Annotated in this window: 55 protein-coding genes, 1 pseudogene and 1 riboswitch (2 of these 57 running past the window's edge); of the genes and pseudogenes, 18 read left to right on the top strand and 38 right to left on the bottom strand. The window is 68.1% G+C overall.

The features are described 5' to 3' along the window. From btuB to V7060_RS09375, 3 genes are all read right to left on the bottom strand, one after another. On the bottom strand, positions 1 to 1,720 hold the 5' portion of the coding sequence (gene btuB / locus V7060_RS09385) for a TonB-dependent vitamin B12 receptor (protein ID WP_334178977.1). 167 nt of this gene lie to the left of the window's left edge; the window shows 1,720 of its 1,887 coding nt (coding positions 1–1,720); the start codon lies at positions 1,718 to 1,720; its stop codon lies off the left edge, out of view. Between the two features lie 126 nt (positions 1,721 to 1,846). After that, positions 1,847 to 2,068, bottom strand: a riboswitch (cobalamin riboswitch). Positions 2,069 to 2,083: 15 nt separating this feature from the next. Continuing rightward, the gene (locus V7060_RS09380) at positions 2,084 to 2,455 is read right to left on the bottom strand and encodes a TfoX/Sxy family protein (RefSeq protein ID WP_334178976.1); all 372 of its coding nucleotides are present in this window, start codon (positions 2,453 to 2,455) and stop codon (positions 2,084 to 2,086) included. Continuing rightward, positions 2,452 to 2,937 (bottom strand): GAF domain-containing protein, encoded by a 486-nt coding sequence (locus V7060_RS09375; protein WP_334179119.1) that lies wholly within the window; start codon positions 2,935 to 2,937, stop codon positions 2,452 to 2,454. Before V7060_RS09375 ends, V7060_RS09380 begins: the two co-directional genes overlap by 4 nt. A gap of 119 nt (positions 2,938 to 3,056) precedes the next feature. On the opposite strand from V7060_RS09375, the gene bioD reads away from it, so the two are divergent. Next, positions 3,057 to 3,740, top strand: coding sequence for a dethiobiotin synthase (gene bioD, locus V7060_RS09370; RefSeq protein ID WP_334178975.1), 684 nt, complete (start codon positions 3,057 to 3,059; stop codon positions 3,738 to 3,740). A 241-nt stretch (positions 3,741 to 3,981) separates the two neighbouring features. Here bioD and V7060_RS09365 read toward each other — a convergent pair whose 3' ends face one another. From V7060_RS09365 to V7060_RS09355, 3 genes are all read right to left on the bottom strand, one after another. Beyond that, complete coding sequence (locus tag V7060_RS09365) at positions 3,982 to 4,374, bottom strand: phasin family protein (RefSeq protein WP_334178974.1); 393 nt, start codon at positions 4,372 to 4,374, stop codon at positions 3,982 to 3,984. A 155-nt stretch (positions 4,375 to 4,529) separates the two neighbouring features. Then, positions 4,530 to 4,886 carry a 6-carboxytetrahydropterin synthase QueD gene (gene queD, locus V7060_RS09360; RefSeq protein ID WP_334178973.1) on the bottom strand — a complete coding sequence of 119 codons (357 nt, stop codon included), beginning with the start codon at positions 4,884 to 4,886 and terminating at the stop codon, positions 4,530 to 4,532. A gap of 63 nt (positions 4,887 to 4,949) precedes the next feature. Continuing rightward, complete coding sequence (locus V7060_RS09355) at positions 4,950 to 6,314, bottom strand: DEAD/DEAH box helicase (RefSeq protein ID WP_334178972.1); 1,365 nt, start codon at positions 6,312 to 6,314, stop codon at positions 4,950 to 4,952. 401 nt (positions 6,315 to 6,715) lie between these two features. Here V7060_RS09355 and V7060_RS09350 point away from each other — a divergent pair, with 401 nt between their 5' ends. Beyond that, positions 6,716 to 7,483 carry a Crp/Fnr family transcriptional regulator gene (locus V7060_RS09350; protein ID WP_334178971.1) on the top strand — a complete coding sequence of 256 codons (768 nt, stop codon included), beginning with the start codon at positions 6,716 to 6,718 and terminating at the stop codon, positions 7,481 to 7,483. A gap of 107 nt (positions 7,484 to 7,590) precedes the next feature. On the opposite strand, the gene cydC is transcribed toward V7060_RS09350, so the two are convergent. The 12 genes from cydC to ccoN all read right to left on the bottom strand — a co-directional run bounded on the left by cydC (position 7,591) and on the right by ccoN (position 19,881). Continuing rightward, a complete protein-coding gene (cydC, locus tag V7060_RS09345) occupies positions 7,591 to 9,264 on the bottom strand; it encodes a thiol reductant ABC exporter subunit CydC (RefSeq protein WP_334178970.1) in 1,674 nt (557 codons plus the stop codon). Then, positions 9,261 to 10,952: a thiol reductant ABC exporter subunit CydD gene (gene cydD / locus V7060_RS09340; protein ID WP_334178969.1), complete on the bottom strand. Its 1,692-nt coding sequence runs from the start codon at positions 10,950 to 10,952 to the stop codon at positions 9,261 to 9,263. The genes cydC and cydD overlap by 4 nt, the downstream gene beginning before the upstream one ends. After that, entirely contained in the window at positions 10,949 to 11,674 is a 726-nt protein-coding gene (locus tag V7060_RS09335; protein WP_334178968.1) for a sulfite exporter TauE/SafE family protein, read from the bottom strand. Before V7060_RS09335 ends, cydD begins: the two co-directional genes overlap by 4 nt. Beyond that, positions 11,664 to 11,858 (bottom strand): cbb3-type cytochrome oxidase assembly protein CcoS, encoded by a 195-nt coding sequence (ccoS, locus tag V7060_RS09330; RefSeq protein WP_334178967.1) that lies wholly within the window; start codon positions 11,856 to 11,858, stop codon positions 11,664 to 11,666. Before ccoS ends, V7060_RS09335 begins: the two co-directional genes overlap by 11 nt. Then, entirely contained in the window at positions 11,855 to 14,227 is a 2,373-nt protein-coding gene (locus V7060_RS09325) for a heavy metal translocating P-type ATPase (protein WP_334178966.1), read from the bottom strand. The genes ccoS and V7060_RS09325 overlap by 4 nt, the downstream gene beginning before the upstream one ends. Before the next feature lie 8 nt (positions 14,228 to 14,235). Beyond that, positions 14,236 to 14,757 carry a FixH family protein gene (locus V7060_RS09320; RefSeq protein WP_334178965.1) on the bottom strand — a complete coding sequence of 174 codons (522 nt, stop codon included), beginning with the start codon at positions 14,755 to 14,757 and terminating at the stop codon, positions 14,236 to 14,238. Beyond that, the gene (locus V7060_RS09315) at positions 14,754 to 16,346 is read right to left on the bottom strand and encodes a 4Fe-4S dicluster domain-containing protein (protein WP_334178964.1); all 1,593 of its coding nucleotides are present in this window, start codon (positions 16,344 to 16,346) and stop codon (positions 14,754 to 14,756) included. Before V7060_RS09315 ends, V7060_RS09320 begins: the two co-directional genes overlap by 4 nt. Positions 16,347 to 16,445: 99 nt before the next feature. Further along, on the bottom strand, positions 16,446 to 16,742 hold the full coding sequence (locus V7060_RS09310) for a hypothetical protein (protein WP_334178963.1): 297 nt from the start codon (positions 16,740 to 16,742) through the stop codon (positions 16,446 to 16,448). Next, entirely contained in the window at positions 16,739 to 17,671 is a 933-nt protein-coding gene (gene ccoP, locus V7060_RS09305) for a cytochrome-c oxidase, cbb3-type subunit III (RefSeq protein WP_334178962.1), read from the bottom strand. The genes V7060_RS09310 and ccoP overlap by 4 nt, the downstream gene beginning before the upstream one ends. Continuing rightward, positions 17,668 to 17,808 carry a cbb3-type cytochrome c oxidase subunit 3 gene (locus V7060_RS09300; RefSeq protein ID WP_334178961.1) on the bottom strand — a complete coding sequence of 47 codons (141 nt, stop codon included), beginning with the start codon at positions 17,806 to 17,808 and terminating at the stop codon, positions 17,668 to 17,670. The genes ccoP and V7060_RS09300 overlap by 4 nt, the downstream gene beginning before the upstream one ends. A gap of 3 nt (positions 17,809 to 17,811) precedes the next feature. Beyond that, on the bottom strand, positions 17,812 to 18,432 hold the full coding sequence (gene ccoO / locus V7060_RS09295; protein WP_334178960.1) for a cytochrome-c oxidase, cbb3-type subunit II: 621 nt from the start codon (positions 18,430 to 18,432) through the stop codon (positions 17,812 to 17,814). 9 nt (positions 18,433 to 18,441) lie between these two features. Then, entirely contained in the window at positions 18,442 to 19,881 is a 1,440-nt protein-coding gene (ccoN, locus tag V7060_RS09290) for a cytochrome-c oxidase, cbb3-type subunit I (protein WP_334178959.1), read from the bottom strand. Between the two features lie 209 nt (positions 19,882 to 20,090). Between ccoN and V7060_RS09285 the strand changes: the two genes are divergently transcribed. From V7060_RS09285 to V7060_RS09270, 4 genes and pseudogenes are all read left to right on the top strand, one after another. Continuing rightward, positions 20,091 to 21,662: a cytochrome ubiquinol oxidase subunit I gene (locus tag V7060_RS09285; RefSeq protein WP_334178958.1), complete on the top strand. Its 1,572-nt coding sequence runs from the start codon at positions 20,091 to 20,093 to the stop codon at positions 21,660 to 21,662. A gap of 13 nt (positions 21,663 to 21,675) precedes the next feature. After that, positions 21,676 to 22,821, top strand: coding sequence for a cytochrome d ubiquinol oxidase subunit II (gene cydB, locus V7060_RS09280; RefSeq protein WP_334178957.1), 1,146 nt, complete (start codon positions 21,676 to 21,678; stop codon positions 22,819 to 22,821). Between the two features lie 10 nt (positions 22,822 to 22,831). Further along, positions 22,832 to 22,963 (top strand): cytochrome bd-I oxidase subunit CydX, encoded by a 132-nt coding sequence (cydX, locus tag V7060_RS09275; RefSeq protein ID WP_334178956.1) that lies wholly within the window; start codon positions 22,832 to 22,834, stop codon positions 22,961 to 22,963. A gap of 84 nt (positions 22,964 to 23,047) precedes the next feature. Continuing rightward, a pseudogene (locus V7060_RS09270) lies at positions 23,048 to 23,515 on the top strand (MFS transporter); the annotation flags it as partial. 19 nt (positions 23,516 to 23,534) lie between these two features. Here the strand turns inward: V7060_RS09270 and V7060_RS09265 are convergent. Genes V7060_RS09265 through nirK form a run of 5 tightly spaced genes read right to left on the bottom strand, consistent with a single transcriptional unit; the run spans position 23,535 to position 26,738 of the window. Continuing rightward, positions 23,535 to 23,774 (bottom strand): hypothetical protein, encoded by a 240-nt coding sequence (locus V7060_RS09265; RefSeq protein WP_334178955.1) that lies wholly within the window; start codon positions 23,772 to 23,774, stop codon positions 23,535 to 23,537. A gap of 53 nt (positions 23,775 to 23,827) precedes the next feature. Next, the gene (gene azu / locus V7060_RS09260) at positions 23,828 to 24,283 is read right to left on the bottom strand and encodes an azurin (protein WP_334178954.1); all 456 of its coding nucleotides are present in this window, start codon (positions 24,281 to 24,283) and stop codon (positions 23,828 to 23,830) included. Between the two features lie 55 nt (positions 24,284 to 24,338). Continuing rightward, positions 24,339 to 24,905, bottom strand: a complete 567-nt coding sequence (locus tag V7060_RS09255) for an SCO family protein (protein ID WP_334178953.1) — start codon at positions 24,903 to 24,905, stop codon at positions 24,339 to 24,341. Next, entirely contained in the window at positions 24,902 to 25,678 is a 777-nt protein-coding gene (locus V7060_RS09250) for an SUMF1/EgtB/PvdO family nonheme iron enzyme (protein ID WP_334178952.1), read from the bottom strand. Before V7060_RS09250 ends, V7060_RS09255 begins: the two co-directional genes overlap by 4 nt. 7 nt (positions 25,679 to 25,685) lie before the next feature. Continuing rightward, on the bottom strand, positions 25,686 to 26,738 hold the full coding sequence (nirK, locus tag V7060_RS09245; protein ID WP_334178951.1) for a copper-containing nitrite reductase: 1,053 nt from the start codon (positions 26,736 to 26,738) through the stop codon (positions 25,686 to 25,688). Between the two features lie 310 nt (positions 26,739 to 27,048). On the opposite strand from nirK, the gene V7060_RS09240 reads away from it, so the two are divergent. Further along, positions 27,049 to 29,013, top strand: a complete 1,965-nt coding sequence (locus tag V7060_RS09240) for a TonB-dependent copper receptor (protein ID WP_334179118.1) — start codon at positions 27,049 to 27,051, stop codon at positions 29,011 to 29,013. Between the two features lie 24 nt (positions 29,014 to 29,037). On the opposite strand, the gene V7060_RS09235 is transcribed toward V7060_RS09240, so the two are convergent. From V7060_RS09235 to V7060_RS09215, 5 genes are read right to left on the bottom strand one after another with little or no spacing between them, the layout of a single operon-like run. Beyond that, complete coding sequence (locus V7060_RS09235; RefSeq protein WP_334178950.1) at positions 29,038 to 30,276, bottom strand: hypothetical protein; 1,239 nt, start codon at positions 30,274 to 30,276, stop codon at positions 29,038 to 29,040. Further along, positions 30,273 to 30,521 (bottom strand): DUF2249 domain-containing protein, encoded by a 249-nt coding sequence (locus V7060_RS09230; protein ID WP_334178949.1) that lies wholly within the window; start codon positions 30,519 to 30,521, stop codon positions 30,273 to 30,275. The genes V7060_RS09235 and V7060_RS09230 overlap by 4 nt, the downstream gene beginning before the upstream one ends. 2 nt (positions 30,522 to 30,523) lie before the next feature. Further along, positions 30,524 to 30,673 (bottom strand): hypothetical protein, encoded by a 150-nt coding sequence (locus tag V7060_RS09225; protein WP_334178948.1) that lies wholly within the window; start codon positions 30,671 to 30,673, stop codon positions 30,524 to 30,526. A gap of 5 nt (positions 30,674 to 30,678) precedes the next feature. Next, positions 30,679 to 31,080: a SirB2 family protein gene (locus V7060_RS09220; protein WP_334178947.1), complete on the bottom strand. Its 402-nt coding sequence runs from the start codon at positions 31,078 to 31,080 to the stop codon at positions 30,679 to 30,681. A 5-nt stretch (positions 31,081 to 31,085) separates the two neighbouring features. Then, entirely contained in the window at positions 31,086 to 32,342 is a 1,257-nt protein-coding gene (locus V7060_RS09215; RefSeq protein ID WP_334178946.1) for an NnrS family protein, read from the bottom strand. A gap of 170 nt (positions 32,343 to 32,512) precedes the next feature. Between V7060_RS09215 and V7060_RS09210 the strand changes: the two genes are divergently transcribed. Next, complete coding sequence (locus V7060_RS09210; protein ID WP_334178945.1) at positions 32,513 to 32,758, top strand: hypothetical protein; 246 nt, start codon at positions 32,513 to 32,515, stop codon at positions 32,756 to 32,758. Between the two features lie 44 nt (positions 32,759 to 32,802). Here the strand turns inward: V7060_RS09210 and V7060_RS09205 are convergent, their stop codons facing one another. The 8 genes from V7060_RS09205 to hemN all read right to left on the bottom strand — a co-directional run bounded on the left by V7060_RS09205 (position 32,803) and on the right by hemN (position 40,092). After that, a complete protein-coding gene (locus V7060_RS09205) occupies positions 32,803 to 33,273 on the bottom strand; it encodes a hypothetical protein (protein ID WP_334178944.1) in 471 nt (156 codons plus the stop codon). A 124-nt stretch (positions 33,274 to 33,397) separates the two neighbouring features. Further along, complete coding sequence (locus V7060_RS09200) at positions 33,398 to 34,018, bottom strand: hypothetical protein (RefSeq protein WP_334178943.1); 621 nt, start codon at positions 34,016 to 34,018, stop codon at positions 33,398 to 33,400. 123 nt (positions 34,019 to 34,141) lie between these two features. Then, complete coding sequence (locus V7060_RS09195; RefSeq protein ID WP_334178942.1) at positions 34,142 to 34,576, bottom strand: hypothetical protein; 435 nt, start codon at positions 34,574 to 34,576, stop codon at positions 34,142 to 34,144. A gap of 20 nt (positions 34,577 to 34,596) precedes the next feature. Continuing rightward, positions 34,597 to 34,821, bottom strand: a complete 225-nt coding sequence (locus tag V7060_RS09190; RefSeq protein ID WP_334178941.1) for a hypothetical protein — start codon at positions 34,819 to 34,821, stop codon at positions 34,597 to 34,599. A gap of 99 nt (positions 34,822 to 34,920) precedes the next feature. Further along, positions 34,921 to 35,226, bottom strand: a complete 306-nt coding sequence (locus V7060_RS09185; protein ID WP_334179117.1) for an excalibur calcium-binding domain-containing protein — start codon at positions 35,224 to 35,226, stop codon at positions 34,921 to 34,923. Positions 35,227 to 35,437: 211 nt separating this feature from the next. Beyond that, entirely contained in the window at positions 35,438 to 37,711 is a 2,274-nt protein-coding gene (locus V7060_RS09180) for a nitric-oxide reductase large subunit (protein ID WP_334178940.1), read from the bottom strand. A gap of 208 nt (positions 37,712 to 37,919) precedes the next feature. After that, positions 37,920 to 38,675 carry a helix-turn-helix domain-containing protein gene (locus V7060_RS09175; protein ID WP_334178939.1) on the bottom strand — a complete coding sequence of 252 codons (756 nt, stop codon included), beginning with the start codon at positions 38,673 to 38,675 and terminating at the stop codon, positions 37,920 to 37,922. Between the two features lie 19 nt (positions 38,676 to 38,694). Continuing rightward, the gene (gene hemN, locus V7060_RS09170; protein ID WP_334178938.1) at positions 38,695 to 40,092 is read right to left on the bottom strand and encodes an oxygen-independent coproporphyrinogen III oxidase; all 1,398 of its coding nucleotides are present in this window, start codon (positions 40,090 to 40,092) and stop codon (positions 38,695 to 38,697) included. Positions 40,093 to 40,263: 171 nt separating this feature from the next. Here hemN and V7060_RS09165 point away from each other — a divergent pair, with 171 nt between their 5' ends. The 8 genes from V7060_RS09165 to V7060_RS09130 all read left to right on the top strand — a co-directional run bounded on the left by V7060_RS09165 (position 40,264) and on the right by V7060_RS09130 (position 46,819). Further along, positions 40,264 to 41,511 (top strand): molybdopterin molybdotransferase MoeA, encoded by a 1,248-nt coding sequence (locus tag V7060_RS09165; RefSeq protein ID WP_334178937.1) that lies wholly within the window; start codon positions 40,264 to 40,266, stop codon positions 41,509 to 41,511. After that, positions 41,508 to 42,056: a molybdenum cofactor guanylyltransferase gene (locus V7060_RS09160; RefSeq protein ID WP_334178936.1), complete on the top strand. Its 549-nt coding sequence runs from the start codon at positions 41,508 to 41,510 to the stop codon at positions 42,054 to 42,056. The genes V7060_RS09165 and V7060_RS09160 overlap by 4 nt, the downstream gene beginning before the upstream one ends. Before the next feature lie 100 nt (positions 42,057 to 42,156). Continuing rightward, positions 42,157 to 42,327, top strand: coding sequence for a periplasmic nitrate reductase, NapE protein (locus tag V7060_RS09155; RefSeq protein ID WP_334178935.1), 171 nt, complete (start codon positions 42,157 to 42,159; stop codon positions 42,325 to 42,327). A 12-nt stretch (positions 42,328 to 42,339) separates the two neighbouring features. Beyond that, complete coding sequence (napF, locus tag V7060_RS09150) at positions 42,340 to 42,843, top strand: ferredoxin-type protein NapF (RefSeq protein ID WP_334178934.1); 504 nt, start codon at positions 42,340 to 42,342, stop codon at positions 42,841 to 42,843. Further along, positions 42,840 to 43,169, top strand: a complete 330-nt coding sequence (locus tag V7060_RS09145) for a chaperone NapD (protein WP_334178933.1) — start codon at positions 42,840 to 42,842, stop codon at positions 43,167 to 43,169. The genes napF and V7060_RS09145 overlap by 4 nt, the downstream gene beginning before the upstream one ends. Then, entirely contained in the window at positions 43,153 to 45,645 is a 2,493-nt protein-coding gene (gene napA / locus V7060_RS09140) for a periplasmic nitrate reductase subunit alpha (RefSeq protein ID WP_334178932.1), read from the top strand. The genes V7060_RS09145 and napA overlap by 17 nt, the downstream gene beginning before the upstream one ends. 10 nt (positions 45,646 to 45,655) lie before the next feature. Further along, positions 45,656 to 46,213 (top strand): nitrate reductase cytochrome c-type subunit, encoded by a 558-nt coding sequence (locus V7060_RS09135; protein WP_334178931.1) that lies wholly within the window; start codon positions 45,656 to 45,658, stop codon positions 46,211 to 46,213. A 6-nt stretch (positions 46,214 to 46,219) separates the two neighbouring features. Then, positions 46,220 to 46,819, top strand: a complete 600-nt coding sequence (locus V7060_RS09130) for a NapC/NirT family cytochrome c (RefSeq protein WP_334178930.1) — start codon at positions 46,220 to 46,222, stop codon at positions 46,817 to 46,819. A gap of 16 nt (positions 46,820 to 46,835) precedes the next feature. Here V7060_RS09130 and wrbA read toward each other — a convergent pair whose 3' ends face one another. Beyond that, positions 46,836 to 47,435 carry an NAD(P)H:quinone oxidoreductase gene (wrbA, locus tag V7060_RS09125; protein WP_334178929.1) on the bottom strand — a complete coding sequence of 200 codons (600 nt, stop codon included), beginning with the start codon at positions 47,433 to 47,435 and terminating at the stop codon, positions 46,836 to 46,838. 103 nt (positions 47,436 to 47,538) lie between these two features. Here wrbA and V7060_RS09120 point away from each other — a divergent pair, with 103 nt between their 5' ends. Next, positions 47,539 to 47,715: a hypothetical protein gene (locus tag V7060_RS09120; protein WP_334178928.1), complete on the top strand. Its 177-nt coding sequence runs from the start codon at positions 47,539 to 47,541 to the stop codon at positions 47,713 to 47,715. 88 nt (positions 47,716 to 47,803) lie between these two features. On the opposite strand, the gene V7060_RS09115 is transcribed toward V7060_RS09120, so the two are convergent. Then, positions 47,804 to 48,724, bottom strand: a complete 921-nt coding sequence (locus V7060_RS09115) for a LysR family transcriptional regulator (protein ID WP_334178927.1) — start codon at positions 48,722 to 48,724, stop codon at positions 47,804 to 47,806. Between the two features lie 458 nt (positions 48,725 to 49,182). Between V7060_RS09115 and V7060_RS09110 the strand changes: the two genes are divergently transcribed. After that, positions 49,183 to 55,335, top strand: the 5' portion of a protein-coding gene (locus tag V7060_RS09110; protein WP_334178926.1) for an SdrD B-like domain-containing protein. It continues 3,408 nt past the right edge of the window; only the first 6,153 of its 9,561 coding nucleotides appear in the window; it begins with the start codon at positions 49,183 to 49,185; its stop codon lies off the right edge, out of view.

The raw sequence follows: 55,335 nt of genomic DNA, 5'->3' as shown, positions 1-55,335 counted from the left end.
GCAGGCGCACGCTGTTGGCGGCGTTGTCGTAGCGGTGGCTGGCGCCGTAGCCGGTCAGCCCGATGCGGAAGTCGCCGAAGGCACGGTCCACGTCGATGCGCGCGGTGTTGCGCGCGCGGCGCGCCAGCAGGTTGTCGTAGTTCAGGCCGCTCGTGTGGTTACGCGGATCGGTGTGGCTGACCTGCGCGGCGATGTCGAAGCCGGCCAGCGTCACCGCGCCGGTCAGTTCGAGGCCGCGGATGCGCGCTTCGTCGGTGTTGGCCGGCAACCAGTTGCTGTCCAGTGCGATCAGGTCGTCGATGCGCGTCTCGTAGACGTTGACGCCCCAGTTCCACGCATCGCCATGCTGCGACAGCCCGATGTCGAGCGTCTTCGAGCGTTCCGGTTCCAGTAGCGCATTGCCGGAGAACGGGTAGTACAGATCGTTGAAGGTCGGCGCCTTGAACCCGGTGCCCGCATTGACCTTCAGCTTGAAGCCGCTGCCGAAGCCGATACCCCAGCCGAGGTTGCCGGTGACGTGGTTGCCGAACTGGTCGTTATCGTCGTTGCGCACGCTCGCCTGCACCTGCTGCGCGCCGAAGCGGCCCTGGTATTCGACGAACACGCCGGTGTTGTCGCGGCGGTCCACGGGTACGCCGGTGGTGTCGTTGACGAAGTCGACGCTGCTGGTGACCTCGTCGCGCTGCCAGTCGGCGCCGGCGCTCAGCAGGTGCTGTTCGCCGAAGGCGAAGTCGCCCTGCAGCGAGGCGGTGTCGCGGCGCGTGTCGAAGGTGCTGACATCGCTGCGGGCGCTGCCCGATGCGTCGTTGTAGTAGTTGTGCGACTTGTCCGACGCGCGGCCCACCTGTGCGGTCAGCGTCGTGGCGGTGGACGGCTTCCAGGTCAGCTTGCTGCCGAGCACCTGCTGCACGTTGTCGGCCTCGTTGCCGCCGAACATGCTGCCGTCGAATTCGTTGAAGGCGTCGGCGTTCAGTGCGTGGCCTTCCAGCGTCAGCGCATCGGTCAGCCGGTAGCCGGCGCGGACGTTGAGCGACACGTTGCGGTAGCCGTCGTTGTCCGGCTCGTCGGTGAAGCAGCCCTGGAACAGCGTGCCCGATCCACGGCAAGCGTTGATGCCGTCGGTCTCCTGGTACGCCGCGTTCGCGCCGATCCAGCCGCGCTCGCCACCGTAGGCGAAGCCGCCGCTGGCTTCGCGCAGGTTGTGGCTGCCGCCACCGATGCGCAGTTCGCGCGACAGGCCTTGCGTGCCGCGACGGGTGAAGATCTGGATGACGCCGCCGATCGCTTCCGAGCCGTACAGGCTGGAACGCGGGCCGCGCACGATCTCGATGCGCTCGATCTGGTCGACCGGCAGGTCTTGGAACGAGGCCAGGCCGGCGGTCGCCGAGCCGATGCGGATGCCGTCGACCAGCACCAGCACGTGGTCGGATTCGGTACCGCGGATGTTGAGGCTGCTCAGCTTGCCCAGGCCACCCTGGTTGGTGAAGCCGATGCCGGCACGGCCCTTCAGCAGGTCGACCAGCGAGCGCGACTGGCTGCGCTCGATGTCCTCGCGCGTGATGAGCTGGGTCGGCGCCAGGCTGTCCTGCAGCGCCACGTCGGTGCGCGTGCCGGTGACGACGATCTCGTCCAGGTCGGTGGCGTCCTGCGCCTGCGCGCCGAACGACAGCGACAAAGCGACCGCGGCGGCCAGAAGGGAAAGGGAATGACGGCTGTACATCGGATTCAACTCCATCGCGCGCCCCGCGCGCATTGCTAGGCGTGGAGTTGCGACGACGGAGAGGGAACGTTGCGGACAGCGCAGCAGGCGAACGGCGGCGCGGCACGCCGCGACGCCCTCCGCATCGCAACCAGTGGACTCCCAGGCCGGTCTCCGGGCTTGCGAAGGCGTGCACAGGGCACGCTGCCGCGGCGCCTTCCCATGCGTGATCGCACAGTGGCCGATGCCGTGGTTGTCTTCGCCTACCGTTGCGGGGGCAGCGCCGGAATGCCGCCTGCGCGGACCACCGGCTTCCCGTTTCAACCCCTGGCAGGACTGCCGGGGGTCACCTGAAAGCGCGCGCAGTATACGGGATGGCGCGGATCAGTCGTCGCCGCCGCGCGAGTCGAACAGGTTCAGCGACTGCCCCGTGTCTTCTTCGCGCTCGGTGTGCGTGGTGGTCACCGGACCGGCGGCGGGGCGGCCGCGCGGCGGTGGCAGCAAGGCCGCGGCGGCGTCGTAGGCCACCAGCAGTTCGCTGCGGCGGTCTTCGGGCAACTGTTGCCAGTGGCAGTCCAGCAGCGCGCCTTCCAGCGCGTACAGCAGGTTGAGGCTTGGGCGGAAACCCGCACGCTTGACCCGAATGAAGGCTTCGACCGCGCCTACCGCTTCCAGGTCCTCCTGCGTGCGCAGGCCGACCTGGCGCAGCCAGGCAGCGGACTTGGGACCGATGTTGCGCAGCTTGGTGCCTGTCATGTCAGCGAATCCACGAAAATGGCGGCGATGCGTTCCATGCCCGCCTGGTCGTCGGCATCGAAGCGCGCCAGGCGGGGACTGTCCAGATCGAGCACGCCGACCAGTTCGTCCCCTTTCACCAGCGGTACCACCAGTTCCGAGCGCGATGCGGAATCGCAGGCGATGTGGCCCGGGAAAGCCTCCACATCGTCCACGCGCTGGGTCTGGCGAGTGCGTGCGGCGGCTCCGCAGACCCCCTTGTCCAACGGGATCCGCACGCAGGCTGGTAATCCCTGAAACGGCCCGACGACCAATTCCCGGCCATCGAAGAAATAGAAGCCCGCCCAGTTGAAGTCCGGCAGCGCGTGATAAAGCAGCGCAGCGAGGTTGGCGGCATTGGCGGTCCGGTCTGGTTCGCCAGCCAGCAGGGCGCGCGCCTGCCCGGCCAGCTGTGCGTATTGTTCCGGCTTGCTGCCGGTGAGCGTTTGCGAGGCGAATGACATGCGGTCGATTCTACTCTGCGGGTCCAGGGAGGGCCGGATATGATCCGGGCCATGAAACTGCATTACCCGAAACCGCCGGCTGCAGGACACCGGCGCGGCATGTCCGGTGCAGGACCGTGATGGAGCGCGCATTGGACCGGCTGTTCGTCACCGGCACCGATACCGGTGTCGGCAAGACCGTCGCCAGTGCGGCCTTGCTGCATGCGTTCCGTGCGCGAGGGCTGCGTGCCGTCGGCATGAAGCCGGTCGCGAGCGGCTGCGTGGCGACCGCAGAGGGCTGGCGCAACGACGACGCGCTGGCGCTGCAGGCGGCCAGCGATCCGGTGCCACCCTACGGTGACCTCAATCCGTATGCCCTGCCCGCGCCGTTGGCACCGGAGATCGCCGCGCGCGATGCCGGCGTGGACGTGCAGCTGGGCGTGCTGGTGTCGGCGTTCGAGCGCCTGCATCCGCTGGCGGACCTGGTGCTGGTGGAAGGCGTCGGCGGCTGGGCCGCGCCGCTGACCGCGACGCTGGACCAGCGGCATCTCGTGCAGGAACTGCGCCTGCCGGTGGTGCTGGTGGTCGGCATGCGGCTGGGCTGCATCAACCATGCGCGACTGAGTGCGCGCGCCATCCAGGACGACGGTGCGCGGCTGGTGGGCTGGATCGCGAACGAGGTCGATCCTGACATGGAGCGCAGGGACGAGAACTTCGCGCTGCTGTCCGCGCGCCTGCCCGTACCGTGCTGGGGGAGGTTGCCGTATGCGCCGGGCGCCGATGCGATCGCCCAGGCCCGTCATCTCCAGGTCGACCGCCCGTAGCGTGCGCCATGCGCACGACCGCATGACGCCACCCCGCATTGTGTCTACCCCTACGAAACGTGCGCACGGCGCACGCTACGCAATGAAACCCGGCGCCGAGACGCCGACCGCATCACGACCGCCAGGACATCCCGCGCCGCAGGCAATAAAAAACCCGGCAGCGTGGGAGCTCCCGGGTCGGCTGCGCGGAGGGAGGGGAGCCGCGCAATAAACCGTGTATCGCTTGTGTTGCGGGCGGGTCTTACTTGCCCTTGGCGGCCTTGGTCGCCTTGGCCACGGAGGCCTGGACGTTGTCGGTCGCGGTTTCGAACTGGGTCTTCACCAGCTGGCCGAAGGCTTCACCGGTCTTCAGACCCAGGCCGAACACTTCCTGGCTGGCGGCGACGACGCGCTCGGCGTTGTCCTTGGCGACCTGCAGGCCCTTCGGCCACAGGTTCTTGTAGCCGTCCATGTCGCGGGTCTCGGCCAACTCGCCGAAGAAGGCGCTGGTGGCGCCGATGTTCTTTTCGAACGTCTTCAGCTGCACACCGAACACGGTCTCGGCGCTTTCCAGGGCCAGACGGTTGGCGCGCGAGGCGGCGGCGGCGAACTGCTGCGTGAACTGGCTGAAGCTTTCGTTGAATTGCGTGGTCATGGCGTGCTCCTGAAAGGGGATTTCCATCTGTTGCGATGCAGCATAGACCTCTCCATGTTGCAGTGCAATAACTGGCGTATGGAAATCCGACGAACGGTCAGGAGCCGTTAAAAATCAAACGCTTGTATGGGGTGGTATGAAACCGGTTTCGCGCCTCAAGGGCCGCTGTAGCGGCAGCCGGAGGTGCAGGTTTCGTGCACCACCACGGTGCTGAGCAGCGGCAGCACCGGTTTGGCCTGGTCCCAGATCCACGTCGCGAGCTGCTCGCTGGTCGGATTCTCCAGGCCGGGGATGTCATTGAGGTAGTGGTGGTCCAGCCGGTCGTAGATCGGCTTGAAAGCCGCCTTGACGTCGGCGAAGTCCATCACCCAGCCGGCCTGCGGGTCGACCGGGCCGGACAGATGCAGTTCGATGCGGAACGAATGCCCGTGCAGGCGCGCGCACTTGTGGCCTTCCGGCACGTGCGGCAGGCGGTGCGCCGCTTCCACGGTGAAGACCTTGAAGATGTCCATGCGACGGTTCCAGGAGCAGTGGAACGCGCGGCACCGGCGAGGGTGCCGCGCGGATGGGGCGGATCAGCGCGCGGGGCGTGCCTGGCCCTGGCGGGCACCGCCGGAGCGGCCGCCGTCACGGCGCGGGCCGCTGCCGTGCTTCTTCGGGCCGGCATGGGCGTGGCGCGGTGCCTCGCTGTGCGGGCGGCGCGCATGCTTCTGCGGGCCGTTGCGGCGCGGGGTGCGCTCGCCACCGGGCAGTTCGGCCTTGCCCGGGGCGCTGTTGCCCCAGCGGATCGGCGTCTGCGGCTCGAAGCCCGGCACGTCGCGCAGGTCCACGTCGCGGCCCAGCATGCGCACGATGGCGCGCAGGTACTTGGCTTCGTCCTGCGCCACCAGCGAGATCGCTTCGCCGGTCGAGCCGTTGCGGCCGGTACGGCCGATGCGGTGCACGTAGTCCTCGGCCACCATCGGCAGGTCGAAGTTGATCACCTGCGGCAACTGGTCGATGTCGATGCCGCGCGCGGCGATGTCGGTGGCGACCAGCACGTTGATGCGGCCGGCCTTGAAGTCGCTGAGCGCGCGCTGGCGCGCACCCTGCGACTTGTTGCCGTGGATCGCCGCGGTCTTGATGCCGCTCTTGTCCAGGAACATCGCCAGCTTGTCGCTGCCGTGTTTGGTGCGGGCGAACACCAGCGTCTGCATGCGGCTGTCCTTGGCCAGCAGGTGCAGCAGCAGGTCGCGCTTGCGGCTGCCATCGACCGGATGCACGCGGTGGGTGATGGTCTCGGCCACCGTGTTCTTCGGCGTCACCTGGATCTGCTTCGGGTCGTGCATGAACTCCAGCGCCAGCTCGCGGATCGGGTCCGCGAAGGTGGCGGAGAACAGCATGGTCTGGCGGTTCTGGCGCGGCAGCTTGGCCAGGATGCGCTTGATCGACGGCAGGAAGCCCATGTCGAGCATGCGGTCGGCCTCGTCCAGCACCAGCACCTCGATGCCGGACAGGTCCACGCTGCGGCGCTCGAGGTGATCGATCAGGCGGCCCGGGCAGGCGATGACCATGTCCACGCCGCGACGCAGCGCATCCAGCTGATTGCCCATGCCGACACCGCCGTAGATGGTGGTGCTGGGGATGCGCAGGTACTTGCCGTAGCCACGCAGGCTTTCGTGCACCTGCACGGCCAGCTCACGCGTCGGGGTCAGCACCAGGGCGCGCGGCTTGCGCGGGCCGCGGGCCGAGACTTCCTGCGGCGTGGTGGCCAGGTACTGGATCAGCGGCAGGCCGAACGCGGCGGTCTTGCCGGTACCGGTCTGGGCGCCGGCCAGCAGGTCGTGGCCGGCCAGGGCCAGCGGGATGGCCTGTTCCTGGATGGGCGTGGGCTGCGTGTAGCCCTGTTCGTCGAGCGCACGCAGCAGGGCGGGCGCGAGGCCCAGGGTTTCAAACGTCATGGTGGAAGCTCCAAAGCCGGTCGGCCGGAACACGCACGCAACGCCGGCACAGCGATGTGCGGCAACGTAGGACGCGCGGAATGCGGCAAGACCGTGACTCGAAGCGTTCCCTGAAACCGCGCTGCGAGAAGGGGTGCGGAGGCGCCAAAACGGCGCTACCGAGCTTGCGCAACGAAAGAAGTCGGAGCGGGGCGGGCGCGGGAACTCGCGTGGAGTTCCTTGCGCCGGCGGACCATCGGGGAAACGAACGGCCGCAGGCAAGCGGCGCGCACTGTACCCGAATTCGGACCTGAATGGGGGAACGGACACTGAAAGCCCGGTCTGCGACCGATTGTCGCAGTGCGGAAATGCAGGGTTTCCGGGCGTATCATGGCCCTCGAAGACCCACGTAGCCTGTCGCCATGAGCCTTCGCATACTCCGCCAGAACGACCTCCCGGTGCCCCCTGCGCCTGCCGATGGCGTGGCGTGCCAGGCCAACGCCCGTGGTTGCGGAGGCTGCCTGGTGCGGCATCTGGCGATCTGCGCCGCCCTGCCCGTGTCCAAGGCGCATGCGATGGAAGCGCTGGCCGACGACGCCCGGCTGAAGGCGGGCGAGGCGCTGGTGCGCGAGGGCGAGCCCCGGCGCGGCGTGTTCACTGTCACCAAGGGCGCGCTGCGGCGCATCCGGCTGCTGCCGGACGGTCGCCGGCTGGTGGCCGGGTTCCTGATGCCGGGCGACTTCATCGGCTTCTCCGGTACCTCGCACTACAAGCACACGATCGAAGCGATCACCGACAGCACGCTGTGCGAGTTCTCGATGGCCGACATGCGCAGCCTGTGCCACGACCATCCGGAACTGGAGCGCGAACTGCTGGAGCGCGCCTGCGTGGAGCTGGATGCCACGCGCGGCAACCTGATGGCGCTGGCGCGCCTCAACCCGATGGAGCGGCTGGCCGGCTTCCTGGTCGACATGGCGCAGCGCCGTCGCCGCCAGGGCCAGGACGACAGCGAGGTGATCCTGCCGATGACGCGCACCGACATCGCCGACTACCTGGGCCTGACCGTCGAAACCGTCAGCCGCAGCTTCACCCGCCTGCGCCAGGAAGGCAGCATCGCCACCGACGATCCGCACCACGTGCGGCTGCTCGATCGCTCGCGGCTGGACGCGCTGGCGGAAGCGCGGGGCTGAGGCTGTCGGATTTCCCGATGCCTGTCGTGGGAGCGACGTAAGTCGCGATGGGTTACCGGTAGAGCTTCATCGCGACTTACGTCGCTCCCACATCGACCCAGAAGATTTCACTCCCGCGACAGTTTCCCGTCCCGCAACCGGTACCGCGCATCCACCACGCCTTCCGGCAGTGCCGCATGGCTGATGATCAGCACGCTGCGCCCATGCGCCGCTTCGGCGAGATCGCGCATCAGTGCGTCCGCGGTGTCCTGGTCCAGGCCTTCGGTCGGTTCGTCGAGCAGCAGCAGCGGCGCGTCCCGCAGCAGGGCACGCGCCAGCGCCAGCCGGCGTGACTGGCCGGCCGACAGCGTCGCACCGTTCTCGCCTACCCAGGTGTCGAGTCCCGCCTCGCGGAAGCGCTCGTCCAGGTTCACCTGCGCCAGCGCCTGCCATAGCCGTGTGTCGGTGGCGGCGGGATCGCCCAGCAGCAGGTTCTCGCGCACGCTGCCGGAGAACACGGGCGCGTCCTGCGGCAGCCAGGCGATGCGGGAATGCCACAGCGCCGGATCCAGCGACGGCAGGTCGTCGCCGGCGAAGGACACGCACCCTTCCTGCGGCGTGCGCAATCCCAGCACGAGCGCCAACAACGACGACTTCCCTTCGCCACTGTCGCCTGCCACCAGCACGCGCTCGCCGGGTGCGACATGCAGGCTGGCGCCATCGAGTACGCGGCGCGTCGTGCCCGGCCAGGCGAACACGATGCCCTGCAGATCCAGCGCACCGCGCGGCGAGGGTGATCGCGTGCCGGTCGGCGTGTCGTTCACCGCAGGGGGTGCATCGATCACCGCGTCGAGCCGTTGCCCGGAGACGGTCGCCGCGCGCCATGCCTGCCACGCTGGTCCGATCGCGGTGCAGGCTTCCAGCACGGCGATCGTCATGAAGAAGAGTCCGCCAGCGGCTGCCGCACCGATGCGTCCGGCCTGCACGGCAGACAGCAGCGCCCACAGCATCGACGGCAGGGCGATCGCGGTGACGAGGGCGTGCGCCAGCGTTGCCAGCGCGAGCCGCTGTTTTCGCCGGTCTTCCCAACGGGCGACCTCATGGCTACGCGCGTCCAGTGCCGACAGCCATGCCGCGCTGGCATCCATCGCCACGAGATCCGGCAGGCCCTCGATGCCTTCCTGCACGGCGGCCCGCAGGTGCATGCGTGCCGTCGCCCGTTCATCTTCGAGCGCGGCGACGCTGCGCTCGGCCAGCCACGGTGCCAGGGCGGCGATCAGCGCCAGCGCCACCAGCAGCACGAGGCCCGCCAACGGCAGCACCGCCATCGCCACCACTGTTGCGATCAGGCACAGCGACAGCACCGCGAGCAGGGGGCCGATCGCACGCACCAGCAGGCCGTCGACGGCGTCGATGTCTGCCATCAATCGCGCCATCAGTTCGCCGACGCGGAAACGACCGAGCCCCAGCGGCGCCAGCGGCAGCGCGCGGGCGAAGAACCATGCGCGCAGGTCGCGCGCGATCCGCAGCGTCACGTCGTGGCCGAGCAGTTTCTCGCCGTAGCGCGACAGGATGCGGACGAAGGTCAGCGCACGGATGCCGGCGGACGGGGCGAAGAAGTTGAACCCGATCGCCGCGCTGCCGGCCAGCGCAGCGGCGGTGAGGAAGTGCCCCGACAGCCCCAGCAGCGCAGTGCCCGCCATCAGCGTCAGCAACAGCAGGCCGATGGACAGCGCCATGCGGGGGCGATGCGGCGCCAGTACCTCGCGCAGGGTGGTCGGACGGTCTTCCGGTGCGCTCACGAGGCGCCTCCATCCGTGTGCACACGACCACCCCGCACCTGCCAGACCTGCGTCATCGCCGCCTGTGCGGTGGAGCTGTGCGTGGCCATCACGATGGCGCGGCCACGTCCGAACTGCGTGATCGCGCGCAGCACGGCGGCTTCGGTATCGGGATCGAGGAACGCGGTGGGTTCGTCGAGCAGCAGCAGGTCGGGGTCGCGCAGGAACACGCGCGCCAGCGCCACGCGCCGCGCTTCGCCGCCGGACAGGCCGAAGCCGCGCTCGCCGATCACCGTGTCCAGCCCTTCCGGCAGTCGCATCGCGAAGCGCGAGACCTGCGCCGCCTCGGCGGCCTGCTCGAGTTCCGCGTCGTTGGCCTCCGGCTTCGCCATGCGCAGGTTGGCGCGCAGGGTGCCGGCGAACAGGAAGGGACGCTGGGGCGCGTAGCCGATGCGCAGGCCGGACGCACGATACAGCGTGCCTTCGCGCACGGGCAGCCAGCCTGCCAGTGCTTCCAGCAAGGTGCTCTTGCCATCGCCGCTGGCACCGACCAGCGCGATGTGCCGATCGCGGCGCAGGTCCAGCGTGATGTCGTGCAGCACGTCGCGCGTGGCCGCAGGATGGCGCAGCGCGATGGCGCGCGCGCTGACCAGCGCGGACGGGTCGACGGAGGCGTGCGCGGTCTCAACCGATGGCGGAGCGGACGCATCGCTGTCCAGCACCACCGCGATCTCGTCCATCGCCGCCAGGGCCGCTGCGCGGTCGTGGTAGTGGGTGGCGAGCCGGCGCAGTGGCGCGTAGAACTCCGGCGCCAGCAGCAGGCAGAACACGCCCATGCCGAGCGTCAGCGGCGTGGCGCGCAGGTCGAGCATGCCGAGATAGCTCAGGCCGAGGTACAGCGCGATCATCGCCACGCTGAGCGAGGCGAAGAACTCCAGCACCGCCGACGACAGGAAGGCGATGCGCAGCACGCGCAGGCTGCGCACGCGCAGTTCCTCGGCCGCGGCGCGGATGCCCTGCAGCTCGGTCTCGCCGCGACCGTACAGCCGGATCAATCCCAGCCCGCGCAGGCGGTCGGCGAAGTGTCCGCCCATCCGTGCCAGCGCCTGCAATTGCCGCTGGCTGGCCGCTTGCGCGCCCCAGCCCACCAGCATCATGAAGACCGGCACCAGCGGCATCGTCAGCAGCAGCACCAGGCCGACGGTGCGGTCGACGAAGAACACGGCGAGCAGGATCGCCAGCGGCACGCCCACCACTTCCGCCCGCAACGGCACGAAGCCGCCGAAGTAGCCTTCCAGTGCGTCCACGTGCACGCCCATCCGTTCGGCCAGCGCGCCGCTCTGCTGCGACCGCACCCAGACCGGCCCGCGCGCGACCAGGCCACGCGCGATGCGCGCACGCAGGTCCACGCGGATCGACTCGACGGCACGGTCGGCAAGCCGGCGGCTCGCCCATCCCAGTCCGGTGCGCAGCAGCAGCGTCGCCAGCAACGCGCAGAGCAGCGGCAGCAGCGTGGCGGGCGCGGCGCCTTCGACGAACGCGCGCTGCAGGCACAGCGCGATCAGCGCGGCTTGTGGCACCAGCAGAATCCCGCCGATCACGCCCAGCGCGCCGGCCCCGCGCAGCGGCGTGCGTGCGACGGCGCCCAGCGCCTGCAGCCGCGCTTTTGCCGTCATGCCCGTCGGCGCCGCCATCGTTTCGCCGCTCATGTGGCCAGCGGCTGGCAGCCGAGCGCCGCCAGCACGCCGTGCAGCGCGGGATGCCGCATCAGCCACGGCGAGGCGATCGTCAGCAGGCCGGCGAACAGCACGAAGCCGGCCGCCGTGCGGCGCACCGACGCACGCTGCCAGTGGCGGCCCAGGCGTGCGCCGGACCAGGTCAGCGTCACCATCATCGGCAACGTCCCCAGGCCGAACATCGCCATCGTCAACGCGGCATCGCGCGCATTGGCCTGCAGCCACGCCACCGTCAGCAGGCTCAGGCTCAGCCCGCACGGCAGCCAACCCCACAGCGCGCCTGCCGCCAGCCGGCGAGGCAGCGTGTTCGCCGGCAACACGCGCGCATGCAGCGGGCGCAGCGCCTGCCACACCCTCGCGCCGGGACGGGTGAGGAAATCGAGCCGGCCACGCTGGTCGAGCAGGCGCAGCGCCAGCACGACCAGCGCCAGTCCCACCCCGACGCGCATGGTGAGCACGGCGGTGTCGTGCCGCGCCAGCGACAGCAGGCCGCCGCCGAACGCGCCGACCAGCGCACCCGCCAGCGTGTAGCCGGCGACGCGTCCGAGATTGAGTTGCAGCGCGCTGCCCCAGCCGGGGCGGGACGACACCGCGGAAAAGCCGGTGGCGATGCCGCCGCACATCACCGCGCAGTGCGTACTGCCCACCAGGCCGGCCAGCAGCGCGGCGAGCAGGACCGGAACGTCAGGCGCCATCGTCGCCTTCGCGGACGGGCGGCGCGGCCGGCGCATGCGGCTTCGCCGGTGCGTCGTCGAGGATGTCCAGCGCGGGCGTGTCGAGATCGTCGAACTGGCCCTTGCGCACCGCCCACGCGAACGCCGCGATGGCCAGGCCCAGCAGGACCAGGCTGATCGGCAACAGCATCAGCAGGATGTTCATGCCGCCATCTCCGTGGAGGTGCGCGCCAGTCGGAGCGCATTGAGGGTGACCACCAGCGAGGATACCGCCATGCCCAGCGCGGCGATCCACGGCGTCACCATGCCGGCGGCCGCCAGCGGCACCGCGAGCAGGTTGTAGCCGGCGGACCAGGCCAGGTTCTGCTTCACCAGCCGGCGCGACAGGCGCGCGATGCGCACGGCATCGGCGATGCGCAGCAGCGACGGGCCGGTGGCGACGAGATCCGCCGCCTGTTGCGCGAGCGGTGCGCCTTCGCCCATCGCGATGGACACATCGGCGCCAGCCAGCACCGGGGCATCGTTCAGGCCGTCGCCGACCATCGCGACGATGCGGCCTTCCGACTGGAGTTGCCGCACGCGTGCCAGCTTGTCTTCCGGGGACTGGCGGGCGAGCGTCGAATCGATCCCGAGGGCCTGAGACAGCCGCCGCACCGCCGCGTCGCCATCGCCGCTGGCCAGGTGGATGCGCAGGCCTTGCGCGCGCAGCGCCGCGATGCCGGCCGCGGCATCGTCGCGCGGCTTCTCGTCCAGGGTGAAGCGGGCCACGCCATGCTGGCCTTCGCCCAGCCACAGTGCTCCGTCATCGTCGCGACTTGCCGCCCAGTCGGCGCGGCCGAAGCGCCAGTGGCGGCCATCGACGTCGCCTTCCACGCCCAGGCCTGCGCGGGCGACGACGGACGTGGCGGCATCGCGCGCGTCGACATCCGCGAAGGCGGTGGCGATCGGATGTCCGCTGTCCTTCTCCAGCGCGGCGACCATGCGCGTGGCCGCGTCCGCGTCCAGGTCACCGAAGACGTCCACGGCCACCCGCGCGGGACGGCCGTCGCTGAGCGTGCCGGTCTTGTCGAATACCATGTCGGTGGCGCGCGCCAGCGTGTCCAGCGCTTCGGGTCGTGTAGCGAGCACCCCGCAGCGTGCCAACGCACCATGCGCGGCGGCGAGCACCGCCGGCACCGACAACGACAGCGCGCAGGGGCAACTGATCACCAGCAGGGCCAGTGTCACTTCGAAGGCGCGTTCCGGCTGGTAAAATCGCCAGCCGGTGTAGACGGCGACCGCGAGCACCAGCAGGCTCACGACGAAATGGCGGCCCACGCGATCCGCCATGCGGGCCAGGGGAGGGCGGTGGCTCTGTGCGCGATCGACCAGTTCCGCCAACTGCGACAGGCGCGTCGCGGTGCCGGTGGCGGTGACGCGCAGGCGGGCGGGACGCTCGCGGCAGGTGGTGCCGGCATAGACCGTCTCGCCGGCATGGCGGCGCACCGGGCGGGATTCGCCGGTGAGCAGCGCTTCTTCAAAATCCGCTGCGCCATCGAGCAACACGCCATCGGCGGGCACGCCGTCGCCGGCGGACACGCAGACCACGTCGGCCACGCGCAGCGCCGACGGTGGCACCGATTCGCGCGTGCCATCCTCGCGTTCGCGGATCGCGAACACCGGTTGCGCCCGCGCCAGCGCATCCACCTGCGCGGTGGCCACGTTGCGCGCGCGCTGCTCCAGCATGCGCGCGGCCAGCAGCAGGAACACGAACATCACCGCCGCGTCGTACCAGACGTGCGTGCCGCCGCGGATGGTCTCGATCAGGCTGGCGAAGTAGGCGAGCAGGGTGGAGCTGGCGATCAGGGTGTCCATGCCCACGTGGCGCGCGCGCAGTTCGCGCGCCATGCCGGCCAGGAACGGCCAGCCGCTGTAGAACACCACCGGCGTGCTGACCAGGAAGGTCAGCCAGCGGAACAGGTCGCGCGTCGGCAGCGGCATGGTGGCGTTGACGTCGAGGTAAAGCGCCTCGGCCAGCATCATCGCCTGCAGCGAACCGAGGCCGGCCACGCCGAGCCGCAGCAGCCAGCGGCGGCGCTCGGACAGGCGGGCCTGTTCGCGGGCATCGCCGGTGGCCAGGTACGGCCGGTAACCGAGCATCGCCAGGCGCTGCAGCAGGGCGGAGAGTTTCGTTCGTGCCGGATCCCAGGCGATGCGGATGCGGCCGGTAACGGCATTGGCGGTGGTGTCGAGCACGCCGGCTTCGCGGGCGAGGGCGCGGTCGATCAGCCAGGCGCAGGCGGCGCAGCGCATGCCGTCGGTGAGCAGCACGATCTCGCGGCCGCCATCGATGGCGCGGCTGTGTTCGTCCAGCAGTTCGGTGCGGTCCCAGCTTTCCAGGTCCAGCCGGTCGGCCTGCACGCGATTGGCGTTCGCGCTGCGCAGGCGGTAGTAGCTGCCGAGGTCGGCATCCTGGATCCACGTCGCCGCCGCGGCGCAGCCCTCGCAGCAGAATGCATGTTCGCCTGCGGTCACCGGATGTCCGCCGGCGACCGGCTCGCCGCAGTGATGGCAGGACACCACGGGCGCGTCCATGGCGACGTTCAGCCGCCTCCGAGCGCGGGCGCCAGGCGCAGGGCCTGCGTGTCCTTCTGCAGGCGGCCACGGATGCGCCATGCGCGGTTCTCGGGCCGCAGCTGCACGTTCCAGTCGTGCCCGGTGTCGATCTCGGCGGGCGCGGTCCAGCCCGTGGTCGTGCGTGCCAGCGGCAGGTGCAGGTCCTGCGCGGCCTGGGTGGGGTGCGTCAGCACCAGCACGAGCGAGGTTTCGCGCTCGAACTCGCCGGTCACCGCGGTCAGTTCCACGTGATCGGGGCGGATCTGCACGATGGCGCTGAGGTTGCGCTGCGCCGCGCGTTCGTCCGGGCCCAGGTCGGTGGTCTGGATCTGCGACACGCGCTGCACGTCGTCGATGACGGGATCGGCACCGCCGGCGCGCACGGCGGTCACCACCAGCCAGAGGCCGGCGACGACCGACGCCAGCGGCAGGCCCCACACCAGCCACACCATCGGCTCTTTCCAGAACGGGCGGGCATTGCCGGCGGAGGCATCGGGGTTCGTGGTCATTGGATCGGTCCGAAGTAACTGCTGTCCACGGTCTTCTCGGTGCCGGTGTCGACGTCGCGGACGGTGAACGTCACGGCATGACGGCCGCTCAGCGTGGCGGGTGCGGTGGCGGTGACCGCCAGCGACAGCACTTGCTCGGGCGCCGCGCTTGCGGTCATCTCGCCATCCCGCAGGCGGATGTCGGGCGATCCCGACACCAGCGTCACGACGTAGCGATGCGATTGCTGGTCCTTGTTGACCAGCTTGAGCGTGTAGCTGTTCTCGACCTGTCCGCCGGCCACTTCGCGGTACAGCGCATTGCGGTCGCGCAGGACTTCCGCGATCAGCACGTCGCGGTGGAACACGCCCCAGCCCCACGCGGCCACCAGCGCCAGCAGGATGGTGCCGTAGACGAAGATGCGCGGCCGCAGCACCTTCGACGGCTTGCCGTCGATGGCGTTCTGCGTGGTGTAGCGGATCAGCCCCTTCGGGTACCCCATCTTGCCCATCACGTCGTCGCAGGCGTCGATGCAGGCGCCGCAGGCGATGCACTCGTACTGTAGGCCGTTGCGGATGTCGATGCCGGTGGGACAGACCTGCACGCAGATCGTGCAGTCGATGCAGTCGCCCAGCTGGTCGGGCACGAACTTCGGCAGCGGCTCGATCACCGCGCCGGCACCGGCGAAGGTGATGGTGCCGTGCGCACCGAGCCGCTGGTCGGCCAGGCTGGGGTGCGCGGCGGCACGCATCACGTAGTCGTAGGCGGTGGTGTTCTGCAGCAGGCCGCGCGCGCGCTCCAGCACGCTGCCGAGGCCACGCTTGCGCGGGCCGCGCGGTTCGCCGCGCATCGGATCGTAGGCGATGATCAGCGTGTTGCGGTCGAACATCGCCGCCTGGAAGCGTGCGTACGGGCACATGTACTTGCACACCTGCTCGCGCAGGAAGCCGGCGAAGCCCCACGTGGCCAGCGCGTAGAAGAACACCCAGAACGTTTCCCAGCCGCCCCACGCGAACGGCCACAGGCGCGCGCCGAGATCGGTGATGGGGGTGAAGAAGCCGACGAAGGTGAAGCCGGTCCACAGCGCGAACACCGCCCACAGCACGTGCTTGCCGCCCTTGCGCAGCAGCTTGTTGGCGCTCCACGGCGCGGCATCCAGCTTGATGCGTGCGCTGCGGTCGCCTTCGGTCCAGCGTTCCATCCACAGGAACACTTCCGTCCATACCGTCTGCGGGCACGCATAGCCGCACCACAGGCGCCCGGCCAGGGCCGTGAAGAAGAACAGCGACAGCGCCGCGATGATCAGCAGCACCGCCAGCAGCAGGAAATCCTGCGGCCAGAACACCAGGCCGAACACGTAGAACTTGCGTGCGGGCAGGTCGAACAGCACGGCCTGGCGGTCGTCCCACTTCAGCCACGGGAACAGGTAGTACATGCCCAGCAGCCACCACACCGCCGCCACGCGCAGGCGGTTGAGCGTGCCCGCCACGTCGCGCGGATAGACCTTGCGTTCGCTGACGTAGAACGAGTTGCCCTGGGCATCGACGACATCCAGCGGGATGCGGCGCTTGCCGTCGGGCGTTGTGGAAGGAGGCGATGCTGGCGTGGACATGGCAGTGTCAGTCTTGGCTGGCGTCATGCTCGCGCTGCATGCGCGTGCGAGGGAGCGACGGTTTGTCGCAGGGCGCGCCATCGGCGCGCGCGGGCGTGCTCAGTCCGGCGGCAGCGCGCGGTTGAAGCGGCTGGCGGGGCGCAGCAGGATCCAGGTGAACAGGCTGCTGGCGGCGGTCGCCAGCCAGAACATGAAGAAACCCAGCGTGTAGCCGAGTTCGCGGCTGATCGCCAGGTCGGGGAAGGTCATGTCGCGCAGCGTCAGCGGGTCGACGAAGGCGAAGAACACCATCGTCGCCACGCCGGCGGCGAAGAAACTGGGCCAGAGCACCGCCCCGGCGCGCTGTGCCAGCGGCCGGGGCGGATGATCGAGGCGGGGTTCGGTGAAATCGGTCATTTCGCGCCGGCGGCAGCCCGACCCTCCTTCGAGAGCGACCACACATACGATGCCACCAGGCGCGCGCGCGTCTCGCCCAGCAGTTCGCGATGGGCGGGCATCACGCCGTGACGGCCCTTGGTGATCGTCGTGCGCATGCTGTCCTTGCTGTTGCCGTACAGCCAGTAATCGTCGGTCAGGTCGGGTGCGCCCAGTTCCTGGTTGCCCTTGCCGTCCACGCCATGGCAGGCAACGCAGAGGCCATCGTACAGCGGCTTGCCCTGGGCGGCCATGAAGTTGTTCTTCATGCCGTCCTGCGGATCGCCCAGCACGTTGACGTACGCGATGACGTAGTCGACGGCGTTGGGGCCGCCCATGCTGGTGAGCGCGGTGCCCCATTCCGGCATGACGCCTTCGCGACCGTCCAGCACCGTCTGCAGCACCAGGTCCGGCGTGCCGCCCCAATGCCAGATGTTGTCGGTCAGGTTGGGATAGCCGATCGCGCCCCGGCCGCTGGAGCCGTGACAGGTGGCGCAGGTGTTGTTGAAGATGGACTGGCCCAGCGCCAGCGCCTTCGGATCCTCGGCCAGCTGGTCGATCGGCTGGTTGGCGAACGGCGCGAACGTGGCTTCCAGCTTCTTGTCCTGCACGGCCTTGGCCTGGTCGTGCTCGCCGGTGGACGACCACTTGGCGTAGCCGGGAACGATGCCCAGGCCCCCGTACCACGCGATGTAGCCGATGCTGAAGACGATGGTGAGGTAGAACAGGTTGATCCACCAGCGCGGCAACGGCTTGTTGTACTCGGTGAGGTCGCCGTCCCACACGTGCGAGGTTTCTTCCGGTGCCGGGTCGCCGGGCCGGCGGCGGCTGCTCCACCACAGCAGCCACACGCAGCCCAGGATGTTCAGTACGACCAGCGCGACGATGAATCCGATCCAGCCTGCGCTCATGGGTTGTGCTCCCCTTCCTCACCCAGCGGCATGCGTGCCGCATCCTCGAAATCCGCCTTGCGGCGCGGGCTCCACGCCCACGCCCAGCCGGCGATGAACAACACGATCAGTACTCCGGTCACGATCCCCGACACCATGGCTCAACCTCCCCTCGGCGCGGCCTTGCCCAGCCCTTGCAGGTAGGCGACCACGGCGTCCAGTTCTGTGCGGCCTTCCACGTCGGCCGCGGCGTTTCCGATCTCTTCGTCGGTATACGGGTCGCCGATCCGCTGCAGCGTCTTCATGCGCTGGGCGACCTCGGCGCCGTCGACCTTGGCGTTCTCCAGCCAGGGGAAGGACGGCATGTTCGACTCCGGCACCACGTCGCGCGGATTGGTCAGGTGCACGCGGTGCCAGTCGTCGGAGTAGCGGCCGCCCACGCGGGCCAGGTCCGGTCCGGTGCGCTTGCTGCCCCACTGGAACGGGCGGTCGTAGACCGATTCGCCGGCCAGCGAGTAATGGCCGTAGCGCTCGGATTCGAAGCGCAGCGTGCGCACCATCTGCGAGTGGCAGTTGTAGCAGCCTTCGCGGATGTAGATGTCGCGGCCGGCGAGTTGCAGGGCGGGGTAGGGCTTGACGCCTTCCAGCGGTTTGATCGCCTCGGCCTGGAACATCAGCGGGACGATCTCGGCCAGGCCGCCGAACGATACGGCGACCGCGATCAGCACCGCCATCAGGCCGACGTTCTTCTCGACTTTCTCGTGTGAATTTCCGTTGCTCATGTCGGTTCCTCAGGCGCGCGCTTGGCTGGCATCGGGCGGCAGGATCGGCTGCGGCGCGGTGGACCTGGCGGTCTGGAAGGTCTTCCAGGTATTCCAGGCCATCAGCAGCATGCCGCTGAACACCAGCAGGCCGCCGCCCAGGCGGACCAGGTAGTAGGGGTAGGTGGCGTTCAATGCTTCGACGAAGCTGTAGGTCAGCGTGCCGTCGGCGTTGGTGGCGCGCCACATCAGGCCCTGCATGACGCCGGCGATCCACATCGAGGCGATATAGAACACCACGCCCAGCGTGTGCAGCCAGAAGTGCGTGTCGATGGCCTTGATCGAATACATCTGCTCGCGGCCCAGCAGCTTCGGCAGCATCGCGTAGACCGAGCCGATGGTGATCATCGCCACCCAGCCCAGCGCGCCGGCGTGCACGTGGCCGATGGTCCAGTCGGTGTAGTGGCTCAGCGAGTTGACCGTCTTGATCGACATCATCGGTCCCTCGAACGTGCTCATCATGTAGAACGAGAGCGAGACGATCAGGAACTTCAGGATCGGGTCGGTGCGCAGCTTGTGCCACACGCCCGACAGCGTCATCACGCCGTTGATCGCGCCGCCCCAGCTGGGCGCCAGCAGGATCAGCGAGAACACCATGCCAAGGCTCTGCGCCCAGTCCGGCAGCGCGGTGTAGTGCAGGTGGTGCGGGCCGGCCCACATGTAGATGGCGATCAGCGCCCAGAAGTGCACGATCGACAGGCGGTAGGAGTAGATCGGGCGGCCGGCCTGCTTCGGCACGAAGTAGTACATCATCCCCAGGAAGCCGGCGGTCAGGAAGAAGCCCACCGCGTTGTGGCCGTACCACCACTGCACCATCGCGTCGACCGCGCCGCTGTAGATCGGGTAGGAATGCAGCAGGCTGCTCGGCAGCGCCAGGCTGTTGACGATGTGCAGCAGCGCGACGGCGATGATGTAGGCGCCGAAGAACCAGTTGGCCACGTAGATGTGCTTGACCGCGCGCTTGGCGATGGTGCCGAAGAACAGCACAGCGTAGGACACCCAGACCACCGCGATCAGCACGTCGATCGGCCAGATCAGTTCGGCGTACTCCTTGCCCTGGGTCAGGCCCAGCGGCAGCGAGATGGCGGCGGCCACGATGACCAGCTGCCAGCCCCAGAACACGAACGCCGCCAGCTTGTCGGACAGCAGCCGCACGTGGCTGGTCCGCTGCACCACGTGCAGGCTGGTGGCGAACAGCGCGCAGCCACCGAACGCGAAGATCACCGCGTTGGTGTGCAGCGGGCGCAGGCGGCCGTAGCTGAGCCACGGCAGGTCGAAATTCAGGGCCGGCCAGTACAGCTGGGCCGCGATCAGCACCCCCACCAGCATCCCCACGATGCCCCAGACCACGGTCATCACCGTGAACTGGCGCACCACCTTGTCGTTGTAAGTCCCCTGGACGCCTTGCATGCGGCCTCTCCTATTCTGGTACGGTGGATTCTCGACCCCGTTCAGCCGGGCCGCATTGATCAGGATCAACCCCTTCCCCATGGCCGGCAGGCCGCGGGGCGTGCAGGATGCCGCAGCGCCGCGCCGTGGGGGGTGCGACAGATGGTCGCCCCTGCCTGCGGCACGCCGGGGGCTAGAATCCCCGCCAGACAACCGGGAGCCGTAGTGCCATGCCGGACATGACCGTCGTCGAGCTGTCCCGTCTGCAATTCGCGCTGACGGCGATGTACCACTTCCTTTTCGTCCCGCTGACGCTGGGGCTGTCCTTCATGATCGCCATCATGGAGAGCGTCTACGTCATGACGGGACGCGACATCTGGCGCCGCATGACCCTGTTCTGGGGCACGCTGTTCGGCATCAACTTCGCGATGGGCGTGGCCACCGGCATCGTGATGGAGTTCCAGTTCGGCATGAACTGGTCCTACTACAGCCATTACGTCGGCGACATCTTCGGTGCGCCGCTGGCCATCGAGGGCCTGATGGCGTTCTTCCTGGAAGCCACCTTCATCGGGCTGTTCTTCTTCGGCTGGGACAAGCTGAGCAAGGTGCAGCACCTGGTGGTCACCTGGCTGGTGGCGCTGGGATCGAACTTCTCGGCACTGTGGATCCTGGTGGCCAACGGCTGGATGCAGAACCCGGTGGGCGCGGTCTTCAACCCCGAGACCATGCGCATGGAGATCACCGACTTCATGGCGGTGATCTTCAACCCGGTGGCGCAGGCGAAGTTCGTGCACACGGTGTCCGCGGGCTACGTGACCGGCGCCATGTTCGTGATGGCGATCAGCGCGTTCTACCTGCTGCGCGGACGCAATGCCGACTTCGCCAAGCGCTCGATGGCGGTCGCTGCCAGCTTCGGCCTGGCGGCGGCGCTGTCGGTGGTGGTGCTGGGCGACGAGAGCGGCTACGCCACCAGCGAACACCAGAAGATGAAGCTGGCCGCCATCGAGGCGATGTGGGAAACCGAACCCGCGCCAGCAGGCTTCAATGCCTTCGCCATCCCCGACCAGAAGCACCAGACCAACCACTACGCGCTGCACATCCCCTACGTGATGGGGCTGATCGGCACGCGTTCGTTCAACACCGAGATGCCGGGCATCCTCGACCTGGTCGAGCGCGCCGAGGGCCGCATCCGCAACGGGCTGCTCGGTTACGAGGCGTTGCAGAAGCTGCGCGCCGACCGCCACGATGCGCAGGCACGGCTGGTGTTCGAGGCGCACTGGCGCGACATCGGCCATGCGCTGCTGCTGAAGCGCTACCGCGAGGACATCGGCAACGCCACCGAGGAGGAGGTCGCCAAGGCCGCGCACGACACCGTGCCGCACGTGGCGCCGCTGTTCTGGAGTTTCCGCCTGATGGTGGGGCTGGGCTTCTACTTCATCGCCTTCTTCGCCGTTGCGTTCTACCTCGCCAGCCGGCAGCGGCTGGACCGGTACCGCTGGTTCCTCAAGGTCGCCTTCTGGAGCCTGCCGCTGCCATGGCTGGCGATCGAGGCGGGCTGGCTGATCGCCGAATACGGACGGCAGCCGTGGATCATCGATAGCGTGCTGCCGACCTTCCTCGCGGCATCGGGACTGAAGCTGCACCAGATCGTCATCACGCTCACCGGTTTCGTTCTGGTTTACACGGTGCTGGCCATCATCGAGGTCTGGCTGATGCGCAAGTTGATCCTGAAAGGCCCCGAGCACCTGTCGGAACCGGCGCCCGACGGCGACGGCGTGCCACAACCGGCCCACGCGGGCTGACGGGAGACGACGCATGGACACGATTCCCCTCGACTACGCCACGCTGCGCCTGATCTGGTGGCTGCTGCTGGGCATCCTGCTGATCGGCTTTGCGGTGATGGACGGCTTCGACCTGGGCGTGGCGACGCTGCTGCCCGCGGTGGCGCGCACCGACGAGGAGCGCCGCATCGTGCTGAACGTCATCGGCCCGGTGTGGGAGGGCAACCAGGTGTGGCTGATCCTCGGCGGCGGCGCGATCTTCGCGGCGTTCCCGCCGCTGTACGCGGTCAGCTTCTCCGGGTTCTACCTGGCGATGTTCCTGATCCTGTTCGCGCTGATCCTGCGCCCGGTCGGCTTCAAGTTCCGCAGCAAGGTGCCGGACCCGCGCTGGCGCGCGGCGTGGGACTGGGCGCTGTTCGTCAGCGGGCTGGTGCCGGCGCTGGTATTCGGCGTGGCGATGGGCAACGTGCTGCTCGGCGTCCCGTTCCATTTCGACGACACCATACGTGTGTTTTACGAAGGCGGGTTGTTCGGGTTGCTCACTCCGTTCGCATTGCTGTGCGGCCTGGTCAGCGTGGCGATGCTGGTGATGCATGGCGCCGGCATGCTGGCGATGAAGACCTCCGGCGAGATCGCCGCGCGCGCGCGGCGTTACGGCAGCATCGCGGCGCTGGCGACGGCACTGCTGTTCGTGCTGGGCGGCGTGTGGGTGTCCGGCATCGACGGCTATGCCGTGCAGGTCGCGATGGATCCTGGCGGCGCGTCGAACCCGCTGGCGAAGGTCGTGGTCGCGCAACCCGGTGCGTGGATGGACAACTACGCGCGCTGGCCGCTCGCCTGGGCATTGCCGCTGCTCGGCGTGGCGGGTGCGCTGCTGAGCGCGGTGCTGCTGCGCGCCGGGCGCGCCGGCCTGGCCTTCCTGTCGTCGGCGGCCAGCATCATCGGCATCATCCTGACCGAAGGCGTGGCGACCTTTCCGTTCCTGCTGCCGTCGTCCACGCAGCCCGGTTCCAGCCTGACGGTGTGGGACGCCTCGTCCAGCCACATGACGCTCTTCATCATGCTGCTGGCGACGGCGTTCTTCCTGCCCATCGTCCTGCTCTATACCGCCTGGGTCTTCCGCGTACTGCGCGGCAAGGTCGACCAGGACGGCATGGGGCGCAATCCCAACGCGTACTGAGGAGCATCGCATGTGGTACTTCAGCTGGATCCTGGGCGCCGGGCTGGCCGCGAGCTTCGCCATCCTCAACGGCATGTGGTACGAGATGCGCGAGAACGACCGCGCGAACGAGCGCGGCGGCGGGGCCGACGCACAAGGCTGATCGCAGCGCCTTCCGTCGGCCCTTCGGGATCGCGCGGTCAGCGTCGCAAGGCGCAAGGTCCGAAGGTGTTGCCGATTAGGCCGCCTGTTCCGGATGCAGGCCGTGCCCTCGCTGGTCTTCCTGGTGCTGCTGCTGACCATTGCGGAAAGTCCGCGCTATCTGGTGGTGAAGCGCCGCAAGGACGAAGCCCTTCGCGTACTGACGCGGCTGTTCGGCGGGGCCGGGGCGCAGGCCGGGCTGGCCGGGATCGATGCCTCGCTGTCGGCCGATCACCATCGCCCGCAACTCTCCGATCTGAAGAACCCGGCGACCGGCAAGATCCGTCCCATCGTCCGGGTCGGCATCGGCCTGGCGACGTTCCAGCAACTGGTTGGCATCAGCGTGGTCTTCTACTGCCGCGCGGCGCTGTGGCAGGCCATGGGCTTCTCCGGGAACGATGCGCTGATGATCAACGTGTTGTCCGGTGCGCTGAGCATCGGCGCCTGCATCGTCACCGTGCTGCTGATCGGCCGCATCGGCCGCAAGCCGCGGTTGTGGATCGGCTCGGCCGGGTAGCGCGGTTCCGCAGCGATCACCCGCTGCATCCCCCGCAACATACCGAGGGCAGGCGTTCGATGGCCTCCGGCGCCACGCGGTAACCCGCGGCGGCGAAGGCCTGCGACAATTCCTGTGCCATGGCGCTGGTCGAGCAGCGCAGCGCGCCGGTCGCGGCATCGCGATCGAGGACCATGGCGGGATCGAGATCGACCAGATGCCGCTCGATGTCGGCCAGGTCGGCCGTGGCATCGGCCAGGCGGATGACGTATTCCATGACCGGGCTCCGGAAAGCGCTGCACCGCGTGGAAGCGGCGCAGCGTGTCGTGCTTACTTGGTGACGACCAGCTTGCTCTTCATCAGGGTGGAGTGGCCGGGGAAGCTGCAGAAGAAGCTGTAGTCGCCGCCGGCGGTGAGCTTCTTGCCGGGGAAGGTGATCCTGGTCTTCTGGCCGCCGCCGACCAGCGAGGTGTGCGCGATGACGCGCGCGTCGTTGGCCTGCACGTACGCACCGGCCGCGCCGGCCTTCATGCCGTCGCGGGCGATGCCGGCCAGGTCCGGGGTCTTCGAGACGACAACGTTGTGGCCCATCGCGGTGACCGGCAGCTTGCCGCTGTGGGTCAGTTCGATGGTGATGGTCGGGCAGCCGGCGGAGACGGTGGCCTCTTTCAGGTCGAACTTCATGGCGTCGTCGCCCTTGAGGCTGACGGTGCAGTTGCCGGCGGCCTGCGCCATGCCGGCGGCGCTGAGCAGGGCGATGGTGGCGAAGGTGCGGGAGAGCTTCATGGTGGAACTCCTTGGGGAAATGATCGGATGAGGGAGCGGTGTGGGTGCCATGTCATCACGGCCCGGCGAGCAACGCCTTGACCTGGATCAGGAAGGCAGGATCGGCGGTGGCGCCGTTCACCTCGCTGCGGGCGCGCACCCGTCCCTCGGCATCCAGCAGCACCAGCATGCTGGTGTGGTTGATGCTGCCGTCCTCGCGGAATCGGTAGCGCACGTCCAGCACGCTGGCGATCGCACGGACGTCGTCGGGAGCGGGCGTCAGGAACTGCCAGCCGTCCGGCACGCGATGGCGCTGCGCGACCTCGCGCATCGCGGCGGGGGTGTCGCGGACCGGGTCCAGGCTGACCATGACCAGACCCAGCCGCCGGCGTTCGTCCGGCGTCAGCTGCTTCTGCACGCTCTTGGCGTTTTCCAGGATCAGCGGGCACATCAGGTGGCAGTGCGTGTAGAACATCGACACCAGACGCGCCTGGCCGCGCAGCGAAGCCCAGGCCACGGGCGCGCCATCGGCGTCCTGCGTGGTGGCCTGCAGGTGGTAGACCGAATCGCCCGGCAGCGACTGCGCGTGCAGCGGCGCAGCGGATGCCAGCAGGACGGAGAGGAACAGGGAAGCGATCTTCATGGCGTACTCCTTGCACAGCGGAAACCGAGGTTGCCCAGCGTGGCTGCGGGCTGCAGTGCCGACAGCAGGACGAAGCGCTTGACCACGCCGTAGTCGCCGGGATCGTTGAAGCTCATGGCGGTGGCGCCGCAATAGCGCAGCGCGTCGCCATCCTGCTGGCCGCGGCGGTCGCCGTCGCCGAGCAGCGAGGCAAAGTCCTCGCTCCATTCCCAGTGCGCGCCATGCAGGCCATGGATGCCGTAGGCATTCGCTGGCGCGTCGGGCGCGGCATCGAGCGCATGCGGCGTGCCGTCGTTGACCTGGCGCATCCGCCATGCCGCGTCGCGTCGCGCATCGCGACGCGTGGCATCGGCCGCCGCCGCGTACTCCCATTCGACGAAGCGCGGCAGGCGTGCCTGCCGGGCGCGGCAATAGGCATCGGCGGCGTACCAGTTCACGTGGGTGACGGGTGCGTCGGGATCCACGCCATCGCCAGGCGCATCGGCGCCGGTCCAGTGGCTCAGGTACCCCGGGCTGGCGAACACCGCGGGAATGCGGTCGCGGCGCCATTGCGGCTGGCGGGCGAGGAAACCGGAAAAATCGCGGTTGCTGACGGGCCGCTCCATCAGCGAGAACGAGGCTACCCGCACCACGCGGGTGGCCTCTTCGAAACGCACGGAAGAACGGAAGTCGCCGCCCTCGACCTGCCGGTACGCGTTGCCGGCATCGCCGGCGACAGCGAAGGCCGGTGCCAGTGCGAGCAGCAGTGCGGTCGGGAGCGGCGTCCGTGTCATCCGCGCTTCACTCCCCGGCGGCCGGCTTGGCTTCCGGATACTCGATGTCGTGCTGCTGGCCCGTGTAGATGTCCGGGTTCTTCGCGCCCTCGACCTTCAGGATGCCCAGCGAGCCCTTGTGGAACGTGCGGAAGATGCTGTGGTCGACCAGCACGAAATTGCCGGGCACGTCCGCCTTGAACTCGACCATGGCCGAACCGCCGGCCGGGATCAGCGTGGTCTGCACGTTCTCCTGGTACTTGCTGCCGCCTTCGGTGTAGACCTTGTCGAAGATCTCGCCGATCACGTGGAAGCTGGACACCAGGTTCGGGCCGCCGTTGCCGACGAACATGCGGATCGTCTCGCCCGCCTTGGCCGTCAGTGCGTTGTCGCCCTGCAGCGCATCGACCGAACCGTTGAACACCACGTACGTCGGATGCTCGTCGATCGCCTTTTCCAGGCTGAAGGGCTGCAGGCCCGGCTCGCCGTAGGCGCCTTCGGTGTAGAAATCGCCCTGCACCACGTAGAACTCCTTGTCGACCGGCGGCAGGCCTTCTTCCGGCTCCACCAGGATCAGGCCGTACATGCCGTTGGCGATGTGCATGCCGACCGGCGCCATCGCGCAGTGGTAGATGTACAGGCCGGGGTTGAGCGCCTTGAACGAGAACTGCGTTTCCTTGCCCGGCAGGGTGAACGTGGCCTCCGCGCCGCCGCCCTGGCCGGTGACGGCATGCAGGTCGATGTTGTGCGACATGTGCGAGTCGTGCCGGTTCTTCAGCTTGAACTCCACCGTGTCGCCCTTGCGCACGCGGATGAAGCTGCCCGGCACGGTGCCGCCGAACGTCCAGAAGTTGTAGGTCACGCCGTCGGCCATGCGCATGTCCTTCTCGATCATTTCCAGATCGACCACGACATGGGCGGGCGTCTTGCGCGTGATCGGCGGCGGCACCATCGGCGGCGCCGTCAGCACGGCGTGGATGGTGTCGCCGGCGGGGGTGATCTGGCCGCCTTCGGCGAAGGCAGGGCCGGCGAACAGAGCGGCGAGGGCGCAGGCGAGCAGGGAGTGATGCAGGCGTTTCATGACGTGTCCTTCGATGGGCGCTTGGGTGTGCGGCCATGGTGGAAACGCCATGCAAACGCGACGTTGATCTGGATCAATCCGAAGGGGGCGAACGCGCGCATTCGCGTGCCGGCTTGACCAAGGTCAAGTGCGATGGACGATGCGACAACCGGTCGCATCTTCATGCCGGGAGGCGTCTCGAGAATGACGGCATCACACGAGGAGATGCGTCATGAACCGTCATCTGCTGACCGTCGCCCTGCTGGGCGCGCTCGCGAACATGCCGCTGGCGCATGCAGGCGAATCGCATGCCGCGATGCCTGTCGATGCGATGGCGACGACCACGCTGGACGGCATCGTCGTGGTCGGCGTCGCGCCCGCGATGGCCACCACGTTCGTCACCGATCCCAGGCTGCCGCGCCAGCCGGTGCCGGCCAGCGATGGCGCGGATTATCTGAAGACCATCCCCGGCTTCGCCACGCTGCGCAGTGGCGGCACCAACGGCGATCCGGTGCTGCGCGGCATGTTCGGTTCGCGCATCAACCTGATGACCAACGACGGCGCGATGAGCGGCGCCTGCCCGTCGCGCATGGACAATGCGCTGTCCTACATCGCACCTGAAACCTACGACCGCCTGATCGTCATCAAGGGGCCGCAGACGGTGCTGTGGGGCGGCGGCGCGTCCGCCGGTACGGTGCGCTTCGAACGCGAGATCCCGTATTTCGCCGAACCCGGCGTGCAGGCCTCCGGCAGTGCGCTGGTGGGTAGCGCCAACCGCAACGACCAGGTGCTCGACATCAGCGCCGGCACGCCGCGCGGTTATGCGCGCGTGTCGGCCAATCGTTCCGAAGCCGACGATTACAAGGACGGCAACGGCGACGTGGTGCCGTCGGCCTGGAAGAAGTGGAACGCCGACGCCGCGCTCGGCTGGACGCCGGACGAGGACACGGTGCTGGAACTCAGTGCCGGCACCGGCGACGCGCAGGCGCGCTATGCCGGCCGTGGCATGGACGGTGCGCAGTTCAAACGCGACAGCCTGGGCCTGCGCTTCGAGAAGAAACACATCGGCGGCGTGCTCGATGCCGTGGCGGCCAACGTCTACCAGAACGACGTGGACCACGTGATGGACAACTACACGCTGCGCGATCCGGACCCGAACGGCAGCATGCCGATGCCGATGGCCAGCAACGTGGCGCACCGCACGCGCGGTGGTCGCGTGGCGACCACCTGGCAGGCGGATCGCTGGGAGGTCACCGCCGGCGTCGACCTGCGCGCGAGCCGGCACAGCCAGCGCAGCGCGTCGGGTCGCGGCGCCTATCGGGCGCTGCCGTGGACGGTGGATGCGAAGTTCCAGACCTGGGGCGTGTTCGCCGAGTCGCACTGGCACATCACCGAGCAGCATCACCTGATGAGCGGCCTTCGCTTCGATCGCGCGAAGGTGGACGACCTGCGCCTGCGCACGGGCGGCATGATGCCGATGCCGAACCCCACCGCCGGCATGGTGCGCGAGGAAACGCTGCCCAGCGCGTTCGTCCGCTACGAGTACGACATGGGCGGTCGCTGGGGCGCGTACGCCGGCCTCGGCCACACGCAACGCATGCCCGACTACTGGGAGCTGTTCTCGCCGACGCGCGGCCCGGCCGGCGCGCCGAATGCCTTCGCTGGCGTGAAGCCCGAACGCACCACGCAGATCGACATCGGTGCGCAGTACAAGGGTGCCAAGGTCGACGCCTGGGTATCGCTGTACGCCGGACGCGTGCAGGACTTCATCCTGTTCGACTATGCGCGCGGGATGATGGGTAACTCCACGCAGGCGCACAACGTGGATGCCCGCATCCGCGGCGGCGAGGCCGGCATCGACTGGCGCCCCGCCGACGGCTGGAAGCTGTCCGGTGCACTGTCCCATGCCTGGGGTGACGTGCGCGACACGGGCACCGCACTGCCGCAGATGCCGCCGCTGGAGGCGCGCCTGTCCGCGAGCCGCGAACAGGGCGCGTGGTCGTGGGGCGCACTGTGGCGCGTGGTGGCATCGCAGGATCGCGTCAGCACGCGCCAGGGCAACATCGTCGGCCGCGACCTGGGACCGAGCGCCGGCTTTGCCGTGTTCTCGCTCAACGGCGGCTACCGCTTCAACGACCGCCTGCAACTCGCCGCCGGCATCGACAACCTGTTCGATCGCGCCTACAGCGAGCACCTCAACCTGGGCGGCAACAGCGCCTTCGGTTATCCCGCCGATCCGGTGCGGATCGGCGAGCCGGGCCGCACCGCGTGGGTGAAGCTCAACCTGCGTTACTGACCGTTCGGCGCACGGGTCCGGCGATCAGCCGGAACCGTCGGCCTGCCACGTCCACGCCTGCCGCCAGCACCGCCATTGCGCATGCAGGCTCACCGCATACGCCAAGCCGAGGGCGACGCCCGCAAGTCGAGCGAATGCGGGCGCGAGCATCGCGATGATGAGGAGTCCGCCGGTGACCGCATGCAGGAGGAAGGCTCGCCGCTTGCGTGCTTCCACGAACAAGCTGCCTACACCCGGTACGCGGATGCCACGGGGTATGCGCTGGCGCAGCGCGATCCAGGTCAGGAAGCCGGTGATCTCCAGTGCCATGCCGACCACCAATAGCGGCAGGCCGATGCCGAGGGCCAGCGCGCCGGTCAGCATCGGCGATGGATCGGGCCACGCAACGACCACGCTCGCCGCGAGCAGGCACGCGCAGCCTGCCTGCCAGAAGCGGCGCAGCGTCGGATTGCGGCGGTGCGGGGCACGTGCCTGCAGCACGAACACGGCCAGCGCGAACACAGCGAACGGCCAGGCTGCCACGCGCACGGCGGCATACGGCAGCGCACCCGCCTGCCACGCGACCATCAGCCCCAGCGTCGCCAGCAACGCCACCTGCCATGCACGCACGCCTGCGGGCGGTGGCGTGCGCGTACCGTGCAGCATCGGCAACGTCACGCTGCCGACGGCCGCGAGCAGCCCGAGCATCCAGCCGATGCCACCGATCGCGGCATGCAGGTCGACCAGGCCTGGCGTCGCGGGCGCACGCCATCCGGTGCGTGCGGCGAGCAGCACCAGCCCGAGGATCGTCGTGGCCACCAGCGCGATCAGCGCCAGGCCGATGCCGTCACGCACCACGCGCTCGCCGTTGCCGCGCGCCACTGCGGTCAGCGCGAGCACGGCGAACATCACCAGCGACCCGCCGAGCAGTCCGCCTGCCGGCCACGCCAACGCGCGCACCTGCCACGCCAGCGTGATCAGCAACGCCACCAGCCCCACGTTGAACGCGGCATGCAGCCAGGGAACGCATCGCAGGCAAGGCAGCGGACTGCCGGCGGCGACCGGCAGGAACTGCACCAGGCTGCCAAGCATCGTGTTGCCGAGCAGGCCCAGTGCCAGCATATGCACCAGTACCAGCGCGGCCGGCGTCCAGCGCGAAAGCACGACGGCGTCGCCTTGCCACGCCAGCCACAGGCCGGCCGCGATGCCCCAGCCCAATGCAATGGACAGGAAACGCATCGGCAGCGCCGGTGGCGGCGCCTGTGCGAACGCGAGCCCACTCATGCGGCGCGGGGTGGACGCAGTGTGTCCTTGTCCTCGGCGTGGCAGATCGCGATGCAGGCTGTCCCGGTAGCCGCCGCGTATACGTGGTACGCGAAGCCGCCTTCATCGAGGATCGGCAGCAACGGTAGGGGTGGTCGCGGCGTCAACGCCACCAGCCGTTCGCCGCGCCGCAGGGTGTCGAGGCATTCGAGGATACGTTCCAGCGGCTCCGGCGCCGGCAGGTCGCGCAGGTCGAGGCGAAGCATGTTCACTCCATGCGCCATGCATGCATCTCCGTGTCGTCCGGCGCTGGCCTGCAGTCGAGCGACAGGCCAGCCGCGTCCAGCGATTCGCGCACGCAGCACGCACACGTGCCGAACGCTTCCGGCAACGTCGCGGTATCGAGTCCGGTCTGCATGCCTGTCAGCCGACCAGCCACAGCAGCCAGCCCCAGGGATCGTGCGCCCGCGCGATGCCGTACACCTGCAGGAAGCACAGCAGGGCGGCGGCCACCAGGCCTGCGCGCGTACCGAGGCTCCACGCGGGATGGAACGCGGCGATGCCGAGGCCGACGTAGGCGATGACGAACACGATCTTCGCCAGCAGCCAGCCGTTCGCGAACAGCCCCGCCGGCAGGAGCGTCAACAGCATCATCGCGCCGGTCAGCAGCACGGTGTCGATGGTGTAACTGGTGTAGCGCACCACCGCCGCGCGCGGCCAGCGCATGCCGGCGAGCAGGCCGAGCGCGCGCAACGCGAACAGGGTGCCGCTGGTCATCGCCGCCGCCACGTGGACCAGCTTGATGTCGGGATAGAAGGCCATCATGGCGCTCATCCCGGCCGCCCGTCCGCGCGCGGACCCAGGTAGATGCCACCGATGCGGCCCACCCACGGCGTCAGTGCCAGCAGCCAGCCGATGGCGGCAGCCGCCTGCCACGCCATCGCATCCGGTGCGAGGTCGGCCACGATGCGCATCACCGCGACCACTTGGATCGCGACGAACGCGAACCACGCCACCTTCGTCATCGCCAGCGGTCGCCCCGAGTGGCCCTGCGTCACCCGCGTGACCATCGCCACCAGCAGGCTGCCGAAGAAGCCGATGAACATCGCATGCATCGGGGCACGCCCCAGCACGAATTCATCCGTCGCCAGGAACGTCACGCTCTGCACCACGTACAGCAGGAAGGTGATCGGCAGCCACGCCGTGCCGATGAACAGCACCGCCAGCAGCCCCGGCATGCGCCCGCGCGGCCACCAGCGATGCACCGCCCACGCGGTCAGCACCAGCAACGGCACGTCGGCCAGCCACAGCCACGCATACGCATGCATCAGTTCCAGGCCCAGGTGCGCCATCAGCAACGCCCACACCGCGCCCAGCCATGGCAGCGAGCGCCACGGCACGTAGCCCGGCACCACGTTGCCGGCGAAGAACGGGAACATGCGGTGCGCCACCGTCACGTATACCGGCAGCAGCAGGCCGAAGCCGCCCAGCTTGATGCTGGCGAACGCCCACGTCGGCGACGCGCCCAGCGTGAAGGCGATGAACATGAGCAGTCCCAGCCAGCCCAGCACCAGGCCGGCGAAGCACGAGCGCGCATGCCAGGTCTTCGCGGTGTCGTCGGCGAGCAGGCGGCCCAGCGTCAGCAGCGCCGCGGTCCAGCCGGCGAGCGCCATCCACAGGCCGACGGTCAGTCCCGCCTGCCAGCCGGCGACGCCCAGCAGGATCGCCAGCTGCCCGGCCATCAGGCCCAGCCCGACCGGCACGTAATGCCAGCGCTTCAGGTCGGCCATGCCCATCCAGCGCGGGAACACGGTCAGCAGGAAGCCGAAGATGAAACTCGGCAGCACCAGGTACTGCATCAGGAACGCATGCAGCCAGCCCGCATAGATCGGCGTCTCGGGCATCGTCCACAGGCCCCAGCGCGTGGCGACCAGCCACAGCGTCCACCACAGCATCGCCAGCAGCACGTTGCCGGCACCGATGAAGAACATCAATCGGTGCGGCGCATGCGCCAGCCACGCGGGCGAGAGGCCGGGCAATGCGGGTGTGGTGCGCGGGCGGGGTGGGGCGACGATGTCGATCTTCATGCGGCCAGCTTGCGCGGCGGTGCGCCGCATCGCCTTGACGTGGATCAGGCCGGCGGCGATTCGCCGCCTGCGGCGGCCTTGATCCGGGTCAAGGCCCGGTGCGCAGCGACGGCCTACAGTCCGGTCACCCGCGCCGCCGCGCGCCGATCATTGCGACCACAGGAAGCCCGATGTCCGACGATTCCCACGCCCCGACCGAACAACGCCGGCAGGCCATGACCGAAGCCCTGCGCGCCTGGGACCCGGAAGCCGACGTCACCCTGGAATCCGGCACCGGCCGACTGAGGGTGATGACCACGCTGCCGACCGAGCGCGTGATCGCCATTCTCAAGGACGTAGGCGAGCATGCCGAAGCTGGCGAAAGCGAACCGCGCGGGCACAAGGCGGGGCAGTGCTGCGGCGGGTGTTCGCATTGATCAAGGGTTGATCTGAAGGATTTCCCACACCTCGTCCCGGACTGTCAGATCGCGTCCAGGATGCTGCACTGGCCGAATCCGCCGTTGTCGATAGGCGGCTTGAAGTGGGGGCATTCACCGATGGACGGTTGCAGCACCTTCCTCTTCCTGTGGTCCCGGTCGGGGCAGGACTGGAGCAGGTAGACGCGTCCGTGGGCGTCTCCTGCGTACGCGACGAGATTCGGGCAGTACTCAGACCGTTGTTCCGTCACGAGGGTGAACGCATGCCGTGCCGCCCAAGCATCTGCAACGCAGGCGAGGGCAAGGGCATTGCGTCCGGGAGCCTCCAGTGTGCCGCACGGCTTGGCGTCTGCGCCCGCGATACGCTCCATCTCCGCCATGAAGTGGACTTTGTCGCGTCCGTAAGTGTCGTCGTCGATCGGTGCGACGACAGTGCCGCACGCGACGACCCCGAGGGCGATGGCGCATCCGAAAACCGCGTCATGGAAGTGCCGCATGGGTTTCTCCTTGATCATGGTGCATGGATGGCTAAAGGATCTCGGGTAGCGCTTCTACATGAGGCTTGCAGAAGCCCTCGATTAACTCATGGATTCGGGTGAGCTTGCGAACTCCGTGGGTCTGCATGCGTCCTCGCTCGCGTCACCCCGCCGATCGATCAGTGCCAGTGCTCTCTGCGGGGCAATGCAGGTAGGAGGAAAGTGCCTGCTCCCATCCCGCGGCTGCATCGAAGGCCTCATCGAGCCAACTGCCGCCGTTCGCCGAGAAAGCGCCCATACCATGCTGAACCATGTAGCGGGGCACATAATCCGGCGGTCCAATCCGACGGATTTCGATACACAACGCCTGCAGACGCGCCGGGTCCTCCGTCATTGTCATGATGGTCTTCCGGAACCTGTCAGCCCTTTCCTTCGGTAACGTTCCCAATGCCTGCATCTGCAGCACAGGGATCGCCTGGTGCGCGCTTCTGTCGGTGACGCGAAGCGTATCGAAGCGGCCATAAGCTCCTGCAAGCGCATACAGCACGGCGCCGCTCTCGAGATCGTCGGCAGAAACACAGGCTGCCACGCCCTGATAAAGATCAGCTGGCGTATATGTATTACTGGCCATGGTGGAATCGATACACCCTATTGGATTATTCGATTCGAGATTGCCTTGGGCCTGATGATCGACGACAGGCGCGGTGGCGGTCTGCGTGCAGCCCGCTTGCATCAGCGCAGACGAAAGCACCATGAAAGGAAGTGCTGTCTTTACGAAAGCCATGGGGTCTTCCCGGGAAGACGGATTCTGGGCCTGGACAATGCCAGTCGGATTCGTGCCTCGAAGATTGCCGTCATGCCCCTCCCCTCCACTGCCGAGAGCATGGCCTGGATGCATTCCGAGCGTTCAAGGCTCGCAGCCTCGCAGCCCGAGGTTGAGCATCCCCCCTTCGGGGAAAACAAACATGCTGAGAAGCGCCACCAGGAAGGCGGCAAGAAGGAGCGAAATCATCGCGTAGGCGATGGCGTTCGTGCGCGCCCACCAGCCCGTGTGCACGCGAGTTCGGAAGAGCACCGATGTGCCGGGCGCGGGATACTGTCCGGACCGCCATATCCTGAAGGCGCTTCGGCCACACAGATAGGCAAAACTCGCCACCACCATCGTGGCCATCACGACGACGACCCACATCCATGGAAGCTGTTTGCAGAGGGGCAGGTCGGCCGCATTTCGATCGTAAAGGCGCGCCGTCAGGAAGATTGTGGCGCCGCCGAACGGCGGAAGAAGGGCCTTGCCGAGCGCGATCAGGCGTTGGCGCGGCGTCGGGATGATATAGGCATTCATCATGGAGTTCGGCGGTGTTGTCAGTGGCTGATGCGGGAGCCGATGTAGTTGTAGCAACCGGCGGCGATGATCGCCACGACCAGGGTGATCAGGCCCACGCCTTCGATGTCGAGGTCGGCTTTGAGGATCCTGCGTCGCCAGGAGGGCACCAGCAGGCATGGCGCGATGACCGCCAGGCCGGCGCCGAGGCTGATCAGCCCAAGCCAGAACTGCCACTGCCAGAATTCAACAAGCTGTTCTGCCATTTCCTGATGTCCTGCAGTGCATGGGTGCTGGGTGAGCAACCGTACGGATGGCATTCCGGTGCGGCGTGGGCAGCGATGAACGATAACGCGCGTCAGCGGCTAACTGCACCACTGGTTCTCGCACGGAACGCCATCCCGGTCGCCATCCATCTTGGTGTTCGGACAGTGCTGGATGAAGTACGTCGCTTCTGCGCAGGATCGCATTTGCGAGCAATGCGTTCGGCCATCGCAGCGGTACGAGGATGGGCGTGAGGGAGGTGGCGAACCAGCCGATGGCTGTCCCCAGCGTCGGTCAAACTGTGATGGCGCGGGTGCGACCTGCGCAGTGTTCGCCGCTGGTGTCTGGGTCGCGCGCTTTGTCTTGTACACGTCGTAGGTGTACACGCTGGCCACACCGACGGCCATGAGCAGGAGCAGGCTGGTCAACTTCATGGCGGCTCCTGAGCGAGTGGCTCGGGCAAGGTCGCATGGTTGGCGATCCTTGCGGTGACGGTGCAGGATGGCGGCGTGGCGACAGCCTCGTCAACAAACAAAAAGAGAGCCGCTATCGCGGCTCTCTTGCTGCAACCCGCAGCAGGTGGCCCGGCCTCCCCACCCGGAGGGGCCGGTTCCAGGGTCAGGCTTCGTTCGGTTGCGCGACGGGCAGTGGCTCGCGGCGCGGGGCCAGCCACAGGCTGGCCACGAACCACACCAGCGACAGGGCGCCCACGCTGAAGAGCGTGTCGGCGGGCACGCGCATCCACACCAGCATGTCCACGATCGGCTGCTGCATGAACTCCGCCGAGCGCGCGAACCAGTAGCCGTGCTCCAGCGCCGCGTTGAGCTGCAGGATGCCGAGCGGCAGCAGCGTCAGCAGCGACATGCCGGCCAGGCCGATGTTGAGCGACCAGAATGCGGTCTTCAGCAGCTTCTCGTTCCACACCACGTCCGGCTTCAGGCCGCGCAGGCAGAACAGCATCAGCCCGATGCCGAGCATGCCGTACACGCCGAACAGCGCCGTGTGGCCATGGTTGGGCGTCAGGTTCAGGCCCTGCATGTAGTACAGCGGCAGCGGCGGGTTGATCAGGAAGCCGAACAGGCCGGCGCCCACCAGGTTCCAGAACGCCACCGCGATGAAGAACATGATCGGCCAGCGGTAACGCTGCATCCACGGCGTGGCCTTGCCCATCTTCCAGCTGTGGTACGCCTCGAAGCCCACGTAGGCCAGCGGCACCACTTCCAGTGCGGAGAAACTCGCGCCGATGGCGATCACCGCCGTCGGGGTGCCGGCGAAGTACAGGTGGTGCAGGGTACCCAGCACGCCGCCGGCCATGAACACGATGGTCGCGAACAGCACGGCGACCGTGGCGCTCCTGGTCTGCAGCAGGCCCAGGCGGGTGAACAGGAAGGCGATCACCGCCACCGCGAAGACTTCGAAGAAGCCCTCCACCCACAGGTGCACGACCCACCAGCGCCAGTACTCGACCATCGACAGGTGCGTGTGTTCGCCCCACATCAGGCCGGCCGCGTAGAACAGGCCGATGGCGACGGTGGACAGGAACAGCAGGCTGACGATGCTGCGCGACTCGCCGCCGTGGCGGATCGCCGGCCACAATGCGCGGCCCACCAGCACCAGCCACAGGGTCAGGCCGATGAAGAGGAACCACTGCCAGAAGCGGCCGAGGTCGACGTATTCCCAGCCCTGGTGGCCGAACCAGAAGTTGTGCTCCAGTCCCAGCTTCTGCATCACCGCGAACCACTGGCCGGTGAACGCGCCGACCACGATGATCAGCAGGCAGGTCCAGAGGAAGTTGACGGCCAGGCGCTGGAACTTCGGTTCGTGCCCGGAAATCGCCGGACCGATGTACAGGCCCATGCCGAGCCACGCGGTCGCAATCCACAGCACCGCGAGCTGTGTATGCCAGGTACGCGTCAGCGAGTACGGCAGGATGTCGGCCAATGCGAAGCCGTAGGCCTCCTGGCCTTCCACCTGGTAGTGCGCAGTGATCGCGCCCAGCAGGATCTGCACGACGAACAGCGCGATGACCACCCAGAAGTATTTCGCGGTCGCGCGCATCGACGGGGTGATCTTGATCTTCGCGAGCGGGTCGGTCTTCGGCAGCACGGGTGCCATCTCGTCGCCGTGGTTGACCGCGTAGTGCCAACCCAGCAGCGCGACGCCGAGGATCAGGAACAGCACGCTGAAGACCGTCCACAGGAAGGCACTCGGCGGCGGCGTGTTGCCGACCAGCGCGTCTGCCGGCCAGTTGGCCGTGTAGCTGATCGCCGCGCCGGGACGCTCGGTCACCGACGACCACGCCGCCCACCAGTAGAACGCAGTCAGCTGGCGACGGTGTTCGGCATCGGGCACCGTGTTGTTGCGCATGGCGTAGGCCTCACGCAAGTCCGCGGTACCGGGTTCGTCGCTGAACAATGCGGTGTAGTGCGAGGCCACCTGCGCGATCGCCAGCGCACGGTCGTTGCTGACATGCACCGTGCCCGTGGCTTCGTCATAGGTGTTCGGCCGCAACAGCTGCTGCACGCGCTTGGCGTAGGCCGCCTGGGTGGCTTCGTCCAGCTGCGTGTAGCTGTCGAGTCCGGCGTCGCGCCTGGCCCACAGGTCCAGCACGGCCACCGCTTCGCGATGCAGCCAGTCGGCGCCCCAGTCGGGCGCGACGTAACCGCCGTGGCCCCAGATGGAGCCGAGTTGCTGGCCGCCGATCGACTGCCAGACCTGGCGACCGGTCTCGATGTCCTGGCGGGTATAGACCACCGTGCCGTCGTCGGCGACGACCCGCTCCGGTACCGGTGGCGCCTGGCGGTGGACTTCGCTGCCGACCCAGAGCAGGACGGCGAACGACGCAATGAGCAGGGCCGCCAACCCCACCCACAACTTGCGTGTCGAATTCATGATGCGGCTCTCCTGGAGGAACGGCCGCATCATCGGCGCGCCGGCCGGGGGCCTCCATGACGCAGGTCAAGCCGGGAGGGAATCGCACGATCTGCCTTCTGTAGGAGCGACGTCAGTCGCGACCGGAGCCTGTCCGGTCTTCGTGGAGCTGATCGGCAGTCGGGCCGTGCGGTCGCGACTGACGTCGCTCCTACAGGGATCCCGTCCCTCACTCCCGCAGCACGGTCAGCGCGAGGGCTTCCAGGCGGGGCAGGTCGAGGATCTCGACGTCGCGTTGCTTGATGTGCAGCAGGCCATCCTGTTCGAACCGGCGCAGCACGCGGCTGACGGTTTCCGGTGCCTGGCGCAGGTAGTTGGCGATGTCGGTGCGCGCCATGGTCAGCTGGAAGCGGCGTGGCGAGAAGCCGCGTGCGGCCAGTCGCCGCGACAGGCCGATCAGGAATGCCGCCATGCGCTCGTCGGCGGTGTTGTCGCGCGCGAACAGCGAGGCCACGCCGATGTCGTGGCTCATCAGCTTGAACAGGTGCTGCTGCAGGTTAGGCAGGCGCGCGGCCAGCAGCGCGATCTTGGGGAACGAGAAGCGGCACAGCATCACCGTGTCCAGCGCGATCGCGTTGCACGGGTAGCGGTCGCCGTGGATCGCGTTGAGGCCGATCACTTCGCCGGGCAGGTGGAAGCCGAGCACCTGTTCGTGCCCGTTGCGGTCGATCTGGTAGGTCTTCACCGTGCCGGCGCGCACCGCGGCGATGGCGCCGAACGTGTCGCCTTCGCGGAACACGTGCTCGCCCGCGCGCAGCGGGCCGACGTGTTCGACCAGCACGTGCAGGTCCATCAATGCGCGCTTGTCCATGCCCTCGGACAGGCAGGCCTGCGAGAACGCGCAGGTGGAGCAGAAGTTCAGGGCGTCGCCGTCGTCGGCGACGATGCTCGCGTCGGTGCGCGGAAAGACCAGCGGTGAGGTCATGCGGACACTCCCGGATGGATCAGACCGTGCGCGAGTAGCGAGGCGTCGAGGCTGCGGTGGCGGGGAGGTAGCGATCGAAGCACATGGCGATGATACGCAACAGCAGCCGTCCCCGCGAGGTTGCCTGCAAGCCATCGGCGGCCAGCTGCACCAGCCCGTCGTCCTGCAGCGGACGCAGCCGTCGCAATGCATCGTCGAAATAGGTCGTGAAGTCGATCACGTGGCGGCGGCCGAGGTCGCGGTAGTCCAGCACGCCGTGGCACATCAGCTGCTGGATGACGTCGGCGCGGATCACGTCGTCTTCTTCCAGCCGCATGCCGCGCCATACCGGCAGGTGGCCCTGGTCGATGGCCTGCTCCCAGCTGCCGAGGTCGCGCGGGTTCTGGCTGAAGCTGGGGCCGATGTGGCTGATCGCACTGACGCCGAGGCCGATCAGGTCGCTCTCGGCATGCGTCGTATAGCCCATGAAATTGCGGTGCAGCCCGCCATGGTGTTGTGCGATGGCCAGGCTGTCGCCGGGCAGGGCGAAGTGGTCCATGCCGATGTAGACGTAGCCGGCCTCGCCGAGCTTGTCGATCGCGCATTGCAGCAGGCCCAGCTTGTCCTCCGGTGCCGGCAGCTCGTCGGCGTTGATGCGCTGCTGCGGGCGGAACAGCGAGGGCATGTGCGCATAGCTGTAGATCGCCAGCCGGTCGGGCCGCGCGTCGAGGGTGATGTCGAGCGTGCGCGAGAAGCCGGCCAGTGTCTGCTTCGGCAGGCCGTAGATCAGGTCCACGTTCACCGACTGCAGCCCGTGCGTGCGGCAGGCCTCGATGATCGCCAGCGTCTGTTCGACGCTCTGGATGCGGTTGACCGCGCGCTGCACGTCCGGATCGAAGTCCTGCACCCCCAGGCTGGCGCGGTTGAAGCCGGCGGCGGCGAGTTCGCCCACATCGTCGGGGGTAATGAAACGCGGATCCAGTTCGATCGAGCAGTCCAGCCGCGACGCGGGGGCGAATGAGTAATGCCGGCGCAGTACGTCCATCGCTTCGGCGATCTGCGCCGGCGACAGGAAGTTGGGCGTGCCTCCGCCGAAGTGCACCTGCTCCACGTCGCGGTCGCGGTCGAACAGCGCCGAACTCATCGCCACTTCGCGGTACAGGCGGGTGAGGTAGGACGCGCCGCGCGCGGTGTCGCGGGTGATGATGCGGTTGCAGCCGCAGTAGAAGCACGGGCTGGTGCAGAACGGGATGTGCAGGTATAGCGACAGCGGTCGCGGAATGGGGTCGCCATTGCTGATCGCGGCCATCGCGCGCAGGTCGGCTTCCTGGAAGCCTGGCGAGAACTGCGGCGCGGTGGGATACGAGGTGTAGCGCGGTCCCGGCGTGTCGTAGCGCCGCAGCAGGTCGGGATCGAAGAGGGAGGACAGGCTGGCCATGGGGGCAGACTAGGCAGGTGGCCCCGCGCTGTCCTTGACATGGGTCAACCGGCGGCGGCGTGCCGTCGCAGGCTTCAGCGTCGTGAAGCGGGCGGCCTGGACCGGGATTGGCAAGCACCCGGCGCGGCACTAGGCTGGGTCCGCCGTGGAGATCGCGGACAGGGAGCGGCAATGATCGGCTATCACGAGGCAGTGGCGCGACTGAAGGACGGGGCGGGCCGGTTGGCCACGCAACGGGTCGTGCTGGCCGATGCGGTCGGTCGCGTGCTCGCCGACGACGTCGTCGCCATGTTCGCGCTGCCGCCGTTCGACAACGCCGCGATGGACGGTGTGGCGCTGGCGTCGACGGGTCGGGTCGCGAGCGCCGGGAGCGAATGGGAGATCGGCGCGTGCATCGGCGCCGGCGACACGCCGCCGCAGGACGACGCGTCCGCATGGGACATCATGACCGGCGCGGCGCTACCCGCACGCGCCGACACGGTCGTGCCGGTGGAACGCATCGACAGGCTGCCGCCGCACGTGCAGGAACACGCGCCGCGCGTGCGCCTGCTGGCCGATGTGCTGCCTGGCGCGAACATCCGGCGGCGCGGCGAGGACGTGCTGCCGGGGCAGCGATTGTTCGACGCAGGGACGCTGATCGACGCGGCGCAGCTGATGCTGCTGGCGGGCGCGGGCATCGACCGCGTCGAGGTTGCGCGACGTCCGCGCATCGCCTTGCTGGCGACGGGGCGTGAAATCGTCGCGACCGGCGCACCGCTGCCGGCGGGCGGCATCCACGATGCGACCTCGCCATACCTCACGGCGGCGGTCGTCGCCGCCGGCGCGGAGATGGTCCAGGTCACGCATATCGGTGACGACGTGGCGACGTTCCAGGCCGCCATCGATGCGGCCGTGTCGTGCGGCGCCGACCTCGTGCTCAGCACGGGTGCGGTGTCGAAGGGATGCTACGACTTCGTGCCCGCTGCGCTGGAAACGCGTGGCGCAGAAGCGCTTTTCCATGGCGTGGCGATGCGGCCAGGAAAACCGGTTTTCGCCGCACGGTTGCGCGAAGGCCCGCATTTCGTCGGGTTGCCGGGCAATCCGTTGTCGACGGCAGTGGGTTTCCGCTTCCTGGTCGAGCCGTTGCTGCGTGCGTGGCTCGGCATGGCGCCCGAACCGGTGCGCCGACTGCCGCTGGCGATGGCCTGCGGCAAGCGCGCCGGCCTGCACGCCGCGTTCCACGGCACGCTGCATTGCGATGGCGAGGGCCGTTTGCAGGCCTGCATCGCCGAGGCGCAGGCGTCGTTCCGGCTGCTGCCGTTCTCGCACTCGTCGGTGTGGATCACGCTGCCGGCGGACGCGGATCGCATCGAGGCCGGCGCACTCGTGGGCGTGCATGGCCATGGCCACCTGCGCCCGCCGACGTGGTCGCCGGCATGACACAGGCATGGCGCGCCGTGCTGCTCGCCGGCGGGCGTTCGTCGCGCATGGGCACCGACAAGGCGCTGCTGCCCTGGGGTAACGGCACGTTGCTCACCCATATGCATGCGCTGCTGTGCGCGGCAGGCACGGCCCAGGTGATCGTCAGCGGCACTCGGCCGAGTGTCGATGGCGTGCCGGACGCGCTTCCCGACACCGGCCCCATGGGGGCGCTGGCTCAACTCGCTCCACGGCTGAAAGACGGCGCGTGGTTGATCGTGCCGGTGGACATGCCCCTGCTTTCACAGGGCCTGATCGATGCGTTGCTGGCGACCACGTCGGCCTGCGCCTGCGTGGAGCACCACATGCTGCCGATGGTGTTGCGGATCGATGACGGCGTGCGCGCGGTGATGGCCGATATCGGCGGCCGTCCAGGGCGCGAGCGCTCGTTGCGCGCATTGCAGCAGTCGCTGGGCGTGGAACACCTGCCTGCTTCCGTCTGGCAGCATGCGCTGCGCAACTGCAACACGCCGGAAGACTGGGCCACGCTGCGCAAGATGGCCTGAAAACGCAGCGTCCGATGACCGGACATGGCCTGCCGGATGAATGTGATAGCCTGCGGCCGCAGCATCGTCGCACCCAGTACCCACCCGCAAGGTAGGCCTCATGGAGCAGGGCGAAGGAACAGCCGTTGCGAGCAAGCAACGGGAGCGCACCGCGTTCCTGCTGCTGACGGCCGTCGTTTTTCCGTTGATGGCGGTGCTGATCGTGGCGGGGTACGGCTTCCTTGTCTGGATGTGGCAGCTGATGTTCGCCGGTCCGCCGACGGGGCCGTGAGCGGTGGATGGCGTGCGCTCCCTTTCGCGACGCACCCTGTTGTTCGGCCGCGCCGTGTCCGTTCCGGTTGCCGCTGCCTTCCGCCCGCCCTGGGCCAGGCCCGAATCCGGATTCGCCAATGCCTGCACGCGATGCGATGCCTGCGTGCGCGCCTGTCCGCAGCAGGTCCTCGTGCGCGACGCCGATGGTCTGCCGCACTTCGATGCGCAGGCCGGTGAATGCACGTTCTGCGGGGATTGCGCCGCGGCGTGCGACAGCGATGCCTTCCTGCCGACCCTCGATCCGCCGTGGACGCTGTCCGCGCGGGTCGCCGACACCTGCCTGTCCGCGCACGGCGTGGTCTGCGCCAGCTGCCGCGAAGTCTGTCCGACGACCGCGATCCGCGTGCCGCCCGCCGCGCGTGGTGCGGCGGTGGTCGATGCCGAAGCCTGCACGGGTTGTGGTGCATGCGTCGCCATCTGTCCTGCCGGTGCCATTTCCCTGCATCACGCGCGAGCCACGGAGGCCATCGCATGAACCGCCAACGTCCCGATGCCGACATCCATATCGCCAGCTTCGTCATCCAGCACCGCGACACGGCCGCGGACGCGCTCGCCGCGATGATCGCTGCGCACGACGATCTCGATCTCGCGCTGCGGGGCGGAACCCGCAGCGTGGTGATCTGCGAATCCGCCGATCGCCATGCGGTGATGGAACGGGTGGATGCGCTGCAGGCCGTGCCGGGCGTGCTCAACGTGCTGCTGGTCTACCACCATGCCGAGCCGGCGCACGCACTCGACGAACCGCTTCCTTCCCTGTCCATCGTGTCGGCGACCGGAGATGCCCATGAGCACACGTCGTGACTTCATCCGCCACAGCGCACTGGCCACGGCCGCGGCGGCGGCGGGCCTGCCGCTCACCGGTACCGGCAGCAATGTCGTCACCGAAGGCGACCTGACCGCGCTGAAATGGGACAAGGCGCCCTGCCGCTACTGCGGCACCGGCTGCGGCGTGAACGTCGCGGTCAAGGACGGGCGCGTGGTCGCCACGCATGGCGACGTGCATGCCGAAGTGAACCGCGGCATCAACTGCGTCAAGGGCTACTTCCTGTCGAAGATCCTGTACGGCGCCGACCGCCTGACCAAGCCGCTGCTGCGCAAGAAGAACGGCGTGTACGCGAAGGACGGCGACTTCACCACCGTGGAGTGGGACGAGGCCTTCGACGTGATGGCCGCGCAGTTCAAGCGCGTGCTGAAGGAAAAAGGCAGCGACGCCGTCGGCATGTTCGGCTCGGGCCAGTGGACGATCTTCGAGGGTTACGCCGCCAACAAGCTGATGAAGGCGGGCTTCCGCAGCAACCACATCGACCCCAACGCGCGCCATTGCATGGCATCGGCGGTGATGGGCTTCATGCGCACGTTCGGCATGGACGAGCCGATGGGCTGTTACGACGACATCGAGGCCGCCGACGCGTTCGTGCTGTGGGGTTCGAACATGGCCGAGATGCATCCGATCCTGTGGACGCGGGTGACCGACCGGCGGCTGTCGCATCCGCACGTGAAGGTCGTGGTGATGTCCACCTTCGAACACCGCAGCTTCGAACTGGCCGACATCCCGATCATCTTCAAGCCGCAGACCGACCTGGTCATCCTCAACTACATCGCCAACCACATCATCCGCAGCGGCAAAGTCAACCGGGACTTCGTCGGCAGGCACACCACCTTCAAGCGCGGCAACGAGGACATCGGCTACGGCCTGCGGCCGGAGCATCCCCTGGAAGTGAAGGCGAAGAACGCGAAGGATCCGAACGGCGGCCAGCCGATCAGCTTCGAGGATTTCGCCGCCTTCGTCGCACCGTACACGCTGGACAAGGCGGTCGAGATGACGGGCGCCGAGCGCGGCTGGCTGCAGCAGCTGGCCGAGCTGTATGCGGACCCGGAGACGAAGGTGATGTCGTTCTGGACCATGGGCTTCAACCAGCACACGCGCGGCGTGTGGGCCAACAACATGGTCTACAACATCCACCTGCTGACCGGGAAGATCGCCACGCCGGGCAATAGCCCGTTCTCGCTGACCGGGCAGCCGTCGGCCTGCGGCACGGCGCGCGAGGTGGGCACCTTCAGCCATCGCCTGCCGGCCGACATGGTGGTGACCAATCCCGAACACCGGAAGCACGCCGAGGCGATCTGGAAGCTGCCGCCCGGCACCATCAATCCCAAGGTGGGCTACCACGCGGTGGAGCAGAACCGCGCGCTGAAGGACGGCAAGCTCAACGCGTACTGGGTGATGGTCAACAACAACATGCAGGCGGCGGCGAACCTGCGCGAGGAAACCTGGCCGGGCTACCGCAATCCCGACAACTTCATCGTCGTTTCCGACGCCTATCCCACGGTGACCGCACAGGCGGCGGACCTGATCCTGCCGGCCGCGATGTGGGTGGAAAAGGAGGGCGCCTACGGCAACGCCGAACGCCGGACGCAGTTCTGGCACCAGTTGGTGAAGGCACCCGGCGAGGCGCGCTCGGACCTGTGGCAGCTGATGGAGTTTTCCAAACGCTTCACCACCGACGAGTGCTGGTCGGCCGAGTTGCTGGCGGCGAATCCGCAATACAAGGGCAAGACGCTGTTCGACGTGCTGTACCGCAACGGCAACGTGGACCGGTTTCCGACCACGGAGATCGAAGCCGGGTACGCGAACGACGAATCCGCAGTGTTCGGCTTCTACGTGCAGAAGGGCCTGTTCGAGGAGTACGCCGCGTTCGGCCGCGGCCATGGCCATGACCTGGCGCCATTCGACGATTACCACAAGGCGCGTGGACTGCGCTGGCCGGTGGTCAAGGGCAAGGAGACGCGCTGGCGCTACCGCGAAGGGGCCGATCCTTACGTCAAGGCGGGGAGCGGCTTCGAGTTCTACGGCAACCAGGACGGCAGGGCGGTGATCTGGGCGCTGCCGTACGAGCCGCCGGCCGAGTCGCCGGACGACGAGTTCAACCTGTGGCTGGTGACCGGGCGGGTGTTGGAGCACTGGCATTCCGGGTCGATGACGATGCGCGTGCCCGAGTTGTACAAGGCGTTTCCCGCCGCGGTGGTGTTCATGAATCCGGACGACGCGAAAGAGCGTGGCCTCAAGCGCGGCGACGAAATCATCGTGGCCTCGCGGCGCGGCGAGATGCGCTCGCGGGTGGAGACGCGTGGCCGCAACCGCATGCCGCGCGGGGTGGTGTTCGTGCCGTGGTTCGACGCGGGGCAGTTGATCAACAAGGTCACGCTGGACGCGACCGATCCGATCTCGAAGCAGACCGACTACAAGAAGTGCGCGGTCAAGGTCGTCGCCGCCTAGGAGGCTCGTCATGCAGAACAGGCATCTCTGGATCGCGGTGGGGCTGACCGTTGCCCTGATGGCGCTGGTGTTCGTGGCGGGATGGATGGTGGGACGTCCCGCGAAGCACGAGGCGCCGGTGCCCGTCGCGGCCACGCCGGTGGATGCACGCGCGGTGTTCGTGCCCGGCGCGGGCCAGATCGACGCGATCCGTCGCGGCGTGCCGGTCGACCAGGAGGGCCATCCGCCGCCGATGGCGCACGTGGAGAATGCCGACCTGAAGCGGACCCGCGCCTATCCGATGCAGCCGCCGACCATCCCGCATGCCATCGACGGGTACCAGGTCGACAGGAACAGCAACCGATGCATGCTCTGCCATGCGCGCGCGAACGCGGCGACGTTCCAGGCGCCGCCGGTCAGCGTGACCCACTACATGGACCGTGACGACCAGTTCCTGGCGACGATTTCGCCGCGCCGGTACTTCTGCAACCAGTGCCACGTGGTGCAGACCGACGCGCCGGTGCTGGTCGCCAATGGATTCCGCGACATCGACAGCGTGCTGTCGCCACCGTCGACGACGAAGGAGTAGCCGCCCATGTGGTCACGGATGAAGCGGGAGGGACTGGCCTTCTGGCGCACGCTGCGGCTGCCGAGCCGGCACTACAGCCTCGGCTTCCTGACGGTGGCCGGCTTCCTGGCGGGCGTGATCTTCTGGGGTGGTTTCAACACCGCACTGGAAGCGACGAACACGGAAGCGTTCTGTACCAGCTGCCATGAAATGCAGGACAACGTGTTCGAGGAACTGAAGACCACCATCCACTACACCAACCGCTCGGGCGTGCGCGCCACGTGTCCCGACTGCCACGTGCCGCACAACTGGACCGACAAGATCGCACGCAAGATGCAGGCGTCCAAGGAAGTCTGGGGCAAGGTCTTCGGCACCATCGACACGCGCGAGAAGTTCCTCGACGAACGCCTGATCCTGGCCACGCACGAATGGAACCGGCTGAAGGCGAACGATTCGCTGGAATGCCGCAACTGCCACAACTACGATTCGATGGACCTGACCCGGCAGGGCACGCGTGCCGCGCAGGTGCACAAGTTGTGGCTCGGCACCGGCAAGAAGACCTGCATCGACTGCCACAAGGGCGTCGCCCACCACCTGCCCGACATGACGGGCGTGCCGCAGGGCTGAGCGCCGCGCGACGAAGTCAGCCGTGCAGCTTGATCGCGGTCTCCGCGACCACGCGACCCTGGTAGCGCGCGCCCTGCAACTCGTTCTCCGACGGCTGCCGCGAGCCGTCGCCCCCCGCGATCGTGGTCGCGCCGTACGGCGAACCACCGGTGATCTCGTCCAGCGTCATCTGCCCGGCGTGGCCATAGTCCAGGCCGACGATCACCATGCCGAAATGCAGCAGGTTGGTGATGATCGAGAACAGCGTGGTTTCCTGTCCGCCGTGCTGCGTGGCCGTGGAGGTGAAGGCGGCACCGACCTTGCCATGCAGCGCCCCACGCGCCCACAGGCCACCGGCCTGGTCCAGGAAATTCGCCATCTGCGAACTCATGCGGCCGAACCGGGTGCCGGTGCCGACGATGATCGCGTCGTAGTCGGCCAGCTCCGCGATCGTGGCGACCGGTGCGGGCTGGTCCAGCGCGTAGTGCGATGCGCGCGCGACGTCGTCGGGCACCAGTTCCGGCACGCGCTTGATGTCGACCTGCGCGCCCGCGCCGGCCGCGCCCTCGGCGATCGCGTGCGCCATGGTTTCGATGTGCCCGTAGGCGGAGTAGTACAGCACCAGGATTCTGGCCATCGCGGGTCTCCTCAGGAATGCGCGTGTGCAGGTTCGCTCAGGCTCAGTGTGCGCGCCGCACCCGTCGTGCCGGTGTGATGGCACCGGCGCGAGCATTTCTCCTTTGCACGTTCCTGGCAGCCCGTGGCCGAAGGAGCCGCGCGGCATCCTGCAGGTGAAAGCGGCGGACGCGCAGCACCTGTTCGATGCCGATACGCTGGCGCACGAGCCATTCGATTTCCTCGACGGCACGCCCGGCGTACCGGCCCCGTCCGATCCATCCCGACCGCGGCGGACGTAACGGATACGCGTGGTTTGCCATCGCCCTTGGCATGGCGGCAATCGATCCGGTGGCCCACCCTGACCCCTCTGGTCAGAGACGAATCCGCTTAGCGCGTGCCTTCCAGTGTGTGGGGGGCAAGCAGCTGGCTTAGCCATTCGGCGAGCACGGAAACGGGGCGGGACTTCCTTCGGTCATTCGTGTGGATCAGGGAGATCGAAAGCGGGGGCGCCTGGTACTGGCGCAGGATCTCGATCAATCGTCCTGCATCGAGGAGATGCTGTACGTCGAAGCGTGGCACCTGGATGATCCCCAGGCCGGCACAACCACAGGCGATGTAGTTTTCGGCGTTGTCGACGGTGGCTCTGGCCTTCACTTCGATCAGTTCGACCTGTCCGGAGTCCGTCATGTACTCCCAGTGGCCGGGTTTGAAGTCGGCCGTGTTGTCGTACCCCACAATGCAGTGCTCGCGCAGATCCGGCGGGTTCTCCGGTATTCCCAGATGGTCGAGGTAGTCGGGACTCGCGCAACTGATCACGTCGAGCGCGCCCAGCTCCCGTAGCGTCTGGTGCTTGCCGTGGCTTCGTGCTTCGCCCACGCGAACCACGCAATCGATCCCTTCTGCGACGGGGTCGACAAAGCGATCCGTCGAACTCAGATGCAGCTCCAGATGGGGATGCTGTTCGAGGAGCTGCGGCAGGCCTGGCGCAATGAGTCGCCTTGCGATCCGGCTTGGAGCGTCCACCTTCAGTCGTCCGGCCACCGCGTCATCCCGGTCCAGGAAGCGCCGTTCCAGCGCGTCGATATCCACCAGTACGATGCGCGCCCTTTCAAGGAGCTCTTCGCCGTCCGCAGTGAGGCTGACCCGGCGCGTCGTCCGGTGGAAGAGTCGCGTCCCGAGACTGGCTTCCAGTTGCTGGACAGCGAAGGATACCGACGCGCGCGGAATGCGAAGGTGTTTCGCCGCGGCAATGAAGCTGCCCAGTTCCGCCACGTAGAGGAACGCGCGGTAGCGATCAATCTTGTCCATCGGTCGTGCCTTGGCGGGTCGGTATGTGGGTCCGCGATACGTCTGGTCGCGTCATGCAGGGGCAGCGGTTCCTGGCGCCGGTCGGGTTGCGCAACCCCCGCCAGGCATGTCGGCCAGGCGGCATCCTGCGACCGACCGCCCATTTCAGTACGCATCAGTATTGTGAGATCAGCAATGATCCGATTGTCCATGAAATTGGACCAATAAGAGCATGGAAGCCTGATTCCCTCAGGAAAATTCGAGCGGATTCACCGTTTTTCCAACGATTGGCTTTGAATTCACCCCAATCGGTTGACTCCACTATTGTGAGATAACAATAATTACATACGGGGTCGCCCCGGCCGGAACGGCGGGCGCAAAAGAAATTCGGTCAAGAAGTGCTCACAAGACGTCCTAGACCTGAGTAACGGTCTAGTTGTCGAGCGACTGCCACGAGCAGTCGCACAGGGGAAAATCAGGTGCTCAAGAAATCCGTCTCGGCGCGCGAGCTGGTATCGCGCACGCGCTCACTTTTGTCTGCCGTCAACAAGGGCGGCGTCCTTGGCAGTGGCATGGCACGCGCTGCGAAGCGCAGCCTCGCACTCCTCGTGCTGTGCGGTGCGTCCTCGGTCGGCCTTGCCGCAGACCTGCAGATCAGCAATCTGTCCGACACCGGATACGACCCGACGCCGGTCGGCGGCCCCGTGGTCTATCACGTGGTGGTCGAGAACGGCGACATCGACACGGTGGCCGACGCGGTCGCGCTGTTCGACCTGCCGGCCGGCGCCACGCCCGGCACGTTGCCGGCGTTCTGCGCCAGCCTGGGCGGCTCGCCCGTGCGCATCCGCTGCAACATCCCCACGCTGACGCAGGCATCGTCCTCGGTCGCGTTCGACATCCAGATGAACACCACGGGGATGACCGCGGGCACCGTGCAGATCCACGGCGCGGCCGGCTTCGCCGGCAGCCTGCCGGGCGCCGCAGAGCCGCTCGACACCCTGTCGCCCACGCATCCTTTCTACGGCAGCGACAGCGACACCGACAACAACTACCTAAGCCAGGGCACCACGCTGCAGCAGTCGGGGGACCTGCGCCTGCTGAAGACCGCGACGCCGTCGCCGGTGATCGGCGGCGCCGAAGTCACCTACACCCTGCAGGTGTTCAACGACGGCCCGAACGCATCGGCCGGTTTCAACGTGGTCGACACGCTGCCTGCCGGCGTCACGCTGATCGCGGGCAGCTTCGTGGGGCCGGGCTGGACGTTCAACGCGGGCACGATGACGGCGACCCATGCCGGATCCGTCGCCAATGGCGGCAGCGCGTCCTTCAGCTTCCGCGGCAAGGTCAACGTCGGCAGCGGCAACATCACCAATGCGGCCGTGGTCAACGCTGGCGCGATGCCGGACCCGAACGTGGGCAACAACACGGCGGAAGTGACCACACCGGTCACGCCCGGTGCCGACCTGATGATCAGCAAGAGCGCCAACCCTGCGCCTGCGATCGCCGGCGAGCCGGTCACGTTCAACATCCAGGTGCGCAACCTCGGCCCCAGTGCCGCGACCAATCCGCGCTGGACCGACACGATGCCGGCGGGTTTCACCGTCACCGGCGGCAACCAGCCCCCCGGATGGACTTGCACGACGTCCGGCGGCGACACGGTGCGCGGATGCACGTTGGCCGGCAACCTGGCGGTCGGCACGATCGTCAACTTCACGGTGACGGCCATGGTGCCGTCCAACGGCACCAACAGCAGCGGCAACGTCACCAACACGGCGACGGTGGCCTCGGACACGCCGGATGCGGTGCCCGCCAACAACACCGGCAGCACCACCTTCAGCGTGGTGCCCGACGGTGCCGACCTGGGCCTGGCGAAGCGCAAGGCGCCCGCGCTGGTCGCGATCTGGCCGGGCAGCGGCGACGACAGCGACAGCCGCATGACGTCCACCATCGAGGTGCACAACTACGGTCCGCGTGCGGCCACCGGCAACGTGCGCGTGGTCGATACGCTGGCGCCGGGCGAGGAGTACGTGAGTGGCGGCAACCCGGGCGAGTGGACCTGTTCGGTCGCGCCGCCGACGTGGAACGTGGGCGGACCCACGCAGGTCGTCACCTGCGACCTGGACGCCTCGCGGTATCCGCTGGCGAGGAATGCGGATGCGCCCGCCCTGCGCATCATCACCCGCGCGCGCACTGCGGACATCGCGCTGACCAACAACGCCTGCACGGGCGGTTCGGGCGGTTCGCTCGAGCCGATCACCGGCAGCATCGACGAAGACCGCAACACCAACAACGATTGCGCCGGCGACGGCACGCGCACCACCAACGACCGCGTCGACCTGCAGATCGAGAAGTGGACCAACGCGCCCGGCGCGGGCGACAACACCATCGCCGTCGGCGTCGGCAGCTTCACCTACACGCTGCGCGTGACCAACCTGGCCATCACCGACGCGGTGCCGGCCACCGGCATCGTGGTGAACGACACGCTTCCCGGCTTCGTGCCGGCCTCCGGCGGCCTGCCCAGCACGGGCATTTCCGTCAGTGCGCCCGCCGGCTGGAACTGCCCGGTCACGGGTGCATCGATCGTCTGCCGCTCGGGCACCACCGCGCTGAATCCCGGCACGTCCGCGGACATCGTCGTCACGGTCACCCGCCCGCTGTTCGACAGCCTGGGCCAGAGCCCGGGCAGTTGCGGCGTCGGCGCGCCGGCCACCGGTGCGTTCTGCAACACCGCCGGCGTGGCGGTGGACCCGGCAGTGCCGGATTCGGTCGGCGAGATCAACGGCGCCAACAACCAGGCCAGCGACTGGGTGAGCATCGAGCGCGAGGCCAACCTGCGCACGACCGCCAAGAACATCACCACGGGCAACGTCGGCCGCGCCGGCGTGAACAGCCAGTACGTGATGTCGTACCTCAACGAAGGCACCGCGACGGTGCCGGGCGTGGTGTTCCGCGACACCTTCACCATCCCGGCCAACGACGCCGGCTTCGTGCTGGTCTCGGCCACCCGTACGCCGGGCACCGTGGCCTGTACCGCCATGCCCGCCGGCGGCCTGACCGCCACCGGCACGGCCGGCGGCATGTCCTACGCCAATCCCACCGGTGCGCCGCTGGCACTGACGATCGAGTGTCCGTCGCTGTCGATGTCGCACCGCCAGAGCGAGGACATGCGGGTCACCATCCGCCCGAACGTCAACAGCGGCAACAACCCTGCCGGTCGCCAGTTCGACAACCTCGCCACGTTCGCCATCACCGGCGGCGCCACCGGCAGCGACGCCAATGGCGCGTTCGACTACAACACCAACACCAGCGCGGCCGACGACCAGAAGACCGCGTCGCTGACGTTCGAGCAGGGCGTCGCCGACCTGATCGTCAACAAGACCGACCTGGGATTCACCGGCGGCGTGGATCCGCTGGGCTACGACGCCCTCAATCCCGCCAACAATCTCATCACGTACCGCATCTCGGTGCGCAACGTCGGTCCGTCCGTCGCGACCAGCGTGCGCATCCACGACACCTACCGCGTGCCGAACGGCCGTCAGGTGCGCTTCATGGGCATCGCGCCGGGCCCGATCGGCGGGCCGTCGACGGCCTTCAGCACCGCGGGCTGCACCGTCACCAGCGCCAATCCGTTCACCGGCACCGGCACGACGCCGGGCGATGCCGGCCTGAGCATCGAATGCGACGTGCCGGGCGCGGGCTTCGGTGGCAGCAATGCCCCTGGCGTGCTGGGCGTGAACGCGACCAGCTTCGTGTACGTGCAGTACCGCTACGAGACGCCGCCCGGCGCCAGCGGCGACACCGCCCGCAACTACGTCAGCGTGGTGCATGCCGAGACGGATCCCAATACCTCCGACAACAGCGTCGACGAGCAGACCTCGATCCGCGCGCGCGCCGACGTGGGCGTCACCAAGCACGTGTTCACCGACCTGCCGGACAGTGATCCGGATGTCGCGTTGCCGGCATCGCCGGCCACGACGGTGGCCTTGCGCCAACCGTTCTACTGGGTCATCGAGGGCACCAACAACGGCCCGGGTGCCAGCCTGTCGCGCGACCGCACCGGCACCAGCCCGTTGAACGGCACCGGCACGGTCATCACCGACACGCTGCCTGCCGGTCTGGAGATCCTCGGCGCGGCGACGTGGCAGAAGAAAGGCCCGTCGCCGGGTGGCGACGAAGTGCCGAACGGCAGCGGCAATTGCGCCGCCGTCGGCCTCGCGCTCACCTGCCACCTGGGCGACGTGACCGTCACGGGCAAGGCGCGCGTCATCGTCCCGGTGCGCTGGACGACGTACCCGGGCGCCGCGGCGCAGGTCAACACCACCAGCATCACTACCGAACAGGTGGATCCGAACCCCGGCAACAACACCGGCACGGAAGACATCCTGGTCACGCGCTCGTCGCTGGAAGGCCTGGTGTTCGAGGACCGCGACCGCGCCGCCGGCAACGGCGGCACGCACCAGGGCATCGCGACCGAACCCGGCGTCCCCGGCGTGACCATCACGCTGACCGGCACCGACGCCTACGGCAACGCGGTCAACCGCACGGCGACCACCGATGGCAACGGCGCCTACAGTTTCGCCGATCTGTCGCCGGCCGATGCCGCGGGCTACACGCTCACGCAGACGCAGCCCGCGGACTTCGTGAACGGTCCGATCGACCCGCCGAACGCGGGTGGCAGCGCGCCGTCGCTGGGCGGCACGTATGCAGCGGGCTCGCCCAACTCGGTGATCAATGCGATTCCCGTCGGCGCCAACCAGGCCGGCGTGCGCTACAACTTCCCGGAAGTGCGTCGTCCCTCGCTGTCCGGCTTCGTCTACGTCGACGGCAACTTCAACAACGTGCGCGATGGTGGCGACGGCGCGATCGCCAATGCCACGGTCGAACTGCTCAATGCCGCCACCGGCACCGTCGTGGCCGCGACCACGACCGATGCCGGCGGCGCCTATAGCTTCACCGGTCTCGATCCGCTGATCGTCTACACGCTGCGCGAAGTCCTGCCGGCCGGTACCTACCAGAACCGTCCCACCGCAGTGAATCCAGGCCTGATCGGCGGCGCGGCCTGCGTCACCGGCTGTACGCCAGGCACCGGCGTGGGCGGCGATGCCGCCACCACCGACCGCATCAGCACCATCGACCTGGGTGCGGGTGTCGACGGCACGCAGTTCAACTTCGGCGAAGACGCGGTGTCGGGCATCAGCGGCCACGTCTACGTGGACCGCAACGGCAACGGCGACTTCGATGCCGGCGATGCGGGCACGGTCAATTCGCGCCCCAACGGCGGCCTGCAGGGCGTGACCATCACCCTGACCGGCGCGGGTGCCGACGGCATCTTCGGCAATGGCGACGATCCGGCACCGGTGGTGCTGCAGACCGACGCCGACGGTGCCTACCAGTTCACCGGCCTGGTGGTCGGCCAGAACTACCGCGTCACCGAAACGCAGCCGGCCGGCTACGGCAACGGCACCGAAAACGCGGGCAACGTCATCGACGTCAGTGCATTGCCGCTCGCCGGTGTATCGGATCGCGACTTCGGCGAAACGCTGGGCTCGCTGGCGGGCGCGGTGTTCGAGGACTTCTCGGCCACGCCGGCCAACAACAACAACGGCAGCTTCGACAGCGGCGAGAATCCGATCGCCAACGTCACGGTGGTGCTGACCGGCACCGACCTGCTCGGCAACCCGGTCAACGTCACCGTGCAGACCGATGCGACGGGCGCGTACGTGTTCCGCGACCTGCTGCCGCCCACCGGCAGCTACACCATCACCGAGACGCAGCCGACCGGCTACATCGACGGCCGCCACACGCCGGGCAACGCGGCGACACCGGGCAGCGCGACCACGCCCAACGTCATCGACGGCATCGTGATCAGCGAAGGCCAGGTGGCGACCGGCTACCTGTTCGGCGAACTGGCCAACGCCGTCATCAGCGGCACGGTCTACCTGGACCGCGGCGACGACGGCGATCGCGATGCCACGGATCCGGGCATTCCCGGCGTCACCGTGGTGATCGAAGGCGCGGGTCCGGATGGCGTGTTCGGCACGCCGGACGACCTGCCGCCGGTCACCCTGACCACCGACGCCAACGGCGGCTACAGCTATGGCGGTGCGATCACCGGCCAGAACTACCGCATCGTCGAGACGCAGCCCACCGGGCTGGCGAACGGCCAGGAAAATCCGACCAACACCATCACCGTCACCAACCTGCCGGCGAGCGGTTCCAGCGACAACGACTTCGGCGAACGCGCCGCGTCGCTGAGCGGCAGCGTGTGGCTGGATGCCAACAACAACGGCGTGCGCGATGCGGGCGAGAACGGCATCGCCGGCGTCAGCGTCTCGCTGCCGGCGGGCACCGTGGACGCGCTGGGCAACGCCGTGACCGCGGTCGTGACCGACGCGAACGGCAACTACCGCTTCGACGACCTGCTGGCCGGCACCTACACCGTCAGCGAACAGGCCGCGCAGCCGGTGGTCGGTGGCGTGACCACGATCAACGGCACCACCGTGGCAGGCACCATCGGCGGCAGCGCCAGTGGTACCGCCACGCCGGTCGCGACCGTGCCCAGCGCGGTGGCCGGCATCGTGCTGCCTGCGGGCGGCGCGTCGATCGACAACAACTTCGGTGAAACGTTCGGC

Origin of the sequence: Pseudoxanthomonas sp. (genome assembly GCF_036845285.1) — a bacterium.
Lineage (GTDB): Bacteria > Pseudomonadota > Gammaproteobacteria > Xanthomonadales > Xanthomonadaceae > Pseudoxanthomonas_A.
This window is presented reverse-complemented; position numbering and strand designations above follow the sequence as displayed.

Excerpts from the sequence above, each read along its gene's own strand:
- V7060_RS09380 (WP_334178976.1), bottom strand. The coding sequence starts at position 2,455 with ATGACAGGCACCAAGCTGCGCAACATCGGTCCCAAGTCCGCTGCCTGG.
- V7060_RS09375 (WP_334179119.1), bottom strand. The coding sequence starts at position 2,937 with ATGTCATTCGCCTCGCAAACGCTCACCGGCAGCAAGCCGGAACAATAC.
- bioD (WP_334178975.1), top strand. The coding sequence starts at position 3,057 with ATGGAGCGCGCATTGGACCGGCTGTTCGTCACCGGCACCGATACCGGT.
- V7060_RS09365 (WP_334178974.1), bottom strand. The coding sequence starts at position 4,374 with ATGACCACGCAATTCAACGAAAGCTTCAGCCAGTTCACGCAGCAGTTC.
- queD (WP_334178973.1), bottom strand. The coding sequence starts at position 4,886 with ATGGACATCTTCAAGGTCTTCACCGTGGAAGCGGCGCACCGCCTGCCG.
- V7060_RS09355 (WP_334178972.1), bottom strand. The coding sequence starts at position 6,314 with ATGACGTTTGAAACCCTGGGCCTCGCGCCCGCCCTGCTGCGTGCGCTC.
- V7060_RS09350 (WP_334178971.1), top strand. The coding sequence starts at position 6,716 with ATGAGCCTTCGCATACTCCGCCAGAACGACCTCCCGGTGCCCCCTGCG.
- cydD (WP_334178969.1), bottom strand. The coding sequence starts at position 10,952 with ATGAGCGGCGAAACGATGGCGGCGCCGACGGGCATGACGGCAAAAGCG.
- V7060_RS09335 (WP_334178968.1), bottom strand. The coding sequence starts at position 11,674 with ATGGCGCCTGACGTTCCGGTCCTGCTCGCCGCGCTGCTGGCCGGCCTG.
- ccoS (WP_334178967.1), bottom strand. The coding sequence starts at position 11,858 with ATGAACATCCTGCTGATGCTGTTGCCGATCAGCCTGGTCCTGCTGGGC.
- V7060_RS09325 (WP_334178966.1), bottom strand. The coding sequence starts at position 14,227 with ATGGACGCGCCCGTGGTGTCCTGCCATCACTGCGGCGAGCCGGTCGCC.
- V7060_RS09320 (WP_334178965.1), bottom strand. The coding sequence starts at position 14,757 with ATGACCACGAACCCCGATGCCTCCGCCGGCAATGCCCGCCCGTTCTGG.
- V7060_RS09315 (WP_334178964.1), bottom strand. The coding sequence starts at position 16,346 with ATGTCCACGCCAGCATCGCCTCCTTCCACAACGCCCGACGGCAAGCGC.
- V7060_RS09310 (WP_334178963.1), bottom strand. The coding sequence starts at position 16,742 with ATGACCGATTTCACCGAACCCCGCCTCGATCATCCGCCCCGGCCGCTG.
- ccoP (WP_334178962.1), bottom strand. The coding sequence starts at position 17,671 with ATGAGCGCAGGCTGGATCGGATTCATCGTCGCGCTGGTCGTACTGAAC.
- V7060_RS09300 (WP_334178961.1), bottom strand. The coding sequence starts at position 17,808 with ATGGTGTCGGGGATCGTGACCGGAGTACTGATCGTGTTGTTCATCGCC.
- ccoO (WP_334178960.1), bottom strand. The coding sequence starts at position 18,432 with ATGAGCAACGGAAATTCACACGAGAAAGTCGAGAAGAACGTCGGCCTG.
- ccoN (WP_334178959.1), bottom strand. The coding sequence starts at position 19,881 with ATGCAAGGCGTCCAGGGGACTTACAACGACAAGGTGGTGCGCCAGTTC.
- V7060_RS09285 (WP_334178958.1), top strand. The coding sequence starts at position 20,091 with ATGCCGGACATGACCGTCGTCGAGCTGTCCCGTCTGCAATTCGCGCTG.
- cydB (WP_334178957.1), top strand. The coding sequence starts at position 21,676 with ATGGACACGATTCCCCTCGACTACGCCACGCTGCGCCTGATCTGGTGG.
- cydX (WP_334178956.1), top strand. The coding sequence starts at position 22,832 with ATGTGGTACTTCAGCTGGATCCTGGGCGCCGGGCTGGCCGCGAGCTTC.
- V7060_RS09265 (WP_334178955.1), bottom strand. The coding sequence starts at position 23,774 with ATGGAATACGTCATCCGCCTGGCCGATGCCACGGCCGACCTGGCCGAC.
- azu (WP_334178954.1), bottom strand. The coding sequence starts at position 24,283 with ATGAAGCTCTCCCGCACCTTCGCCACCATCGCCCTGCTCAGCGCCGCC.
- V7060_RS09255 (WP_334178953.1), bottom strand. The coding sequence starts at position 24,905 with ATGAAGATCGCTTCCCTGTTCCTCTCCGTCCTGCTGGCATCCGCTGCG.
- V7060_RS09250 (WP_334178952.1), bottom strand. The coding sequence starts at position 25,678 with ATGACACGGACGCCGCTCCCGACCGCACTGCTGCTCGCACTGGCACCG.
- nirK (WP_334178951.1), bottom strand. The coding sequence starts at position 26,738 with ATGAAACGCCTGCATCACTCCCTGCTCGCCTGCGCCCTCGCCGCTCTG.
- V7060_RS09240 (WP_334179118.1), top strand. The coding sequence starts at position 27,049 with ATGGCGACGACCACGCTGGACGGCATCGTCGTGGTCGGCGTCGCGCCC.
- V7060_RS09235 (WP_334178950.1), bottom strand. The coding sequence starts at position 30,276 with ATGAGTGGGCTCGCGTTCGCACAGGCGCCGCCACCGGCGCTGCCGATG.
- V7060_RS09230 (WP_334178949.1), bottom strand. The coding sequence starts at position 30,521 with ATGCTTCGCCTCGACCTGCGCGACCTGCCGGCGCCGGAGCCGCTGGAA.
- V7060_RS09225 (WP_334178948.1), bottom strand. The coding sequence starts at position 30,673 with ATGCAGACCGGACTCGATACCGCGACGTTGCCGGAAGCGTTCGGCACG.
- V7060_RS09220 (WP_334178947.1), bottom strand. The coding sequence starts at position 31,080 with ATGATGGCCTTCTATCCCGACATCAAGCTGGTCCACGTGGCGGCGGCG.
- V7060_RS09215 (WP_334178946.1), bottom strand. The coding sequence starts at position 32,342 with ATGAAGATCGACATCGTCGCCCCACCCCGCCCGCGCACCACACCCGCA.
- V7060_RS09210 (WP_334178945.1), top strand. The coding sequence starts at position 32,513 with ATGTCCGACGATTCCCACGCCCCGACCGAACAACGCCGGCAGGCCATG.
- V7060_RS09205 (WP_334178944.1), bottom strand. The coding sequence starts at position 33,273 with ATGATCAAGGAGAAACCCATGCGGCACTTCCATGACGCGGTTTTCGGA.
- V7060_RS09200 (WP_334178943.1), bottom strand. The coding sequence starts at position 34,018 with ATGGCTTTCGTAAAGACAGCACTTCCTTTCATGGTGCTTTCGTCTGCG.
- V7060_RS09195 (WP_334178942.1), bottom strand. The coding sequence starts at position 34,576 with ATGAATGCCTATATCATCCCGACGCCGCGCCAACGCCTGATCGCGCTC.
- V7060_RS09190 (WP_334178941.1), bottom strand. The coding sequence starts at position 34,821 with ATGGCAGAACAGCTTGTTGAATTCTGGCAGTGGCAGTTCTGGCTTGGG.
- V7060_RS09185 (WP_334179117.1), bottom strand. The coding sequence starts at position 35,226 with ATGGCCGTCGGTGTGGCCAGCGTGTACACCTACGACGTGTACAAGACA.
- V7060_RS09180 (WP_334178940.1), bottom strand. The coding sequence starts at position 37,711 with ATGAATTCGACACGCAAGTTGTGGGTGGGGTTGGCGGCCCTGCTCATT.
- V7060_RS09175 (WP_334178939.1), bottom strand. The coding sequence starts at position 38,675 with ATGACCTCACCGCTGGTCTTTCCGCGCACCGACGCGAGCATCGTCGCC.
- hemN (WP_334178938.1), bottom strand. The coding sequence starts at position 40,092 with ATGGCCAGCCTGTCCTCCCTCTTCGATCCCGACCTGCTGCGGCGCTAC.
- V7060_RS09165 (WP_334178937.1), top strand. The coding sequence starts at position 40,264 with ATGATCGGCTATCACGAGGCAGTGGCGCGACTGAAGGACGGGGCGGGC.
- V7060_RS09160 (WP_334178936.1), top strand. The coding sequence starts at position 41,508 with ATGACACAGGCATGGCGCGCCGTGCTGCTCGCCGGCGGGCGTTCGTCG.
- V7060_RS09155 (WP_334178935.1), top strand. The coding sequence starts at position 42,157 with ATGGAGCAGGGCGAAGGAACAGCCGTTGCGAGCAAGCAACGGGAGCGC.
- V7060_RS09145 (WP_334178933.1), top strand. The coding sequence starts at position 42,840 with ATGAACCGCCAACGTCCCGATGCCGACATCCATATCGCCAGCTTCGTC.
- napA (WP_334178932.1), top strand. The coding sequence starts at position 43,153 with ATGAGCACACGTCGTGACTTCATCCGCCACAGCGCACTGGCCACGGCC.
- V7060_RS09135 (WP_334178931.1), top strand. The coding sequence starts at position 45,656 with ATGCAGAACAGGCATCTCTGGATCGCGGTGGGGCTGACCGTTGCCCTG.
- V7060_RS09130 (WP_334178930.1), top strand. The coding sequence starts at position 46,220 with ATGTGGTCACGGATGAAGCGGGAGGGACTGGCCTTCTGGCGCACGCTG.
- wrbA (WP_334178929.1), bottom strand. The coding sequence starts at position 47,435 with ATGGCCAGAATCCTGGTGCTGTACTACTCCGCCTACGGGCACATCGAA.
- V7060_RS09115 (WP_334178927.1), bottom strand. The coding sequence starts at position 48,724 with ATGGACAAGATTGATCGCTACCGCGCGTTCCTCTACGTGGCGGAACTG.